The 54,840-nt window shown below is 61.1% G+C and carries 60 protein-coding genes (1 of these 60 only partly in view); 44 read left to right on the top strand and 16 right to left on the bottom strand.

From position 1 onward, the window contains the following. Positions 1 to 50, bottom strand: the beginning of a protein-coding gene (locus tag J9893_RS05455; protein ID WP_104455224.1) for a tRNA1(Val) (adenine(37)-N6)-methyltransferase. The gene continues 661 nt to the left of window position 1, outside the view; 50 of the gene's 711 nt are visible here — the first part of the coding sequence; its start codon is at positions 48 to 50; the stop codon falls past the left edge of the window. A 127-nt stretch (positions 51 to 177) separates the two neighbouring features. On the opposite strand from J9893_RS05455, the gene srmB reads away from it, so the two are divergent. Continuing rightward, on the top strand, positions 178 to 1,398 hold the full coding sequence (gene srmB, locus J9893_RS05450) for an ATP-dependent RNA helicase SrmB (protein ID WP_041210934.1): 1,221 nt from the start codon (positions 178 to 180) through the stop codon (positions 1,396 to 1,398). A 187-nt stretch (positions 1,399 to 1,585) separates the two neighbouring features. Here the strand turns inward: srmB and yaaA are convergent, their stop codons facing one another. Genes yaaA through tapT form a run of 3 tightly spaced genes read right to left on the bottom strand, consistent with a single transcriptional unit; the run spans position 1,586 to position 4,559 of the window. Next, positions 1,586 to 2,359 (bottom strand): peroxide stress protein YaaA, encoded by a 774-nt coding sequence (gene yaaA / locus J9893_RS05445; protein WP_210600290.1) that lies wholly within the window; start codon positions 2,357 to 2,359, stop codon positions 1,586 to 1,588. Between the two features lie 32 nt (positions 2,360 to 2,391). Next, positions 2,392 to 3,501 carry a PilT/PilU family type 4a pilus ATPase gene (locus tag J9893_RS05440; protein WP_042882153.1) on the bottom strand — a complete coding sequence of 370 codons (1,110 nt, stop codon included), beginning with the start codon at positions 3,499 to 3,501 and terminating at the stop codon, positions 2,392 to 2,394. Positions 3,502 to 3,524: 23 nt separating this feature from the next. Further along, positions 3,525 to 4,559 carry a type IVa pilus ATPase TapT gene (tapT, locus tag J9893_RS05435; RefSeq protein WP_010673050.1) on the bottom strand — a complete coding sequence of 345 codons (1,035 nt, stop codon included), beginning with the start codon at positions 4,557 to 4,559 and terminating at the stop codon, positions 3,525 to 3,527. A gap of 39 nt (positions 4,560 to 4,598) precedes the next feature. Here tapT and J9893_RS05430 point away from each other — a divergent pair, with 39 nt between their 5' ends. The 5 genes from J9893_RS05430 to J9893_RS05410 all read left to right on the top strand — a co-directional run bounded on the left by J9893_RS05430 (position 4,599) and on the right by J9893_RS05410 (position 7,562). Next, positions 4,599 to 5,300, top strand: a complete 702-nt coding sequence (locus tag J9893_RS05430) for a YggS family pyridoxal phosphate-dependent enzyme (RefSeq protein WP_201890508.1) — start codon at positions 4,599 to 4,601, stop codon at positions 5,298 to 5,300. A gap of 125 nt (positions 5,301 to 5,425) precedes the next feature. After that, complete coding sequence (gene proC / locus J9893_RS05425) at positions 5,426 to 6,250, top strand: pyrroline-5-carboxylate reductase (protein WP_210600292.1); 825 nt, start codon at positions 5,426 to 5,428, stop codon at positions 6,248 to 6,250. 23 nt (positions 6,251 to 6,273) lie between these two features. Further along, complete coding sequence (locus J9893_RS05420; protein WP_042014922.1) at positions 6,274 to 6,825, top strand: YggT family protein; 552 nt, start codon at positions 6,274 to 6,276, stop codon at positions 6,823 to 6,825. Then, positions 6,825 to 7,124 (top strand): DUF167 family protein YggU, encoded by a 300-nt coding sequence (gene yggU, locus J9893_RS05415; RefSeq protein ID WP_010673054.1) that lies wholly within the window; start codon positions 6,825 to 6,827, stop codon positions 7,122 to 7,124. Before J9893_RS05420 ends, yggU begins: the two co-directional genes overlap by 1 nt. Positions 7,125 to 7,142: 18 nt before the next feature. Beyond that, positions 7,143 to 7,562 carry a DUF4426 domain-containing protein gene (locus tag J9893_RS05410; protein WP_201890510.1) on the top strand — a complete coding sequence of 140 codons (420 nt, stop codon included), beginning with the start codon at positions 7,143 to 7,145 and terminating at the stop codon, positions 7,560 to 7,562. A 75-nt stretch (positions 7,563 to 7,637) separates the two neighbouring features. On the opposite strand, the gene J9893_RS05405 is transcribed toward J9893_RS05410, so the two are convergent. The 3 genes from J9893_RS05405 to J9893_RS05395 all read right to left on the bottom strand — a co-directional run bounded on the left by J9893_RS05405 (position 7,638) and on the right by J9893_RS05395 (position 9,344). Next, positions 7,638 to 8,468 (bottom strand): CPBP family intramembrane glutamic endopeptidase, encoded by an 831-nt coding sequence (locus J9893_RS05405; protein WP_201890511.1) that lies wholly within the window; start codon positions 8,466 to 8,468, stop codon positions 7,638 to 7,640. Positions 8,469 to 8,629: 161 nt separating this feature from the next. After that, positions 8,630 to 8,920 (bottom strand): hypothetical protein, encoded by a 291-nt coding sequence (locus tag J9893_RS05400; RefSeq protein WP_039039963.1) that lies wholly within the window; start codon positions 8,918 to 8,920, stop codon positions 8,630 to 8,632. Positions 8,921 to 8,969: 49 nt separating this feature from the next. Continuing rightward, positions 8,970 to 9,344 carry a YacL family protein gene (locus J9893_RS05395; RefSeq protein ID WP_039039964.1) on the bottom strand — a complete coding sequence of 125 codons (375 nt, stop codon included), beginning with the start codon at positions 9,342 to 9,344 and terminating at the stop codon, positions 8,970 to 8,972. A gap of 206 nt (positions 9,345 to 9,550) precedes the next feature. Here J9893_RS05395 and J9893_RS05390 point away from each other — a divergent pair, with 206 nt between their 5' ends. The 7 genes from J9893_RS05390 (at position 9,551) to J9893_RS05360 (ending at position 17,009) form a co-directional block, all read left to right on the top strand. Further along, positions 9,551 to 10,666: a sugar diacid recognition domain-containing protein gene (locus tag J9893_RS05390; protein WP_039039965.1), complete on the top strand. Its 1,116-nt coding sequence runs from the start codon at positions 9,551 to 9,553 to the stop codon at positions 10,664 to 10,666. 119 nt (positions 10,667 to 10,785) lie between these two features. After that, entirely contained in the window at positions 10,786 to 12,048 is a 1,263-nt protein-coding gene (locus J9893_RS05385) for a GntP family permease (RefSeq protein ID WP_210600294.1), read from the top strand. A 9-nt stretch (positions 12,049 to 12,057) separates the two neighbouring features. After that, complete coding sequence (locus J9893_RS05380; RefSeq protein WP_182955349.1) at positions 12,058 to 13,191, top strand: glycerate kinase; 1,134 nt, start codon at positions 12,058 to 12,060, stop codon at positions 13,189 to 13,191. A gap of 261 nt (positions 13,192 to 13,452) precedes the next feature. After that, positions 13,453 to 14,016 (top strand): NnrU family protein, encoded by a 564-nt coding sequence (locus J9893_RS05375; RefSeq protein ID WP_210600295.1) that lies wholly within the window; start codon positions 13,453 to 13,455, stop codon positions 14,014 to 14,016. Between the two features lie 59 nt (positions 14,017 to 14,075). Beyond that, positions 14,076 to 14,612, top strand: a complete 537-nt coding sequence (locus tag J9893_RS05370) for a glutathione peroxidase (protein ID WP_010673063.1) — start codon at positions 14,076 to 14,078, stop codon at positions 14,610 to 14,612. Positions 14,613 to 14,694: 82 nt separating this feature from the next. Further along, on the top strand, positions 14,695 to 15,630 hold the full coding sequence (locus tag J9893_RS05365) for a LysR family transcriptional regulator (RefSeq protein WP_210600336.1): 936 nt from the start codon (positions 14,695 to 14,697) through the stop codon (positions 15,628 to 15,630). A 182-nt stretch (positions 15,631 to 15,812) separates the two neighbouring features. Beyond that, positions 15,813 to 17,009 (top strand): NupC/NupG family nucleoside CNT transporter, encoded by a 1,197-nt coding sequence (locus tag J9893_RS05360; RefSeq protein ID WP_041214468.1) that lies wholly within the window; start codon positions 15,813 to 15,815, stop codon positions 17,007 to 17,009. 599 nt (positions 17,010 to 17,608) lie between these two features. Here the strand turns inward: J9893_RS05360 and J9893_RS05355 are convergent. Further along, a complete protein-coding gene (locus tag J9893_RS05355) occupies positions 17,609 to 18,103 on the bottom strand; it encodes a methylated-DNA--[protein]-cysteine S-methyltransferase (RefSeq protein WP_124813111.1) in 495 nt (164 codons plus the stop codon). A 26-nt stretch (positions 18,104 to 18,129) separates the two neighbouring features. After that, entirely contained in the window at positions 18,130 to 18,546 is a 417-nt protein-coding gene (gene arfB, locus J9893_RS05350; RefSeq protein WP_010673067.1) for an alternative ribosome rescue aminoacyl-tRNA hydrolase ArfB, read from the bottom strand. Between the two features lie 201 nt (positions 18,547 to 18,747). Between arfB and glnK the strand changes: the two genes are divergently transcribed. From glnK to J9893_RS05325, 5 genes are all read left to right on the top strand, one after another. After that, positions 18,748 to 19,086: a P-II family nitrogen regulator gene (glnK, locus tag J9893_RS05345; RefSeq protein ID WP_005332325.1), complete on the top strand. Its 339-nt coding sequence runs from the start codon at positions 18,748 to 18,750 to the stop codon at positions 19,084 to 19,086. 228 nt (positions 19,087 to 19,314) lie between these two features. Further along, positions 19,315 to 20,322: a Fe(3+) ABC transporter substrate-binding protein gene (locus J9893_RS05340; protein ID WP_039039971.1), complete on the top strand. Its 1,008-nt coding sequence runs from the start codon at positions 19,315 to 19,317 to the stop codon at positions 20,320 to 20,322. A 39-nt stretch (positions 20,323 to 20,361) separates the two neighbouring features. Then, positions 20,362 to 21,987, top strand: coding sequence for an iron ABC transporter permease (locus J9893_RS05335; protein WP_210600297.1), 1,626 nt, complete (start codon positions 20,362 to 20,364; stop codon positions 21,985 to 21,987). Positions 21,988 to 22,027: 40 nt separating this feature from the next. After that, positions 22,028 to 23,062: an ABC transporter ATP-binding protein gene (locus J9893_RS05330; protein ID WP_128343420.1), complete on the top strand. Its 1,035-nt coding sequence runs from the start codon at positions 22,028 to 22,030 to the stop codon at positions 23,060 to 23,062. Between the two features lie 89 nt (positions 23,063 to 23,151). Further along, a complete protein-coding gene (locus tag J9893_RS05325) occupies positions 23,152 to 24,057 on the top strand; it encodes a Dyp-type peroxidase (protein WP_128343422.1) in 906 nt (301 codons plus the stop codon). Positions 24,058 to 24,137: 80 nt separating this feature from the next. Here J9893_RS05325 and argR read toward each other — a convergent pair whose 3' ends face one another. Beyond that, complete coding sequence (gene argR, locus J9893_RS05320) at positions 24,138 to 24,608, bottom strand: transcriptional regulator ArgR (RefSeq protein WP_005308670.1); 471 nt, start codon at positions 24,606 to 24,608, stop codon at positions 24,138 to 24,140. 200 nt (positions 24,609 to 24,808) lie between these two features. On the opposite strand from argR, the gene J9893_RS05315 reads away from it, so the two are divergent. The 6 genes from J9893_RS05315 to J9893_RS05290 all read left to right on the top strand — a co-directional run bounded on the left by J9893_RS05315 (position 24,809) and on the right by J9893_RS05290 (position 29,795). Then, the gene (locus tag J9893_RS05315; protein ID WP_041214472.1) at positions 24,809 to 25,549 is read left to right on the top strand and encodes an ATP-binding cassette domain-containing protein; all 741 of its coding nucleotides are present in this window, start codon (positions 24,809 to 24,811) and stop codon (positions 25,547 to 25,549) included. 24 nt (positions 25,550 to 25,573) lie between these two features. Next, on the top strand, positions 25,574 to 26,311 hold the full coding sequence (locus J9893_RS05310) for an arginine ABC transporter substrate-binding protein (protein WP_010673073.1): 738 nt from the start codon (positions 25,574 to 25,576) through the stop codon (positions 26,309 to 26,311). Between the two features lie 3 nt (positions 26,312 to 26,314). Beyond that, positions 26,315 to 26,965, top strand: coding sequence for an arginine ABC transporter permease ArtQ (artQ, locus tag J9893_RS05305; protein ID WP_125117090.1), 651 nt, complete (start codon positions 26,315 to 26,317; stop codon positions 26,963 to 26,965). A 2-nt stretch (positions 26,966 to 26,967) separates the two neighbouring features. After that, positions 26,968 to 27,630, top strand: coding sequence for an arginine ABC transporter permease ArtM (artM, locus tag J9893_RS05300; RefSeq protein ID WP_010673075.1), 663 nt, complete (start codon positions 26,968 to 26,970; stop codon positions 27,628 to 27,630). 242 nt (positions 27,631 to 27,872) lie between these two features. Beyond that, positions 27,873 to 28,808 (top strand): malate dehydrogenase, encoded by a 936-nt coding sequence (gene mdh / locus J9893_RS05295; protein ID WP_010673076.1) that lies wholly within the window; start codon positions 27,873 to 27,875, stop codon positions 28,806 to 28,808. Between the two features lie 396 nt (positions 28,809 to 29,204). Continuing rightward, positions 29,205 to 29,795 (top strand): sel1 repeat family protein, encoded by a 591-nt coding sequence (locus J9893_RS05290; RefSeq protein ID WP_210600337.1) that lies wholly within the window; start codon positions 29,205 to 29,207, stop codon positions 29,793 to 29,795. 82 nt (positions 29,796 to 29,877) lie between these two features. Here the strand turns inward: J9893_RS05290 and hmpA are convergent, their stop codons facing one another. Then, positions 29,878 to 31,071, bottom strand: a complete 1,194-nt coding sequence (gene hmpA / locus J9893_RS05285) for an NO-inducible flavohemoprotein (protein ID WP_210600299.1) — start codon at positions 31,069 to 31,071, stop codon at positions 29,878 to 29,880. A gap of 111 nt (positions 31,072 to 31,182) precedes the next feature. Between hmpA and J9893_RS05280 the strand changes: the two genes are divergently transcribed. Next, positions 31,183 to 31,650 (top strand): Rrf2 family transcriptional regulator, encoded by a 468-nt coding sequence (locus J9893_RS05280; protein WP_039039978.1) that lies wholly within the window; start codon positions 31,183 to 31,185, stop codon positions 31,648 to 31,650. Positions 31,651 to 31,680: 30 nt separating this feature from the next. On the opposite strand, the gene J9893_RS05275 is transcribed toward J9893_RS05280, so the two are convergent. Beyond that, on the bottom strand, positions 31,681 to 32,961 hold the full coding sequence (locus J9893_RS05275; protein ID WP_010673081.1) for a CNNM domain-containing protein: 1,281 nt from the start codon (positions 32,959 to 32,961) through the stop codon (positions 31,681 to 31,683). A 39-nt stretch (positions 32,962 to 33,000) separates the two neighbouring features. Further along, complete coding sequence (gene ccsA / locus J9893_RS05270; RefSeq protein WP_039040017.1) at positions 33,001 to 33,792, bottom strand: cytochrome c biogenesis protein CcsA; 792 nt, start codon at positions 33,790 to 33,792, stop codon at positions 33,001 to 33,003. Positions 33,793 to 34,077: 285 nt separating this feature from the next. Between ccsA and ffh the strand changes: the two genes are divergently transcribed. The 5 genes from ffh to rplS all read left to right on the top strand — a co-directional run bounded on the left by ffh (position 34,078) and on the right by rplS (position 37,595). Further along, positions 34,078 to 35,457, top strand: a complete 1,380-nt coding sequence (ffh, locus tag J9893_RS05265; RefSeq protein ID WP_010673083.1) for a signal recognition particle protein — start codon at positions 34,078 to 34,080, stop codon at positions 35,455 to 35,457. A 179-nt stretch (positions 35,458 to 35,636) separates the two neighbouring features. Then, on the top strand, positions 35,637 to 35,885 hold the full coding sequence (gene rpsP, locus J9893_RS05260) for a 30S ribosomal protein S16 (RefSeq protein WP_010673084.1): 249 nt from the start codon (positions 35,637 to 35,639) through the stop codon (positions 35,883 to 35,885). A gap of 24 nt (positions 35,886 to 35,909) precedes the next feature. Next, positions 35,910 to 36,431 carry a ribosome maturation factor RimM gene (gene rimM, locus J9893_RS05255; RefSeq protein WP_039039979.1) on the top strand — a complete coding sequence of 174 codons (522 nt, stop codon included), beginning with the start codon at positions 35,910 to 35,912 and terminating at the stop codon, positions 36,429 to 36,431. A gap of 34 nt (positions 36,432 to 36,465) precedes the next feature. Continuing rightward, the gene (gene trmD, locus J9893_RS05250; RefSeq protein WP_010673086.1) at positions 36,466 to 37,215 is read left to right on the top strand and encodes a tRNA (guanosine(37)-N1)-methyltransferase TrmD; all 750 of its coding nucleotides are present in this window, start codon (positions 36,466 to 36,468) and stop codon (positions 37,213 to 37,215) included. Positions 37,216 to 37,247: 32 nt separating this feature from the next. After that, entirely contained in the window at positions 37,248 to 37,595 is a 348-nt protein-coding gene (gene rplS, locus J9893_RS05245) for a 50S ribosomal protein L19 (RefSeq protein WP_005313505.1), read from the top strand. 103 nt (positions 37,596 to 37,698) lie between these two features. Here rplS and J9893_RS05240 read toward each other — a convergent pair whose 3' ends face one another. Beyond that, positions 37,699 to 38,028, bottom strand: a complete 330-nt coding sequence (locus tag J9893_RS05240) for an isoamylase early set domain-containing protein (protein ID WP_210549495.1) — start codon at positions 38,026 to 38,028, stop codon at positions 37,699 to 37,701. 83 nt (positions 38,029 to 38,111) lie between these two features. Then, on the bottom strand, positions 38,112 to 38,786 hold the full coding sequence (mutH, locus tag J9893_RS05235; protein WP_210600300.1) for a DNA mismatch repair endonuclease MutH: 675 nt from the start codon (positions 38,784 to 38,786) through the stop codon (positions 38,112 to 38,114). 732 nt (positions 38,787 to 39,518) lie between these two features. Here mutH and rppH point away from each other — a divergent pair. The 8 genes from rppH (at position 39,519) to J9893_RS05195 (ending at position 47,159) form a co-directional block, all read left to right on the top strand. Next, positions 39,519 to 40,046, top strand: a complete 528-nt coding sequence (rppH, locus tag J9893_RS05230) for an RNA pyrophosphohydrolase (protein ID WP_082035008.1) — start codon at positions 39,519 to 39,521, stop codon at positions 40,044 to 40,046. Positions 40,047 to 40,059: 13 nt separating this feature from the next. Continuing rightward, positions 40,060 to 42,339: a phosphoenolpyruvate--protein phosphotransferase gene (ptsP, locus tag J9893_RS05225; protein WP_210600302.1), complete on the top strand. Its 2,280-nt coding sequence runs from the start codon at positions 40,060 to 40,062 to the stop codon at positions 42,337 to 42,339. A gap of 66 nt (positions 42,340 to 42,405) precedes the next feature. Beyond that, positions 42,406 to 43,230, top strand: a complete 825-nt coding sequence (gene lgt, locus J9893_RS05220; RefSeq protein ID WP_042079291.1) for a prolipoprotein diacylglyceryl transferase — start codon at positions 42,406 to 42,408, stop codon at positions 43,228 to 43,230. Further along, complete coding sequence (gene thyA / locus J9893_RS05215) at positions 43,230 to 44,024, top strand: thymidylate synthase (RefSeq protein WP_103857966.1); 795 nt, start codon at positions 43,230 to 43,232, stop codon at positions 44,022 to 44,024. Before lgt ends, thyA begins: the two co-directional genes overlap by 1 nt. Before the next feature lie 272 nt (positions 44,025 to 44,296). Beyond that, positions 44,297 to 45,487, top strand: coding sequence for a Na+/H+ antiporter NhaA (gene nhaA, locus J9893_RS05210; protein WP_103859174.1), 1,191 nt, complete (start codon positions 44,297 to 44,299; stop codon positions 45,485 to 45,487). A 20-nt stretch (positions 45,488 to 45,507) separates the two neighbouring features. Then, the gene (locus J9893_RS05205; protein ID WP_103859173.1) at positions 45,508 to 45,888 is read left to right on the top strand and encodes a hypothetical protein; all 381 of its coding nucleotides are present in this window, start codon (positions 45,508 to 45,510) and stop codon (positions 45,886 to 45,888) included. Continuing rightward, positions 45,875 to 46,807, top strand: a complete 933-nt coding sequence (gene nhaR / locus J9893_RS05200) for a transcriptional activator NhaR (RefSeq protein ID WP_103859172.1) — start codon at positions 45,875 to 45,877, stop codon at positions 46,805 to 46,807. Before J9893_RS05205 ends, nhaR begins: the two co-directional genes overlap by 14 nt. Before the next feature lie 49 nt (positions 46,808 to 46,856). Next, positions 46,857 to 47,159: a metalloregulator ArsR/SmtB family transcription factor gene (locus J9893_RS05195; RefSeq protein ID WP_042079286.1), complete on the top strand. Its 303-nt coding sequence runs from the start codon at positions 46,857 to 46,859 to the stop codon at positions 47,157 to 47,159. 49 nt (positions 47,160 to 47,208) lie between these two features. On the opposite strand, the gene rpsT is transcribed toward J9893_RS05195, so the two are convergent. After that, positions 47,209 to 47,472, bottom strand: coding sequence for a 30S ribosomal protein S20 (gene rpsT, locus J9893_RS05190; RefSeq protein ID WP_005308808.1), 264 nt, complete (start codon positions 47,470 to 47,472; stop codon positions 47,209 to 47,211). A 191-nt stretch (positions 47,473 to 47,663) separates the two neighbouring features. Here rpsT and murJ point away from each other — a divergent pair, with 191 nt between their 5' ends. From murJ to ispH, 6 genes are all read left to right on the top strand, one after another. Continuing rightward, positions 47,664 to 49,226 (top strand): murein biosynthesis integral membrane protein MurJ, encoded by a 1,563-nt coding sequence (murJ, locus tag J9893_RS05185; protein WP_103859170.1) that lies wholly within the window; start codon positions 47,664 to 47,666, stop codon positions 49,224 to 49,226. Between the two features lie 119 nt (positions 49,227 to 49,345). Continuing rightward, complete coding sequence (gene ribF, locus J9893_RS05180; RefSeq protein ID WP_103859169.1) at positions 49,346 to 50,320, top strand: bifunctional riboflavin kinase/FAD synthetase; 975 nt, start codon at positions 49,346 to 49,348, stop codon at positions 50,318 to 50,320. Further along, complete coding sequence (gene ileS / locus J9893_RS05175) at positions 50,320 to 53,181, top strand: isoleucine--tRNA ligase (RefSeq protein WP_210600304.1); 2,862 nt, start codon at positions 50,320 to 50,322, stop codon at positions 53,179 to 53,181. Before ribF ends, ileS begins: the two co-directional genes overlap by 1 nt. Next, on the top strand, positions 53,181 to 53,696 hold the full coding sequence (gene lspA, locus J9893_RS05170; RefSeq protein ID WP_042079282.1) for a signal peptidase II: 516 nt from the start codon (positions 53,181 to 53,183) through the stop codon (positions 53,694 to 53,696). The genes ileS and lspA overlap by 1 nt, the downstream gene beginning before the upstream one ends. Next, positions 53,693 to 54,145, top strand: a complete 453-nt coding sequence (gene fkpB, locus J9893_RS05165; RefSeq protein WP_042079281.1) for an FKBP-type peptidyl-prolyl cis-trans isomerase — start codon at positions 53,693 to 53,695, stop codon at positions 54,143 to 54,145. Before lspA ends, fkpB begins: the two co-directional genes overlap by 4 nt. Further along, positions 54,145 to 54,840 (top strand): 4-hydroxy-3-methylbut-2-enyl diphosphate reductase (ispH, locus tag J9893_RS05160; protein ID WP_210621911.1); only part of this gene is annotated, 696 nt, incomplete at its 3' end. The genes fkpB and ispH, both read left to right, overlap by 1 nt.

Below are 54,840 nucleotides of genomic sequence, written 5' to 3'. Positions count from 1 at the left end.
TCGTGATCGATGTGAAATTGCTTGAACGTGAAACCGTTGTTGCGCCCCATTCGGCCCTCCTCCTGTGCCTGCCCGCGGAAAATGGCCGGCGATTATAGCGGCTAAGCCACAGTCACCATAGGAGCCGGCGGCATAATCGCCTATAATCTGCCGCTTCCTTAATGACCGAGTATTGCCATGAGCCAGTCCTTTGATGATTTCGACCTGAATCCAGCCCTCAGTCGGGCCTTGGCCGAGATGGGATTCACCCGCCCCACCACCATCCAGCAGATGGTGCTGGAGCCAGCCCTGGACGGCCGCGATATTCTGGCTTCTGCGCCGACCGGAACCGGCAAGACCGCCGCCTTCCTGCTGCCCGCGATGCAGCACCTGCTGGACTTCCCGCGTCGCAAGCCGGGTCCGTGCCGCATGCTGATCCTGACTCCGACCCGCGAGCTCGCGCTGCAGGTGAGTGCTCACGCCAAGGCCCTGGCGGTGCACACCCATCTCAGCATCGAGACCATCATCGGTGGCGTCAGCCATGAAGAGCAGCTGCCTGCCCTGACCAAGACCACCGACATCGTGGTGGCCACCCCGGGCCGTCTGCTCGAGTACATCGAGAAAGAGGAGTTCGAGAGCCACGACATCGAGGTGCTGGTGCTGGATGAAGCGGACCGGATGCTGGACATGGGCTTCATCAAGGACGTGAACCGCATCGTGGAAGAGGCGCGCTACCGTAAACACACCATGCTCTTCTCCGCCACCCTGGAAGGGGCCGGCCTCGAGAAGTTTGCGAGCGAGATCCTCAAAGATCCGGTTGAGCTGCACGCCGAGCCGCCCCGCAGCGAGCGCCGCCCCATCACCCAGTGGATCCACCTGGCCGATGATGCCGCCCACAAGCTGGCTCTGCTGGTGCACATCCTGAAAAACCCGGAGACCCAGAAGGCCATTATCTTCGTCAAGACCCGTGAGCGACTGGCGGAGCTTTCCGGCCAGTTGCAGGCGGCAGGCGTGCCCTGCGCCTGGATCCGTGGCGAGATGGAGCAGGCCAAGCGCATCGAGTCTATCCGCAAGTTCCACGAAGGGGAGGTTCCCTTCCTCATCGCCACCGACGTGGCCGCCCGCGGCATCGACCTGCCGAACGTCAGCCATGTCATCAACTACGACATGCCCTACGGCGCGGATGTTTATGTGCACCGCATCGGTCGTACCGGCCGTGCCGGCAACCGTGGCTGCGCCATCAGCCTGGTGGAAGCCCACGACATGGCCATGGTCGCCAAGATCGAACGCTACACCGAGGAGCGCCTCAAGCGCCGGGTGATCGATGAGCTGCGCCCCAGACACAAGGAAGCGCGGGTGCCGGTGAAGAAGAAAAAGCCGAAGGATGCCAAGAAGTCGGCAAAGAAGAAAAAGAAGTAATACCCCTGAGCACAGTTGAAACGGCCATCCCAGGATGGCCGTTTTGCTGTCTGCTGCCTGGGGAGTGGCCTGAGAGAGGCGCAGAAAAAAGCCGACGCAAGGACGTCGGCCAACAAAAAGTGCTTACAACAGAGGATTCACAGAGTCAGACCCGAGGATCTCCGACTTGGTTCCCTTGAATGTGTAATTAATTTTCAGCGCGCTTGAACATCAGGGTATTGGCGTCGGACTCTTCCGGTACAAAGTAGTAACCGTCGGCATCGAAACCGGTCAGCTGTTCCACCCGGGTGAGCCGATGCTTGATGATGTGGCGTGCCATCATGCCGCGGGCCTTCTTGGCGTAGAAGCTGATGATCTTGAACTGGCCGTTCTTCTCGTCCTTGAACACCGGTGTGATGATGCGCCCCTGCAGGGCTTTCGGGCGCACCGACTTGAAATACTCGTCGGAGGCGAGGTTGATCAGCACGTCGTCCCCCTGGGCCGCCAGCGCCTTGTTCAGGTGCTCAGTGATGATGTCGTCCCAGAACTGGTAGAGGTCCTTGCCGCGCGGGTTCTCCAGCCTAATCCCCATCTCCAGGCGGTAGGGCATCATGAGATCAAGCGGCCGCAGTACGCCATAAAGGCCGGAGAGCATGCGCAGGTGGGCCTGGGCGAAGTCGAGGTCGGCCTCGCTGAAATCTTCTACGGCCAGACCGGTGTAGACGTCCCCCTTGAAGGCCAGCAGCGCCTGGCGGGCGCTGGCCAGCGTGAAGTCAGGCTGCCACTCGGCAAAGCGGGCGGCGTTGAGGCCGGCGAGCTTGTCGCTGATCTTCATCAGGCTGGCGATCTGGTCCGGGCTCAGTTGACGAGCCCGGGTGATCAGTGCTGCGGAGTGGTCCAGCAGTTCGGGTTGGGTGAAACGGGAGGTCACCAGGGGTGACTCGTAATCCAGCGTCTTGGCCGGGGAAACCACAATCAGCATAACGGTCCTTTACTAGCGGTGACGCACGCCCCTCATTCATCCAGGGTCACGTTGTCGAGAGTGCCTGCGCCCAGCTGCTCGCGACCCGACAGCTTGATGAGCAGTCGCAGGTCGTTGGCGGAGTCGGCATGGGCAAGGGCCTCACTGTAGCCAATTTGGCCGGCGCAGAACAGGGTGAACAGCGCCTGATCGAAGGTCTGCATGCCGAGCTCGCCGGATTTGGTCATCACCTCCTTGAGTCTGTGCATCTCTCCCTTGCGGATGATGTCGGTGACGAGCGGGGTGTTGAGCAGGATCTCGAAGGCGGCGACCCGGCGCTGCCCATGAGCGGAGGGGAGCAGCTGCTGGGCGACGATGGCGCGCAGGTTGAAGGAGAGATCGAACAGGAACTGGCGGTGCTTCTCCTGGGGGACCAGATGCAGGATGCGATCCAGCGCCTGGTTGGCATTGTTGGCGTGCAAGGTGGCGAGGCAGAGGTGTCCCGTCTCGGCGAACTGGATGGCGAACTCCATGGTCTCCTGGGAGCGGATTTCACCAATGAGGATGACATCCGGGGCCTGGCGCAGGGAGTTTTTGAGGGCGACATCGAAGGATGCGGTGTCGATCCCCACCTCCCGCTGGGTCACCAGACAGCGATCGTGCTGATGGACGAACTCCACCGGATCTTCCACCGTCAGGATGTGGCCGTCACCGTGCTGGTTGCGAAAGCCGATCATGGCCGCCTGGGTGGTGGACTTGCCGGCGCCAGTGGCGCCGACGAAGAGCACCAGCCCGCGTTTGGCCATGGCGACCTCCTGCAGGATGGGGGGCAGCACCAGCTCGTCAAAGGTGGGGATGCGGGTCTCGATGCGGCGCAGCACCATGCCCGGCATATCCTGTTGCCAGAAGGCGCTGACCCGAAAGCGCCCCAGCGAGCCTCGCTGGATGGCGTAGTTGGCCTCGCGGGTGTGCAGGAAGCGCTCGAAGTGGGTCTCGTCCAGGCTTTCTCTGATCAACGCCAGCGCCGTCGTCTTGTCGAGGGGAGCCGGCCCGAGCGACACCAGACGCCCGTTGACCTTGAGGGTCGGGGGGGCATCGACCGTGATGAAGAGATCCGAGCCCTTTTGTTCAACCAGTGCGGCGAGCAGAACATCCATGTTCATGGCGACTCCTTGGGTGTGCGAGCTTAAATGGTATTGGGATCGACCGCCTTGGCCTTGGCATCGAGGGAGGCGACGACCCCCCGGTTGACCAGCTGCTTGAGGCTCTGGTCCATGGTCTGCATGCCGTGGGTCATCCCGGTCTGGATGACGGAATAGAGCTGGGCCACCTTGTCTTCCCGGATGAGGTTTCGCACCGCCGGGATCCCCAGCATGATCTCGTGGGCCGCCACCCGGCCGCCACCGATACGCTTGAGCAGGGTCTGGGAGATGACCGCCCGCAGGGATTCGGAGAGCATGGATCGCACCATGTCCTTCTCCGAGCCGGGGAAGACGTCGATGATGCGGTCGATGGTCTTGGCAGCCGAGGAGGTGTGCAGGGTGCCAAACACCAGGTGACCGGTTTCGGCGGCGGTCATGGCGAGGCGGATGGTTTCGAGGTCCCGCATTTCACCTACCAGGATGATATCCGGGTCTTCCCGCAGGGCCGAGCGCAGGGCGTTGCTGAAGCTCTTGGTGTCGCGGTGTACTTCCCGCTGGTTCACCAGGCAGCGCTTGTTCTCGTGCACGAATTCGATGGGATCCTCGATGGTGAGGATGTGGTGGTGGAAGTTGTCATTGATGTAATCGACCATGGCGGCCAGGGTGGTGGATTTGCCCGAACCGGTGGGTCCAGTCACCAGCACCAGGCCGCGAGGGTACTCCGCTATCTTGCGAAATATCTCCGGCGCCCCCAGATCGTCCAGGGTCAGAACGGTGCTCGGGATGGTACGAAACACGGCGCCCGAGCCGCGCGCCTGCTGGAAGGCATTGACCCGAAAGCGTGCCATGCCGGGCACTTCGAAGGAGAAGTCCACCTCGAAGTTCTCCTCCAGCTCCTTGCGCTGGTGGTCATTCATGATGTCGTAAATGAGGGCATGGACTTCCCGGTGATCCAGGGCGGGCAAATTGATCTTGCGAACCTCCCCATCAACCCTGATCATCGGGGGGACCCCGGCCGAGAGGTGTAGATCCGAGGCCTTATGCTTTACACTGAATGCCAATAACTCTGTGATATCCATAGATTTGTTATTCTCCCATCACAAGATTACGAACGAAATATGAGCCAGATTGCCCAGCACCTGCTTCAGGTAAAGGAACGTATTGTAGAGGCTGCCCGGCGTGTTGGCCGCAGCCCAGATCACATCCAGTTGCTTGCTGTCAGCAAAACCAAGCCGCTGGGGGACATTCAGGCTGCCTATGCCGCCGGTCAGCGGCGCTTTGGCGAATCCTACGCCCAGGAGGCCGCGCTCAAGATTGATGCCTTGCGCGAGCAGAACGCCTGTACAGACATAGAGTGGCACTTTATCGGCCCGCTGCAATCGAACAAGTCCAAGCTGGTGGCGGAGCGGTTCGACTGGGTTCAAAGTGTCGATCGCGACAAGCTCATCGAACGCCTCAACAATCAGAGACCGGGTGGGCTCGCGCCGCTAAATATCTGTCTGCAAATCAATATTAGCGGAGAGACCAGCAAATCCGGTACGTCGGAGCAAGAGATTTTCCGCCTGGCCTCTCTGGTGGCCCAAAGCGAGCGGCTGCGGTTACGCGGCCTGATGGCCATCCCCGAGCATACCCGCGACGAGGGGGTGCTCGCGGCCCAGATGGCGCGCATGCAGGCTCTGTTCACCGAGCTTGCGCAACAATACCCGAGCGTCGACACCCTTTCGATGGGGATGACCGAGGATCTCGAGCCGGCCATTGCCCATGGCAGTACCATGGTGCGGGTCGGGACCGCCATCTTCGGGGCCCGCGACTATTCATGAGCAAGAGCCGGGGCGAGAAACACTCCCGGTCGTGCTTTTTTTTCAGGTAAACAGGCGCGTGTGATGCTGTCAGCCCGCACAGGCTGGGTCGGCATCCGCTGCGATGTCAGTAACAGGAGTGTTTGATGCAGCAGAGAACCCTCGCCTTCATCGGGGCAGGCAACATGAGCCGCAGTATCATTGCCGGCCTCATCCAGGCGGGCTACCCGGCAGAGCGTATCATCGCCGCCAATCCCAGCCGCCCCAAGCTGGACGAACTGGCCAGCCAGTTCGGCATCCGTATCACCCAGGATAACGCCGATGCGGCCCGGGAGGCCGAGGTGATCGTGCTGGCGGTCAAGCCCCAGCTGATGGCGGGCATGCTGACGGCGCTGGTGGCCGAGCTTGGCTCGCTGGATGGCAAGTTGCTCATCTCCATCGCTGCCGGCATTCGCGTCGCGCGCTTGCAGGAGATGGCAGGCGGTCACGATCGCATCATTCGCACCATGCCCAACACCCCCTCCTTGCTGGGGCTGGGGATGACCGGGCTCTATGCACCGCCCGCCATCGGGCAGGCCGATAGGGCGATGGCCGAACAGATGATGCAATCCGTGGGCAAGACCCTCTGGGTGGATGAGGAGGCCAGTATCAACGGCGTCATCGCGGCGGCGGGCAGTGCCCCGGCCTACTTCTTCCTGTTCATGCAAGCGATTGCCGAGGAGGCCGAGGCCATGGGCTTTACGCCAGAGCAGGCCCGCCTGCTGGTGCAGCAAACCGCCCTGGGGGCGGCCGCCATGGTGGAGCAGAATCCCGAGCTGTCGCTGCAGACCCTGCGCGAGCAGGTGACCAGCAAGGGCGGGACCACGGCCGAGGCCGTCAAGACATTCCAGGAGCAGGGGCTGATGCCGCTGACCGCAAGAGCCATGCAGGCGGCCGTTACCCGGGCCGGCGAAATGGAAACCCTTTTCTGAATCCCTTTTAGCAAGGAGCCCGGATGAACACGGCTTACTTTTTGATTAACACTGTCTTTGATCTCTACCTCATGGTGGTGCTGCTGCGGGTCTGGCTGCAGTGGGCGCGGGCCGACTTCTACAATCCCATGAGCCAGATGGTGGTCAAGCTGACCAACCCGCTGGTGGTGCCCCTGCGCCGCGTCATCCCGGGTTTTGGCGGGCTGGACATGGCCTCTGTGCTGCTGGCGCTGCTGATCGCCGTTGGCAAGTTGGTCCTGCTCAAGAGCATGAATGTGCTGCAGGCGGACTGGCTCACTCTCTGTCTGTTTGCGACGCTCACCGTGTTGAAGAAAGCGGGTTCCATGATCTTCTGGATCCTGCTGATCCGCGCCATCCTGAGCTGGGTCAGCCAGGGTCGCAACCCCATTGAATACGTGATGCACCAGCTCACTGAACCCTTCTTGGCCCCCATTCGCCGCATCCTGCCTGCACTGGGCGGGCTGGATCTCTCCGTGCTGGTCGCCTTCATCGCGCTGCAGGCCATCAACTACCTGATGGGGGATCTGTTCGGCCAGTTGTGGTGGATGATCTGATGCCCGCCGTCCTGCTGGAAGGGGACGAGCTGGTGTTGCATCTGATGATCCAGCCCAAGGCGAGCCGGGATCAGATCATCGGATTGCACGGTGATGAGTTGAAAGTGGCCATCACGGCGCCGCCGGTGGATGGTCAGGCCAACAGTCACCTGATCAAGTACCTGGCCAAGCAGTGCAAGGTGGCCAAGGGGCAGGTTCGCATCCTGCGGGGGGAGCTGGGTCGGCACAAGACGGTCGCCATCGACGCGCCAAAGCAGATCCCCGCCGAGATTGCCGCTCTGCTCGATAATCAGGGTTGATACGAGAGGGATGACATCATGAAAACAGCCTGGATGAGTTGCCTGCTGGCACTCCTGATGACGCTGCCGCTGCGGGCTGAGCAGATGCAGGAGCTGGGCCCCTGGAAAGTGCACTACAGCGCGTTCAACTCCAGCTTCCTCACCCCCGAGGTAGCCAGGACCTATGGCCTGGAGCGCAGCCGCTATAACGGCATCGTCAATATCGCGGTGCAGAACAAGCAGGGGGCGGCACAGGCGGTGGGGATCCGCGGCGAAGCCCGCAATCTGACCGGCACCCTTCGCCCCCTGAATTTTCAGGAGGTGAAAGAGGGGAATGCCATCTATTACCTGGCAGTGCTGCCCTATCGCAATGAGGACACCTACCAGTTCACCCTGAAGATCATGGGGGAGGGGCAGCAGCAGACGCTGACCTTCCAGCAGACCTTCTACGTCGACTAGATTGCAGGGTGAATGCAGATGCCCTGCCCCCACGGGGGCGGGGCATTTTTTTGCCCGGTGAACCTGTGCTCGACGTCAGTGGCTGGCCAGGGGATAGGTAAACAGGGCCAGGTGGGCGAAGTTGAACAGGAAGTGGAGCAGGATGGCGACACTGAGGCGCCCGCTCAGCTGGAACGCCAGGCCATAGCAGGCCCCCGCCAGCGCGGCGAACAACACCAGCAACGGGCCACCGGCAAGATGGGCTGCGCCGAACAGCAGGCTGGCGACCAGGAGACCTGCCCAGGGCGTGCTTCGGCTTGCCACCCCTTGCTGGATGCATCCCCGGAACAGCGCTTCTTCCGCCACACAGGTGAACAGCAGGTTGTTGAACGCGAACAGCCACCACCAGTGGGGCAGTCCCGCTTCGGGTTTGAGGGCGCCCAGTTGCCAGGCGGTGATGAGCAGGGCAGCGAGCGGCAGGATGAGCAGGGCCAGCGGCCGCCAGCGCATCGTTCCACCCGGGCCGAGCAGGCCGGGGACGGCCAGCAGCAGGGCGAAGAAAATGAGCGGCTTGTCCAGATTGAAGTAGAGGGTGAAGGGCACGCTGGCCGGGCCCGCCTGTACCTTGTCGAGTACCCTGAGATTGTCAAAGCCGGGCACCAGATGCAGCGTCAGGGCGAGGGACCACAGCAGGACCAGCGTCAGTGCGACGCCGCGCCAGGGTGGAGGCAGGGTGGGGGTACGCCAGGCCAGCAGCAGACCGGCGAGGCTGACAAGAGCGGCGAGGGGCGCGAGTCGCTCAAGCCAGAGGGCGGTAAGCAGGGCAAGTCCCAACAGGAGCATGCCCGGCCTGGTCCGGCGGGCGAGGCAGCAGAGTACGGCCAGCCCCAGGACGAGCCAGATGAGAATATCGGGGAGTGGTAACATCGAGTCTCCTTGTATGAATGAAGGGCGCACCTTAACGATCCCCATGGTCTGGTTCAAGGAAAAGGGACTGGCCGGCAGAAGACGCACAATGAAAAGCCGGAGCTGGGCTCCGGCTTGGGCGGCGGCAAGATGTCACCGAGAGAGGCGATGGCCTTCCCGTATCAGCGACCGGACTCGGCGATGACCCGGGCGATGATGTCGGCGCGTTTGCTGGCTTCCAGCTCGCCCAGGGCGATGAGACCGGCCTTGAAGATGACGTTCTTCGGCAGACTGACGTCATCCAGGGTGGTGATGGCCTCGACGTGCATGCCGTTCAGGCGGCTGGCATCGCGCGGGCTCAGGTTGACCTGGGTGTTCAGCACCTGCTTGCCCTTCTTCTTGGGCTGGGCGGGTTTCTTCGGTTGATCCAGCTCGTCTTCCGGCAGTTCGTCATCAAAATCGTAAATGGACATAGTCAATCCTGTTGGGTTGCAAGGGGCATGCTCGCCCGAATGGGGGTAATCAGCCCATATCCTCGTTGCGGATAAAGGCGCGCCAGGAGCCGAGTACCTGGGCAAAATCTTCCAGCCCGCACATGGCCAGCTGTTCATCATCGTAGTAGGCGAGATCGTCGAGATCCTCGTCCTGCTCGATATTGAGGACATTGGCCTTCACCTCGGCTTCCTCGTGGGTCAGCAGCAGGGAGTAGTCGCCCCCCAGCAGCCGGTATTCGGTGCGGGCCCGGCTGGAGAGCTGGTCGATGATGGCGAACAGCTCGTCGAGCTTCTCCTCGTCCTTGCCCACCTCGTCGATCAACCACTGGCCGATGGCTTCATGGCCCATGGAGAACCGGGCGCGATAGCCACCGAACGGGTCGCGGCGAAATTCATAATCCATAGCGGAGTCCATATCGGAGGGTGAAACCACCACGGCGCAAAGCGGCATGATGCCGGATCCTTGATCCATGGTGGGGCACTGATAGCGTAAAGTGGCCTATTCTAGCGATCCCCCCCGCGCTTGTCTTGATGATGTGGGATCTTTAACGGGTGATCCCGGTGATGGCGCACGCCGGGGACCCTGTCAACGAATGGTATGGAGAGGCAATGCAGCTCAACGACGCGCTCGCGCATCAGATAGTCAGCCGGGCGATGAAGATCCTCTCGTTCTCGGTCAACGTCATGGATGAGCGGGGACTCATCATTGCGTCCGGCAATCCGGAGCGGCTGCACCAGCGCCACGAGGGGGCCGTGCTGGCCCTGACCGAGAACCGGGTGGTGGAGATAAGCGAGGCCACCGCCCGGGAGCTCAAGGGGGTGAGGCCCGGCATCAACCTGCCCATCGCCTATCAGGGGGAGCTGCTCGGTGTCATCGGCATCTCTGGGGATCCGGACATCGTGCGTGCTTACGCCGAGCTGGTGCGCATGACCGCCGAGCTCATCCTGGAACAGGCGGCGCTCACCGAGCAGTTGCAGTGGGACAAGCGCCACAAGGAGGAGCTGGTGTTGCAGCTCATTCGCGGCGAAGGGCGGGCCGATCAATTGCAACAGGTGGCCCGCTTCCTCGAGCTGGATCTCGCCCAGCCCCGGGTGGTGGCCGTGCTGGCGCTGGAGGAGGCCGAGCCCGCCCAGGTGAGGGAGCTGGTTCACCTGCTGGAAAACCCGGAGCGGGACAACCTGGTGGCCATCAACGGCCTGGACGAGATAGTGGTACTCAAACCCGCCCAGCTCAGCGACGGCGTCTGGCAGTCGGCGCAGGAGCGCAGCCGGATCCGGCAGCTGCTCTCCCGTATTCCCCATTTCAAGGTTCGCATCGGGGTGGGTGATTACTTCGCCGGCATCCCCGGGCTGGCGCTCTCCTACCAGACGGCGCGAGACACCTTGCGCCGTGGCATGCGCCAGTCGCCCCGCAAGCAGGTCTATTTCTTCGAGGATTACCGGCTCTCAGTGCTGCTCGGCACCCTGGCGGACTCTTGGCAGGCGGATCAGCTGCGGGCTCCGCTGCAAAAGCTGGCGCAGGAGGACACAAAGGGAACGCTGCAAAAGACGCTGCGCCAATATTTCTTGCAGGATTGTGATCTGCATCCCTGTGCCGAAGCCCTGTTCATTCACCCCAACACCCTGCGTTATCGACTGACCCGGATAGAGCAGATAACCGGTTTGAATTTCAATAAGTTAGATGACAAATTTCTGCTCTATCTCGGGCTCAGTCTCGATAGCTGATTTGTCTTTTCCAACAAAAATACAAGGCCGGTAAATGCTTTTTTTGGTTTTATGGCCAAAGCATTCCAGGCGGGGATCCCCATAATGGCGCCATTCATTACAACAACAAGGTGCCCGTCATGATCCCAGTCTCCGCGCTCGGCGCGCTCGCCGCGCTTTCCATCGCCATCTTCCTCATCCTGAAGAAGGTGCCGCCCGCTTACGGCATGATTGTCGGTGCACTGGCCGGTGGCCTGATCGGTGGCGCCGACCTGACCCAGACCGTCGCCCTGATGATCGGCGGCGCCCAGGGGATCACCACGGCAGTGATGCGGATCCTGGCGGCGGGTGTGCTGGCCGGGGTGCTTATCGAATCGGGCGCCGCCACCACCATCGCCGAGACCATCGTCAAGAAACTCGGCGAAACCCGCGCCCTGCTGGCCCTGGCGCTGGCCACCCTGATCCTGACCGCGGTCGGCGTCTTCGTGGACGTGGCCGTCATCACGGTCGCCCCCATTGCGCTGGCCATCGCCCGCCGTGCCGATCTCTCCAAGGCGGCCATCCTGCTGGCGATGATAGGCGGTGGCAAGGCGGGCAACGTCATGTCTCCCAACCCCAACGCCATCGCGGCAGCCGATGCCTTCCACCTGCCTCTCACATCGGTGATGGCGGCGGGCATCATTCCCGGCCTGTTCGGTCTGGTGATGGCCTACTGGCTCGCCAAGCGCCTCAACAACCGGGGCAGCAAGGTGGCCGCCGACGAGGTGGTGAGCTTTGACGGTGCCAAGTTGCCCGGCTTTGCCGCCGCCATCAGTGCGCCCCTGGTCGCCATCCTGCTGCTGGCCCTGCGTCCCATCGCCGGTATCGTGGTGGACCCGCTCATTGCGCTGCCCCTCGGCGGCCTGGTCGGTGTCCTGATGATGGGCAAGTTCACCAAGGTGAACCAGTTTGCTGTCTCGGGCCTGGCCCGCATGGCGCCGGTGGCCATCATGCTGCTGGGGACGGGGACCCTGGCGGGCATCATCGCCAACTCCGGCCTGAAAGATGTGCTCATCAGCGGCCTGACCGCTTCCGGTCTGCCCTCCTATCTGCTGGCCCCCATCTCCGGTGCCCTGATGTCGCTGGCGACCGCCTCGACCACGGCCGGGACCGTGGTGGCCTCCAACGTGTTCAGCGCCACTCTGATTGAACTGGGGATCAGCAGCCTGGCAGGGGCCGCCATGATCCACGCCGGCGCCACTGTGTTTGACCACATGCCCCACGGCTCCTTCTTCCATGCCACCGGCGGCAGCGTCCACATGGGCGTCGGCGAGCGACTCAAGCTCATCCCCTACGAAACCGCGGTCGGTCTGACCATCGCCGTTGTCTCCACCCTGATGTTTGGCGTGTTTGGCCTCGCCTAAGGAACTGATATGAAAATTGTGATCGCCCCCGATTCATTCAAGGAGAGCCTGAGCGCCATGGCGGTGGCCGATGCCATCGAGGCCGGTTTCAAGCAGGTGCTGCCGGATGCCACCTACGTCAAGCTGCCCATGGCCGATGGCGGCGAGGGGACGGTGCAGTCTCTGGTGGATGCCACCGGTGGTCGCATCCTGCCGGTCGAGGTGACCGCCCCCCTCGGCAACAGGGTACAGGGCTTCGTGGGCCTGCTGGGGGATGGCAAGCGCGCCGTCATCGAGATGGCGGCGGCCTCCGGCCTCCATCTGGTGGCGCCCGAGCTGCGCAATCCGCGGCTCACCTCCAGTGTCGGCACCGGGGAGCTGATCCTGGCCGCGCTGGAGATGGGGGTGAACCACCTCATCCTCGGCATCGGCGGCAGCGCCACCAATGATGGCGGTGCCGGCATGATCCAGGCACTCGGCGGCAAGCTCCTGAAAGCAGATGGTACCCCCATTGCGCCGGGCGGTGCCGGTCTGGCCGAGCTGGCCACCATCGACCTGAGCGGGCTGGATCCACGTCTGACCGGACTCACCATCGAGGTGGCCTGCGACGTGGACAATCCGCTGTGCGGCCCGAAAGGGGCGTCCGCCGTGTTCGGTCCGCAGAAGGGGGCAACTCCCGAGATGGTGGCCGAGCTGGATGCCAATCTGGCCCGTTACGCGGACTGTATCGAGCAGGCGCTCGGCAAGCAGGTGAAGGAGATCCCGGGAACGGGGGCCGCAGGCGGCATGGGGGCAGCCCTGGTGGGGCTGCTCGGCGCCGAGCTCAAACCCGGCATCCGGATCGTCATCGAGGCGCTGAATCTGGCTAAGGCGGTGGCCGATGCGGATCTGGTCATCACCGGCGAGGGCCGCATCGACAGCCAGACCATCCACGGCAAGACGCCCATCGGGGTGGCTCGCTGTGCCAAGCAGTTCGGTAAGCCGGTGATCGGCATCGCCGGATGCCTCACCGATGACTGCGGCGTGGTGCACGAGCACGGGCTGGATGCGGTGTTCGCCGTGGTCAATCGGGCCATGTCCCTGCCGGAGGCGCTGGCCACCGCCACCACCAACCTGCAGCTCACGGCCCGCAACGTGGCGGCTCTCTACCTGCTGCGCAAATGACCCTCTCTCCTGGCCGATGCGGTGCATCGGCCTGACCCTGCCCCGTGCAGCAGAGTGAGCGGCCCGGCGTGGCACCTCTGACGCACTTGCCGATCCTTGGGTCGGCTTTTTTTATTATCCTGCTGTCTTTCATATGGTTTTTGTATTCTGACAAGGGGCTTTGCGGCATAGTGATCTCCCGACAGTGAGGGAGCCACGAGAAACAAGGCCCGCCTGAGGGAGGGCTTCCCATTCCGGGGGGCAATATGCGAGGTGCGAGCCATGATCCTGCTGACCCTGGGGGTGGTGTTGTTCACCCTGACTCATCTTTACCCCTGTTTTGCGGCACAGCACCGCGCCCGTCTGCGGGCTCGGCTGGGGGAGAACCGCTACAAGGGGCTCTTCTCGCTGCTGGTGTTCGTCGCCATCGGCTGCATCCTCGCAGGCTGGCGCAGTGCCAGCCCCATGCCTCTCTATTTTCTGCCTGTCTGGGGGCCCACCCTGGTGATGGGGATCATGCCGATCGCCCTTGTCCTGCTGTGCGCGGGGCAGGTGGCCAACCATTTCCGCCGTTGGCTGGTGCATCCCCAGCTGCTCGGGGTGCTGCTCTGGTCGGGGGCCCATCTGGCGGTAAACAGCGAGGCGCGCTCCCTGGTGCTGTTTGGCGGGCTCGGTCTCTGGACACTCATCAGCATCGTCTGGATTTCGATGCGGGAGTGGGGTCGTCACCCCCGTGCCGCCGCCACCTGGCAGGGGACGGGGATCAGTCTGGGGGCGGGGCTGGCCCTCACGGCTCTGCTTATCTTCTGGGGACACGGCTGGCTGACCGGGATCCCCCTGCACTGATCCCTGAACCAGATTCCAGGGTCTTGCGTATGATGGACAAAACAATGGGAGTCACGTCGATGAAATGGTTCACCCTGCTGCTGATGCTCGGCTCGGGCGCGGTCTCTGCCGCCTGCCCCGATTACTTCAACGTGGAGATGCGGGAGCTCAACAGCACCCAGCGCCACAACCTCTGCCAGTTGACCGAAGGCAAGGTGGTGCTGGTGGTCAACACCGCCTCCTACTGTGGTTACAGCGGTCAGTTCCGGGATCTGGAAGCCCTCTATCAGGGCTACAAGGAGAAGGGACTGATGGTGTTGGGCTTCCCCTCCAACGATTTCTGGCAGGAGGCGGGCAACGAGAACAAAACCGCCGAGGTGTGCCGCCGGGACTACGGGGTGACCTTCCCCATGTTCAACCGGGTGGCGGTGCGGGGTTCGGATGCAGTGCCGCTGTTCAAGGGGCTGGCCGCGGCTGCCGACGGTGATGCGCCCAACTGGAACTTCCACAAGTACCTGGTCGGGCGGGACGGCAAGCTGATTGCGAGCTATGGCGCCAACCAGAATCCGTCGGATGATCCTCTCAAACAGCAGATCATCGATGCCCTGGGGCACTGACCCTACCCCATGGCGGGCCACTCTGGAATAATGCAGCCCCGCCATCCACTCCGGTGACACCGTGCTGCAACGTCTTCCCCAAATGGTGATCTTCGATGCCCTGGTTCGTGAACAGGGCATCTCGGCGGCTGCGCGCCGCCTCGGGGTCTCCAAATCCCACATCAGCAAGCAGCTCGCCCTGCTGGAAACCGCGCTCGGCGCCCAGCTGGTACAGCGCACTACCCGCCGTTTCGGGCTCACCGAACTGGGTCAGGAGTATGCCCGCCACTGCCGCGCTCTGGTAGCGGTGGCACTGGAGGCGGAATCCATGGTGGCGGAGCGCCGTGGCAAGGTGAGCGGCGTGCTCCATCTGGGGGTTGGTCAATCCTTCGGGCGGTTGCACGTGATCCCGCGCCTCAAGGCGTTTCAGGCACGTTATCCGGATCTGGAGCTGGAGGTGTCCCTGTTCGATCACCGCACCAATCTGGTGGATGAGGGGCTGGATCTCTGGATCACCACCTACGAGGACAAACCCGAGTCCCTGGTAGGGCAGCGACTGGCAGACATCGGTTTCGTGCTGGTGGCCTCGCCGGATTATCTGCTGAGTCACGGCACACCACTGCACCCCAGGGATCTGGGCCATCACAATTGCATCACCTACCAGAGCCGGGAGCGGCGCTACCACGAGTGGTCATTTCGCCAGGGCAAGGAGCGCCAGACGGTGCAGGTGGCGGGCAACTATCGGGTGGATCTGGCGGAAGCGGTGCGTGACGCCGCCCTGGCCGGGCTCGGCATCGCCTATGTGGCCAACTACCTGCTGGACAAGGAGCTGCAATCTGGTCAGCTCATCCCTCTGCTGCCCCAGTGGCAACCGAACCAGAAGATGGCGGTGCACGCCGTCTATGCCAGGCGAGAGCATCTGGATCCCAAGATCCGGTTGTTCATCGACTTCCTCAAGGAGAGCTTCGGACCCGGGCCCTACTGGGCGCAGCGACTCGCACCCTGGCTCGGGGGGAAATTGTCCGGCACCGAGGAATAATCGTTTCCATACAAGAACACTGGCGTGAGTGCGGTTTCAAAGTTGTGTCAAATCAGTCAGTTGGCGCAACCGATATCGTGCAAACGTTTTTGCTAACAGGGTTGTAACCCGGCAGGGTTGCGGCGGTGAGGGGAGGGGAGCAGAATCCGCGCCCATCTTCAGCCTCACTGGATGGAATCCCCATGATTGCCCTGCTTGGTATCCTGAGCATCCTGGCCCTGGCCGCACTCTGCTCTGATAATCGTCGTCGTATCCCGTTGCGAACAGTGGGCTTTGCCCTCTGCCTGCAAGTGCTCTTCGCCGCCCTGGTGCTCTGGCTGCCCGCCGGTCAGCAGGTCTTGAACGGTGTCAGCGAGAGCGTCAGCAGCGTAATCGGCTACGGCCAGGAGGGGATTGCCTTCCTGTTCGGGGATCTGGCCAAGTTCAAGCTGGGCTTCATTTTCGCCTTCAACGTGCTGCCGGTGATCATCTTCTTCTCCGCGCTGATCGCCATCCTCTATCACATCGGCCTGATGCCCAAAGTGATCGCCCTGCTCGGCGGCGGCCTGCAGAAATTGCTGGGCACCGGCCGCGCCGAGAGCCTCTCTGCCACCGCCAACATCTTCGTCGGCATGGTGGAAGCGCCGCTGGTGGTCAAACCCTATCTCTCCAGGATGTCCGATTCCCAGTTCTTTGCGGTGATGAGCTGCGGGCTGGCCTCGGTAGCCGGCGGCACCCTGGTGGGCTACGCCAGCATCGGGGTCGAGCTGAAATACCTGATTGCGGCGGCCTTCATGTCCGCCCCTGCCGGGCTTGCCATGGCCAAGATCCTGGTGCCGCCCGCCGCGCAAGAGGAAGATCACCACGAAGACGTGGAGATCCCCCGCGCCACCAACGTCATTGAAGCGGCCGCCGATGGTGCCATGGCGGGTCTCAACATCGCCGTCGCCGTGGGGGCGACCCTGCTGGCCTTCGTCGGCGTGATCGCCCTGCTCAACGGCCTGCTGGGCTGGGCCGGCGACCTGGTGGGGCTGGAGCTGAGCTTCCAGATCATCCTGGGCTGGCTGTTTGCCCCCGTCTCCTGGCTCATCGGCGTCCCCTGGGATCAGGCCCAGGCGGCCGGTGCCCTGATCGGCACCAAGATCGTCATCAACGAGTTCGTCGCCTTCATTGCCTTGGTGCAGGATCAGACCCTGAACGAGTCGAGCAAGGCCATCGTCACCTTCGCCCTGTGCGGTTTCGCCAACATCTCTTCCATGGCGATCCTCATCGGCGGCCTGGGGGCCATGGTGCCGGAGCGCAAGTCCTTCATCGCCCGCTACGGCATGCGCGCCATCCTGGCGGGGGTGCTGGCAAACCTGATGAGCGCCTCCCTGGCAGGCTTGTTCCTCGCCCTCTGATAGACCCTGGAAGTCAGCACCTTCCGGTCATTGCCCGCTTCGGCGGGCTTTTTTGCACCCGCTTGCAGGCAAAAAAAGCGCCTCTGGGGAGGCGCGGGGAAAAGACAGATTGGAAGCGTCACATGGGTGCCACCTGAATGAGGGATGAGCCGTCCCATCCAAGTGTGAAGCCATGATGCCTGATACTCTCTGAAGCGCTTCTGAGGCGATTCTTCATACTGTGTTCATTTTCAAAATGCTGCTGTAATGTGATTTTTAAATGATTGATGCTGAAATAAAATAAATAATCAGTGATTTATTTTGTTGTGCAGCTCAAAGGAAAGATGAATCGGGGCGGTGGGCATGCTCCTGCCATGGGGCGGTTCCGTCGGAATATTATCCCGATGCCTGCTCAACGCATCACGTAACCATGCTGCAAGATGGCAAGCAACCAGCATGTGATTGGGGTGTTGCCCGTCATGAGCAGTGCAACGCGGTCTGCTATTGGGACCAGCAACTCGTATGTGATGGAGATGCCGCTCGTCAGAGGATCCGCGCGGGTGGCCTGTGGTCTGTGGTGCCTGCACCCGCAACCCGCATTTGACAGGAGGCGCGCCCTTTCATGGGGTCAGCGCGAAGTGGTCTGCGGTTTCCTGCTCCAGTGCCAGCAACCAGCGCTTGATGGGGATGCCTCCCCCGTAGCCGGTCAGTTCACCGCTGCGCCCTATGACCCTGTGGCAGGGCACTATGATGCTGAGGGGATTGCGGCCGTTGGCGGCGCCCACCGCCCGCACGGCCCTGGGGTTGCCGATGGCCTCTGCAATCTGGAGGTAGCTGACGGTCTCGCCGTAGGGAATGTCGCACAACGCCCGCCATACGGCCTGCTGGAATGGTGTGCCCGTGGCGGCCAGGGGGAGATCGAAGCGCCGCAGTCGGCCGGCAAAGTAGGCGGCAAACTGCTCGACGAAGGGGGCCAGGGCGGCATCATCCCGCTGCCACTCCGGTTGCGGCAGGACGGGACGCTCCCCTTGCATGAATTCCACGTGGCGCAGCCCGGCCCCATCGATGGCGATGAGCAGGGGCCCCTTGGCACATTCACAAAAGCTGTACTGCATTCTCTTGTCCTCGGGGTTGTGGCAGGTCACTCCAGCACGGGCTTGCCGCGGGTGGATTTGATCTCTCCCTTGCGTTTCTTGGCATCGACCCGCTTGCGTTGGGAGCTGCGGGTCGGCTTGGTGGCGTGGCGGGCCTTGGGGCGCCACGCGGCTTTTTTCAGCAGCTCGGTCAGGCGGCTCATGGCCTCCTTGCGATTCATGTCCTGGCTGCGATGGGTCTCGACCCTGATCTGGATGAAGCCGTCGTGAACCCGGCTGTCGCTGAGCCGCTCCAGTCCCTCCTTGTAGAGCGGCGGCAGGCTGGGGGAGTCGCGATAATCGAAGCGCAGCCAGACGGCGGAGTCGGTCTTGTTGACGTGCTGCCCGCCATTGCCCTGGGCCCGCATGGTCTGGAATTGCAATTCATGCCAGGGGATGATCACGCTGTTGGAGATGACTAACATGGGGTGATGCTCTCATTTGGTGCATCAAGGGAGTCTGGTGCAGCTTGGTGCCTCATTATGGGGCGAGATGCGCTTCCTTGGTGATCCTGAGCCTTTCTGGCTCAGAGTGTCATATCTATCTATATGAAAATAAACGATAAAAATACTTGGCACAAGAATTGATGACCCATTCGTGACATACCATGGATTGGGAGCAACCAGATGAAGCTGATTACTGCGATTATCAAACCTTTCAAGTTGGACGACGTGCGCGAGGCCATCGCCAACCTGGGGGTGGAAGGCCTGACCGTCTCCGAAGTGAAGGGTTTTGGTCGCCAGAAGGGGCACACCGAATTATACCGGGGGGCCGAGTACCAGGTCGACTTTCTGCCGAAGGTGAAGCTGGAGATCGCCACCGCAGACGAGAACGTCGAAGGGGTGATCGAGGCCATCTGCAAGGCGGCCTATACCGGCAAGATCGGTGACGGCAAGATTTTCGTCTATGACCTGCTGCAAGCGGTGCGTATTCGTACTGGTGAGAGCGACGACGAGGCGCTCTGAGTACGCTCCTTTGCCCGGCCGGGTCGGGCAAAGGTCCGGGCAGGTTCTGCCGACAGTGTGAATGGGTGGTCGTCGAAAGACCGGATGGGATTCCATCCGGTCTTTTTGTTTGGCCGCTGATTAAATAGATCGTTCCAACCCAGCAAACCGCCTTGATCCTCTCCTCCCGATTCATGCAGAATGCAAACGAAAATGGTTATCACTCTTTACGCAGACAAGGAACGGATGATGAAAATGAAGATGTTGGCACTGGCTTTCTCCACGCTTGTCGCCCAGTCGGCGTTCGCCGCCCAGGAGGTAAACGTCTATTCGAACCGTCAGGATGAGCTGATCAAGCCCATCATCCAGCAGTTCGAGAAGGAGACCGGGATCAAGGTCAATGTGGTGTTTGCCAAAGAGGGGCTGAACGAGCGTCTGGAACGGGAAGGCAAGCTCTCTCCGGCCGATCTGATGCTGACCGTGGACATCAGCCGTCTGACCGAGCTGGTGGACAAGGACCTGGTGCAGCCGGTGGACAGCAAGACGCTGCAGGAGAACATCCCCTCCATCTATCGCGATCCGGACAACCGCTGGTTCGCCCTGACCACCCGGGTGCGTGCCATCTACTCCAGCAAGGAGCGTCTCGGCAAGCTCGACACCATCCGCTACGAAGATCTGGTCAAGCCTGAATTCAAAGGAAAAATTTGTACCCGTAGCGGCAAGCACGAGTACAATGTGGCGCTGGTTTCGTCCATGATTGCCCATCACGGCATGGCGGATACCAAGACCTGGCTGGAAGGGGTCAAGGCCAACCTGGCGCGCAAGCCCCAGGGCAACGACCGTGATCAGGTCAAGGCGATCAAGGACGGCATCTGTGATGTCTCCCTGGGCAACAGCTATTACCTGGGTGCCATGTTGAAGGACCCGGCGCAGAAGTCCTGGGCCGACGCGGTGGAAATCAACTTCCCGAACCAGGGTGATCGCGGTGCCCACGTCAACGTGAGCGGCGTGGCCATGACCAAGTATGCCAAGAACAAGGACGCAGCACAGAAGCTGATGGAGTTCCTCTCCGGGGATACCGCCCAGCACATGTATGCGGATGTGAATGCCGAGTACCCGGTCAAGGCGGGGGTCGAGCCTTCTGCCATGGTCAAATCCTGGGGCACGTTCAAGTCTGACCCTATGCCGGTCAGCGATTATGCCAAGCACCGCAAGGACGCCTTGCAACTGCTGGATGAAGTGAAATTCGACTTGTAATCAGATGGGGCCAACGGCCCCATCAACTTCTGTGGACTCATGAAACATTTTGGATGGATTGCCGGCAGCTGGGTCACCGCCCTGCTGCTGGGTTTGCCGGTACTCGCCCTGGTCTTCTCCGCCTTCTCGGCTGATGGGGAACTGTTTGCCCACCTCGCCGATACCGTACTGCCCGACTATCTGCGAAGCACGTCCGGTCTGGTGCTGGGGGTGGTCTGCCTCAGCCTGCTGTTCGGGGTGCCCACCGCCTGGCTGGTGGCCATGTGCGAGGTGCCGGGGCGCCGCGCCCTGCAATGGGCGCTGATGCTGCCCATGGCGATGCCCTCCTATATCGTTGCCTACGTCTATACCGACCTGCTCGACTACTCGGGCCCGCTGCAGGCGGGGCTGCGTGCCCTGTTTGGCTGGCAGGGACCTGCCGACTACTGGTTCCCGGCCATTCGCTCCCTCGGGGGCGCCGCCTGGGTGCTGGCGCTGGTGCTCTTCCCCTATGTCTATCTGCTGGCACGGGCCTCCTTCCTGGAGCAGTCGGTCAGCCTCATTCACTCCAGCCGTCTGCTCGGCTGCACCCCCTGGCAGAGCTTTCGCCGCCTGAGCCTCCCCCTGGCCCGCCCGGCCATCATGGTGGGGGCATCTCTGGTCGCGATGGAAACTCTGGCGGACTTTGCCACCGTCCACTTCTTTGCCATCAACACCCTGACCACCGCCATCTACGACACCTGGCTCGGCTACGGCAGCCTGGCGACCGCCGCCAAGCTCTCCTGTCTGATGCTGCTGGCGGTGGTGCTGCTCATCGCGCTGGAGCGCCGCTCCCGCCAGCGCCAGCAGGTGTTCCAGAAGTCCATGGGCTTCGAGCAGCCCCTGCGTTACCCCCTCGGGGGCCTGAGGGGCGTGCTGGCCGGGCTCTGGTGCTGGGGCCTGGTGCTGGCGGGGTTCGCCCTGCCGTTCGTCATCCTGCTCGATTACGGGGTGCGTTACTTCGCGCTGTCGTGGACGCCCGAATTCGTGCGCTTTGCGGGCAACAGCCTCGCCATCTCGGCCCTGACCGCCCTGCTGGCCATGGCCATTGCCCTGCTACTCGGCTTCTTCCGTCGCCTCGATGGGGGGACTCGCAGCCTGCTGCCCCTGCGCCTCGCCGCCATGGGCTATGCCATGCCGGGGACCGTGCTGGCCATCGGCGTGCTGGTGCCGCTCACGGCCCTTGATTTTGGCATCAACGATCTGGCCGAGTGGCTCGGGATGCCGGGCCCCGGTCTGCTCCTGACCGGCACCCTCACCGCCATCGTGTTCGGCTATCTGGTGCGCTTCGTGGCCATCGCCATCGGGTCGGTGGAGAGCAGCATGAGCAAGATCTCCCCCAGCCTCGACATGGCGGCCCGCTCTCTGGGGCAGGGGGCGGGCGGCATGCTGCGTCGCATTCACCTGCCGCTGGTACGGCGCGGCCTCTTTGCCGGCGCCATGCTGGTGTTCATCGAATCCATGAAGGAGCTGCCCGCCGCCCTGCTGCTGCGGCCGTTCAACTTCGAAACCCTGGCGACCCACGTCTATCAGTTCGTCTCGGACGAGATGCTGGAGCGGGGGGCGCTCGGTGCCATCGTCATCGTGCTGGTGGGGCTGATTCCCCTGCTGTGGATCAACCGCACCCTGGATGGTCCAGGCCATTGAGCGGCCCCGTCCGGCATCACTACGCGAGAGGAAAAGAACCTTGTCCTGCCTGAATATCGAGAAGGTCAGCTGTCACTACAATGGCCGCCCCGTGCTGGAGCAGCTCTCCCTGCAGGTGGCCGACAACGAGATTGTCTGTCTGCTGGGGGCCAGCGGCTGTGGCAAGACCACGCTGCTCAAGGCGGTGGCCGGTCTGCTGCCCTTGGCCCAGGGGGAGATCCGGCTGGGAGAGACCCTGCTCGATGCCCCCGGCGTGAGTGTGCCGCCGGAGGCCCGCCATATCGGCATGATCTTCCAGGATTACGCTCTCTTTCCTCACCTGACGGTGGCCGAGAACGTCGGCTTCGGCCTGACCGGGCAGGATCGCGGCAGCCGCCAGCAACAGGTGGAAGAGGCGCTGGCGCTGGTCAACCTGCAGGGATTGGGGGAGCGCTATCCCCATCAGCTCTCCGGCGGCCAGCAGCAGCGGGTGGCCATCGCCCGCGCCCTGGTGTGCAAGCCGCGCCTGATGCTGCTGGACGAGCCCTTCTCCAACATCGACACCCAGGTGCGGATGAAGCTGATCCTCGAGATCCGCGCCCTGCTCAAACAGCAGGGCATTGGCGCCATCTTCGTCAGCCACAGCAAGGAAGAGGCCTTCGCCTTCGCCGATCGGCTGGCCCTGTTTCGCGCCGGTCGCATCGAGCAAGTGGGGGAGCCGGAGCAGCTCTATCGCCGCCCCGGGAACCGCTTCGTGGCGGAGTTTCTCGGCGGGGTCAATTATCTGGCGGCCGAGGTGGTGGACAGCCACTGCGTGCAGACCCTCCTTGGAACCATCTGCGGTCAGGAGCCCCATGGCCGCGCGGTGGGGGAGCGGTTGCAGCTCATGCTCAGACCTCAGCAACTGGCGCTGACGGCGGCGGATGACGGTGAGCTCCGGGTGCGTGAGCAACAGTTCCTGGGCCATCACTGCCGGGTACTGGTGGAGTGTGGCGGCCAGCAACTGGAAGCCAGCATCGGTGAGCCCCTGGAAGGGGGGAGCGCGCGGGTGACCGTGGCGCCTCATGCCCTGGTGTTGTTTGACCCCTTGCCATGAGTGCGTGGTATTGTCGTGAAATCAATGAACTGGAAGCGCGCTGGTTTATAATCGCGCCACGCCCATAGCCAACGCACTTGGAGAGAGACATGAAAGCCCAAGCCGGGATCTGCGCAGAGCCGAATCTGCACGCCCTCTATCTGATGTTCAATCGCACCGGTGACGCCGCTGCCCTGACCTCCCGCCTGGCCAGCCTGCCAGCACTCTGGGAGGCGGTGAGCGCCGACTTCCCCGATGCGGCCTTCAGCGGTCTGGTCGCCGTCGGGGCCGACGCCTGGGATGATCTCTATCCTGCCGCCCGGCCGCCCCAGTTCCGCAGTTTCATGGCGCAATCCGCCAACGGTCAGGAGGCCCCCAATACCCCGTTCGATCTCTTCGTACAATTGCGTGCTGATCGGGTGGACGTGCTGCATCATGCCGGTCATCGCGTCATGGCCCTGCTGGCCGGGCTTGTTGAATTGGTCGAGGAAGTCCGCGGTTTTCGCAACCAGGATTGCCGGGATCTGACCGGTTTCGTCGACGGCACCGAGAACCCGCAGGATGAGCACCGCGCCGAGGTGGCGTTGCTGGACGGCGGCGAGTTCGCCGGTGGCTCCTACATCCACGTGCAGCGCTGGGTCCACGCCATGAGCGACTGGGAGAAGCTGGCCCTGAAGGAGCAGGAAGACATCATAGGCCGCACCAAGGTCGACAACATCGAATACGAGTCCGCCGACAAGCCGCTCACTTCCCACATCAAGCGGGTCAACCTCAAGACCCCGAAGGGGGAGTCCATGGAGATCCTGCGCCAGAGCATGCCCTGGGGCACCATGAGCGAGCAGGGGCTCTACTTCATCTCCTGCTGCCGCACGCCGCTGCACTTCAACGCCATGCTGGCCAGCATGTACAAAGGGGAGGGCAGTCACTTCGACCACCTGCTGCGCTTCACCCGGGCGGTGACCGGCGCGGCCTTCTTCGCCCCTTCCATCGATTTTCTGGTGGCCGAGGGCAAATAAGCCCGGCCTGCCGACCGCTCAAAACAAAAAATCCCGGCCAAGGCCGGGATTTTTTGTGCGGATCGCCCAAGGCGACCGGATCAGGGCGTCTGCTCGAACAGCTCGAGGGCGGAGAGGTAGAGCTCCTCGATGTCGGTATCGCTGGTCGGGGTGATGAAGATGGTGTCATCACCGGCGATGGTGCCGAGGATCCCTTCGGCTTTGCCGAGGGAGTCAAGCAGGCGGGCGATCAGCTGGGCTGCGCCGGGGCTGGTGTGGATCACCACCAGAGCGCCGTTGTGGTCGACATCCAGCACCAGGTTCTTGAGGGGGCTGGAGGTGGTGGGCACGCCCAGCTCCACCGGCAGACAGTAGACCATCTCCATCTTGGCATTGCGAGTGCGAACGGCGCCGAAGCGGCTCAGCATGCGCGAGACCTTGGATTGGTTGATGTTCTCGAAGCCCATCTCTTGCAGGGCAGTCACTATCTCTGCCTGGGAGCCGAAACGCTCCTCTTTCAGCAAGGCTTTAAAGGCCTTGGCCAGTTTTTCTTGCTTGTCGTTATGTTTCATCTTGGACTCACGAATGAGGGGAGTGACCGCCTGTCACGCTCAGGCGGCAGATACGAACAGCGCTGCTATTTTGCATTCATATGCCTGTTTTGGCAAGGAAGCGGCGCTTGTTCTGCATATTGATTCAAATATAGCTTGCATCAACTTATGCTGGCGCTAGAATCAGGACGAAATTTTGAAAACTTATTCAATTGGGCTGTATGGGTATCGAATTAATCGGCATCGAAAAATCCTGGCACAAGGTGCCGGTACTGCAGCAGGTGAGCTTTCGGACTGCTCCCGGCGAGACCTTGGTATTGCTGGGCCCGAGCGGGGCAGGCAAGAGCTCTCTGCTGCGCATGATGAACTTGCTGGACACGCCGGATGCCGGTGTGTTGCGCATCGCAGACAGTGAATTTTCTTTCCCGTCCAGCCTCTCTACTGCCGAATTCAACCGTCAGGCACAGGCGCTGCGCCGCAAGGTGGGCATGGTGTTCCAGCAGTACAATCTGTGGCCGCACCTCACCGTGATGGAGAATCTGATTGAAGCGCCCGTCAAGGTGCTCGGCATGAGCCGCGAGGCGGCCATCGAGAAAGGGGCCTATCTGCTGGCCCAGCTGCAACTGGCCGACAAGCGGGACGCCTGGCCCGCACGGCTTTCCGGTGGCCAGCAGCAGCGGGTCGCCATTGCCCGGACCCTGATGATGGATCCCCAGGTGCTGCTGTTTGACGAACCGACGGCTGCCCTGGATCCCGAAATTACCAAAGAGGTGGCGGAGATCATCCGCACCCTGAGCCAGACCGGCATCACCCAGGTGGTGGTGACCCACGAAGTGGAGTTCGCCCGCAAGGTGGCCAGTCAGGTGATCTATCTGGAGAAGGGGCGGATCATCGAATCCGGCACCGCCGCCATCTTCCAGTCCCCGCAAACCAGCCGGTTTGCCGAATTCTTGATGCATTGATATTGAGTCGATAAGGAAGCTGTCATGAAAAAGAGTCTGTTGCTGATCGCCGCCATGGGTCTGCTGAGCACTTCTGTGCTGGCCAAAGAGATCAAGTTCGCCACCGAGGCAACCTATGCGCCGTTCGAATACCTGGATGACAAGAACGAGTTCCAGGGGTTTGACATCGATCTGGCCCGCGCGGTCTGCGAGCAGGCCAAGCTGGAGTGCAGCTTCCACAACCAGGCCTTCGACAGCCTGATCCCCAGCCTCAAGTTCCGTCGCTATGACGCCGTCATCGCCGCCATGGACGTGACCCCGGAGCGGGCTGCCCAGGTCGACTTCTCCGACATCTATTACGAGAACTCCGCGGTGTTCGTCGCCAAGAAAGAGACCTTCAAGGGGCCGGACGATCTGGTGGACAAGACAGTCGGCGTGCAGAACGGCACTTCTCACCAGTCCTATCTGGTGGACAACTGGGTGAGCAAGGGTCTGCTGACCGTGCCCTACGCCAGCTACCAGAGCGCCTTCCTCGACATGATGAATGGCCGCACTGACGGCGTGTTTGCCGATACGGCGGTGGCCGCCGACTGGCTCAAGCAGCACAAGGAATACGCCGTGGTGGGTACCCCGGTGACCGACGCCAAGTACTTCGGTACCGGTTTTGGCATCGCGGTGGCCAAGGGCAACCAGGAACTGCTGACCCAGCTGAACAAGGGGCTGGCCGAGATCAAGGCCAACGGCACCTATCAGAAGATCTATGACAAGTACTTCGCGCAGTAAGCCATGTTGAGCTTGTTGTTGGATGCAGCCTGGATGACCCTCGGGCTGGCCCTGGCATCCCTGGTCGGTGGCATGGTGCTGGCACTGGCATTCAGTGCGGCTGAGTTGAGCAAGCAGCGTGCGTTGGTGTGGCCCGTGGCCACCCTGACCACCTTGATCCGTGGTCTGCCCGAGTTGCTGGTGGTGCTCTTCATCTACTTCGGCTCGACCCAGGTGCTGTTCCTCATCACCGGGGAGTATGTGGAGTTCAGCCCGTTCGCCTGCGGTGTGCTGGCGCTCTCCCTGCTGTTTGCGAGCTACGCCACCCAGACCCTGCGTGCCGCCCTCAATGCGGTGCCCACGGGGCAGCGGCTGGCGGCGCAGGCGCTGGGCCTCGGCAAGGGGCACACCTTCTTTCGCATCGTGCTGCCCCAGGCCTGGCGTCACGCCCTGCCCGGGCTCGGCAACCAGTGGCTGGTGCTGTTGAAAGACACCGCTCTGGTCTCTCTCATCGGGGTGAACGAGATGATGCGTCAGGCACAGATGGCTTCGGCCAGCACCTATCAACCCTTCACCTGGTACGCCGCTGCCGCCCTCATCTATCTGGCCATCAGTCTGGTGAGTGAATTCGGCTTGAAGCAGGCGTCCCGCTATACCCGCCGTTACGGAGGCTGACCATGCAGGATTACCTGATGACCCTGCTGGGAGGGCTGGCGATCACCCTGCAGCTCACCGCGTTCAGCTTGTTGCTGGGCGTGCTGATGGCGGCCGGCATGACCTGGGTGCTGGAGCGTCGCATTCCGGTGGCGACCCAGCTGGTGCAGCTCTGGGTACTGGTCTTTACCGGTACGCCGCTGCTCATCCAGATCTTTCTCATTTACTACGGGCCTGGCCAGTTTGAATGGCTCAAGGCGGGGCCGCTCTGGCCGCTGCTCAAGCAACCCTGGTTCTGCGCCGTGCTGGCGCTCGGTTTCAATACCGCAGCCTACTCCACCCGGTTGTTCAAGGGGGCGCTCGACGCCATCCCCGCCGGTGAGGTGGAGGCCTGCCGTGCGCTCGGCTTCTCCGCCGGACAGACCCTGTGGATGAAGACCCGCCATGCCGCCCGTCGGCTGGTCCCCGCCTATTCCAACGAGGTGATCCTGGTGCTCAAGGGGAGTTCGCTCGCGAGCACCATTACCATCATGGACATCATGGGGCTGGCCCAGCGTCTCAATGCCCAGACCTATGACACTCTGGCGGTGTTCACCGTGGCCGGAGCGCTCTATCTGACCATGAATGGATTGTTAACAATTGGTTTCCGCTGGTGTGAGCGTCGGGCACTGGCTTTCCAGTCCTGAAGCAGTCACATTTACCTCTTAATGGTGAGGAGGGCACAGGAAATCTGTGTCTTTCCTCCCATTTATCGCATATTCCTCTCCGCTTTCATCGCCGCTTGTTCCCTGGCTCACAGAACCTGTGATTACAACTGTTATCAGATTGTTTTTTAGGAGGGGATCCTTTAAGGTGAGGCGCACAATAAGAATCAGCGTTAACCCAACTAGAAACAACCTTAAACCTACGCTTAGACATGGAGTTGATCATGAAAGTTGCCGTTCTGGGTGCCGCCGGTGGCATCGGCCAAGCCCTCGCTCTGCTGTTGAAAAACCGCCTGCCTGCCGGTTCCGAACTGAGCCTGTATGACATTGCCCCGGTCACTCCGGGCGTGGCGGCGGACCTGAGCCACATCCCGACTGACGTGAAAGTAAAAGGTTTCTGCGGTGAAGATCCGAGCCCGGCTCTGGTCGGCGCCGATGTCGTGCTGATCTCTGCCGGCGTGGCGCGCAAGCCCGGCATGGACCGTTCCGACCTGTTCAACATCAACGCCGGTATCGTCAAGAATCTGGTGGAGAAGTGTGCCGCTTCTTGCCCGAAAGCACTGATCGGCATCATCACCAACCCGGTCAACACCACGGTCGCCATCGCCGCCGAAGTGCTGAAGAAAGCCGGTGTCTATGACAAGCGTCGCCTGTTCGGCGTGACCACCCTGGATGTGATCCGTGGCGAGACCTTCGTGGCCGAAGCCAAGGGCCTGAACGTTGACAAGGTACGTGTCAACGTCATCGGCGGTCACAGTGGCGTGACCATTCTGCCGCTGCTCTCCCAGGTTGAAGGCGCCAGCTTCACCGCTGAGGAAGTGGCTGCCATGACCAAGCGCATTCAGAATGCCGGTACCGAAGTGGTGGAAGCCAAGGCCGGTGGCGGTTCCGCCACTCTCTCCATGGGTCAGGCAGCCTGCCGTTTCGGTCTGTCGCTCATCAAGGGTCTGCAAGGGGAAGCCAACGTCATCGAGTGTGCCTATGTGGAAGGCAACGGTGAGCACGCCACCTTCTTCGCGCAGCCGGTGCTGCTCGGCAAGAACGGTGTCGAAACCGTGCTGGACTACGGCAAGCTGAGCGCCTTCGAGCAGGAAGCGATGGACAGCATGCTGGCCACCCTGAAGGCCGACATCCAGCTGGGCGTCGACTTCGTCAAGTAAGTCTCTACGTCGACCGCAAGGGGAGCCCAGGCTCCCCTTTGTCATTTTCGGGGCTGGGTGTGGCGGGCTAAGGAGATGGCCCTGGCTGCCGATAACAGAAGGCAGCAGGAGATCCCTATGATAAAACCAAGAACCCTCATCGCCATTATCGGTGTGTGCAGCTTACCCTTGCAGGGGGCGGAGTCCACCTCGGCCGCCGCGCCCACCCAGGCGGTGGCGGCTGCAGCCGCGCCGCCATCCGCGGCGTCTGCATCCTTGTCACCGGCCTCATCATCGGCCCAGCCAGCCCTGACGCCAGCCTCTTCTGTCGCCACGCCATCCCTCCCTGTGTCAGCAGTTCCAGCCCAGGCGCCATCCGCATCCGCACCTGTACCGTCCGCACCGGCAGCTGCGCCGCTGCCCAGGGCGACGACGCAGGCACCCGCTGCTGCGGGAGAGTTGCAGGCCGTGCCGCTCTATCGCCAGGACGAACTGCTCAACTGGATAGAGCAGGGGCGCCATCTGGCCCGGGTGAAGCAGGACAGGTGCCAGCTCACCCAGGATATCGAGGCGCGGGCCTCGGTGATGAAGATCCCTGCCTATCAGTTCCTCTGGGGAGACATGCTGGCCTGGGGAGTTTGCACCAAGCCGGACGCCCAGATCGGGGTGCAGTACATGTGGGAGGCCGCCAACCAGGGGCTGGCGCCGGCGCTGGAACAGCTTGGCCGCTATTACTGGAAGGGGATCCTGGTCCAGAAGGATCTGGTGCGGGCCGAGACCCTGATGCGGGAAGCCGCGAGCCTCGGCTTCTTGCGGGCACAGATGGAGTGGGTGGAGATGTTGCTGCAGGGCATGGGGAGTCCCCTGGATTATGAGGAGGCGTATCACTGGCTGCACGGCGCCGTCATCGGCGACAAGGCCATGCACCAGAAGGCGGCGAGCCTGCTCAGCCGGCTCGGCAACCGGATGCCCGCCAATGCCATCGCCCGTGCCAAGGCGATGCACTGAGTGCTGGTAGCCCGCTTTGATATTACAAGGCCCACGAAGCTGTGCTTGTGGGCCTTGTGCATTTTCCCGGTCAGGGGAGAGATCAGAGGTCCTGATGGGGGCCGAAGACCTCGTAGTGCATCCGCTCGGCAGGCACGCCCACATTCTCCAACTGAGCTTTGACTGCCTTCATGAACGGGACAGGGCCGCAGAAATAGTAGTGGGCGTCGGCCGGAATGAGGTCGGTGACCTGCTCCAGTGCCAGAGTGCCGCTGAAGTCGTAATCCTCTCCTTTGACATCCTGCTCCCCCGGCTCCCGATACCAGACCCGGCTCTCCAGTTTCCCGTGGTGCCTGCTCTTTGCCCGGATCTCGTCCCTGAACGCGTGGTGGGCGCCGTGTTCGCAGGCATGAAGCCAGCGAATATCCATATCCGGGCCCTCGGCCAGCAAGTGGTTGAGCATGCTCAGCATGGGGGTGAGGCCGACCCCGGCGGAGATCAGCACCACGGGCGTGTCTGTCACCTCTTGCAGGAAGAAGTCGCCGGCCGGCGGCATGATGTCGACCGTGTCACCGATGTGAAGATGATCATGCAACAGGTTGGAGGCCTGACCCCTGAGTTCGCGCTTGACGCTGATGCGGTAGTCGCGGCCATTGGGGGCGTCCGAGAGGGAGTACTGGCGGATCTCCTGATGCTCGAGGGCGGGATGAACCAGCTTGATACTGAGATATTGCCCCGGTTTGAAACGCAACACGGGGTTGCCATCGAGGGGGGCCAGGACGAAAGAGGTGATGAGTTCACTCTCCTGACGCTTCTCCTTGATGATGAAAGGGCGGGTTCCCTGCCAACCACCGTCCTGGCTTGCCTTTTCCCGATAGAGCTCGCTCTCCCGGCCGATAAAGATGTCGGCCAGCACACCGTACGCCTTGCCCCAGGCGGTAAGGACCTCCTCCGTGACAGCGTTGCCACCCATTTCTTTGAGCGTGGCCAAGAGATGACTACCCACAATGTGATATTGTTCCGGCTGGATCAGGAAACCCGTGTGTTTGTGGGCGATGCGTTCAACGGCTCCGGCCAGGGCCCCCAGATTGTCGATGTTCCTGGCATAGGCCGCCACCGCACTGAACAGTGCCAAGGGTTGTCCCCCGCTACGCTGGTGAGCCAGGTTGAAGACATCCTTCAACTCGGGATTGTGGCTGAACATGCGCTGATAAAAGTGCCGTGTGAGGTCAGGGCCCGCCGATTCGAGCAAAGGAATGGTGCTCTTGATGACGGCGATGGTGGCTTGGTCTAACATAGGAGGTCCTTTCTAATTGAACATCTGGAATGTCACTTATTAAGTTGCATCCTAAATGTTTAATTGATCTGGATCAATCATCAATTCTTCGCGCTAGGCGCTACAGGCACTATGAGACTAACGAGCTATACCGATTTTGGATTGAGAGCCCTGCTCTATCTGGCCACCCTGCCGGAGGGGGAACTGTCGAGCGTGGCCAAGGTATCCGCCTTGTACGACGTATCCCGCAACCACATGGTGAAGGTGGTGAACCAGTTGGTGAAACTGGGCTATCTGCAGTCACAACGCGGCAAGAATGGTGGCATCCGCATGGCGCGCTCCCCCGACGAGATCAATATCGGGCAAGTGATCCGGGCATTGGAAGGCAATCTGGACGGGATCGACTGCAGCTCCCCGGTCTGCCATATCGTCTCCGTCTGTCTGCTCAAGAGTGCCTTGAAGGAGGCGATGAACGCCTTCCTCGCGGTGATGGATGGCTATACGCTGCAGGATTTGCTGGCAAACCGTGACGAGTTGCAGCAGGTGTTCGGTGAGCTCATCCCCACTCTGGTGCTGGAGCCGGATGACGAGAGCGAGTGAAACAAAAAGGCTGCCATCGGCAGCCTTTTTTCAATCCTCGTACCCTGAATCGTCCCGGTACAGGTGCGGCATGATCCTCGCCATCTTCACCATGTTGTTCTCCACTTCGAGAATCTCGATAGGGTAGCCCGCCAGCCTGACACTGATGTTGGGTTGGGGGATCTCCTCAAGGTACTCCAGGATGGCGCCATTGAGGGTCCGTGGGCCGTCCATGGGCAGGTGCCAGTCCATCTCCTTGTTCAGCTCGCGGATGCTGGCGGAGCCTTCAACCAGGAAGGAGCCGTCCGGCTGGGGATGGATCTCGTCACTCGGGGTCGGTGTCATGGAGGTGGTGAAGTCACCGACAATCTCTTCCAGGATGTCGTCCAGGGTGATCAGCCCCTGAATATCGCCATATTCGTCGACGATAAGGCCAATTCGCTCCTTGTTGCGCTGGAACTTGGCCAACTGCACGTTGAGGGGGGTCCCCTGGGGGATGAAATAGATGGGGTCGACTTCCCGCAGCAGGCTGGACTTGCTGAACTGATCCCGGGCGACCAGTCTCAGGGCGTCCCGTGAGTGCAGGAAGCCGACGACGTCATCGATGTTGTCGCGATAGAGCAGGATCTTGGTGTGGGCGCAGTGGGCCAGCTGGCGCAGTATGATCTTCCAGTCGTCATTGATGTCGATGGCGGAGATCTCGCTGCGCGGGACCATGATGTTCTCCACCGTCATCTTGTCGAGATCCAGAATGCTTATCAGCATCTCCTGGTGGTGCTTGGGAATGAGATTGCCCGCCTCGTTGACGATGGTGCGCAGCTCTTCGGAATTGAGGGAATCATCCTTGTTGTGCTCGAGACGCAAGAGTTTCAGCAGCAGGTTCGTGATGCTGTTGATGAGCCAGACAAGGGGGGCGAACGGCACCATCAGCCCCTTGAGGATCCAGGAGGCAGGGTAGGCTATCCGCTCGGGGAACATGGCCGCCAGTGTCTTGGGGGTGACTTCCCCGAATACCAGTACCACCAGGGTCAGCCCGAAGGTGGCAATGGCGACGCCGAGATCCCCGAAAAGCCGGATGCAGACGATGGTCGCGATGGCGGAGGCCAGGATGTTGACCAGATTGTTGCCGATGAGAATGAGGCCAAGCAGGCGGTCCGGCCTGGCCAGCAGCTTCTCGACCCGGCGGGCAGCCTTGTGCTTGGTCTGGGCCAGATGCCGCAGCTTGTAGCGGTTGAGCGACATCAGACCGGTTTCGGAACTGGAGAAGAAGGCTGACAAAAGGATCAAGATAACGAGAACAATCAGCAATGTACTCGTTGAGATACTGTCCAAGAAGGGCTCCTGTAAGGATGGTTGGGGAATGTTCGTGTGTCAGCTAAGCAGCACTTCCTTGACGAAACGGCTGCCAAAATAGGCCAGTGTCAGGATGAAGCTGCCGATGAGGCTCAGCATGATGACCTTGCGGCCGCGCCAGCCACGGGTATGGTGACCCCAGAGCAGCAGAGCGTAGACGCACCAGGCCAGGATAGAGAGGATGGCCTTGTGGGACTTGCCCTGGGCAAACATGTCTTCCAGGAAGAACAGGCCGGATGCGATGGAGAGGGTCAGCAGCAGCAGACCTGCGGAAATGAGCTGAAACAGGCGCTTCTCCACCGTCATCAGGGGTGGCATGGCTGGCAGGTGGCTGATCTTTCTGGATTTCAGTTGTCTGTCCAGGCAGGCAAGCTGGAGGGCAAACAAGCAGGCGATCATCAGTACCGAATAGGCCATCAGCGCGAGGCCTATGTGCAGCAGCAACTGGGGGTGCGCTTCCAGATGGGTGATGTAGCGGCCGGGAATGAGCGCGCTGGCCGCCAGCAGCAGGGCTGAAAAACTGTAGACGACGGGCAGCAGGATCCAGCCGTTGAAGCGTCGGGTGACGCAGGTCATGAAGCAACTGATGATAAGGCTGACCAGGGACGCCACGTTCAACATGCTGAGATTCTGGCCGGAATGGGTGGCCAGCACTTCGCTGCCCACCGCCATGCCATGGGCGGTCAGGGCCAGGCCGACACAGGCGAACAGCGACACTTGCCCGACGGGCTTGGCGCTGAGCAGCAGGTGCAGTGAGGCGATGATGGCCAGCAGGTAAAACGCCAGGGCCAGAACAGAGATCACGATCATAACCAGGTCGTTGTCAAACAAGCTTTATGGATAAGAGGGGCAGTATACCTTGCACAAGATATGCTCGCCAGTTGTGCCAGAGGCTAACTGCCCACATATAAGTAGGCGTTGATGGTCACCGTGCGGCGAATAATCGTCCTCCGGCGTTGACTGGGGTATACTGCCCTCCATTTGTTGACCTGCCCGTTCGATGGCAGGCCGCCGCGGCAAGCGGCGAGTAATCGTCCCTAGAGTGCTGACCGGGGTATAATGCCCCCAGTGTCACGCCAAGAACCGGAAAGCGTCATGTTTGAGAATTTGACTGAACGACTCTCGCGCACCCTGCGCAATGTCAGCGGCCGCGGCCGCCTGACCGAAGAGAACATCAAGGATACCCTGCGCGAAGTCCGCATGGCGTTGCTCGAGGCGGACGTCGCCCTGCCGGTGGTGCGCGATTTCGTGGCGCGCGTCAAGGAACGTGCCGTGGGCCAGGAAGTGGCCAAATCCCTGAGTCCGGGCCAGGCCTTCATCAAGATCGTCCATGGCGAACTGGTCACCGTGATGGGGGAGGCCAACGAACAGCTCAACCTGGCTGCCCAGCCGCCGGCCATCATCCTGATGGCAGGTCTTCAGGGGGCCGGTAAGACCACTACGGTCGGCAAATTGGCCAAACTGCTCAAGGAGCGCAGCAAGAAGAAGGTGCTGGTGGTCAGTGCGGACGTCTACCGTCCGGCGGCGATCAAGCAGCTTGAGACCCTTGCGGGCGACATCGGTGTCGACTTCTTCCCGAGTGATGCCAGCCAGAAACCGATCGCCATTGCCACTGCCGCCATCGATCAGGCGCGCAAGAAGTTCTATGACGTGGTGATCGTCGATACTGCCGGTCGTCTGCACGTCGATGGCGAAATGATGGCGGAGATCCAGGATCTGCACGCCACCATCAAGCCGGTCGAAACCCTGTTCGTGGTGGATGCCATGACAGGCCAGGATGCCGCCAATACCGCCAAGGCCTTCAACGAGGCGCTGCCGCTCACCGGTGTGATCCTTACCAAGGCAGACGGTGATGCCCGCGGTGGTGCCGCACTGTCGGTGCGTCACATCACCGGCAAACCGGTCAAGTTCATCGGTATGGGCGAGAAGACCGACGCGCTGGAGCCGTTCCATCCGGATCGTCTCGCCTCCCGCATCCTCGGCATGGGGGATGTGCTCTCTCTCATCGAAGAGGTGGAGCGCAACGTCGATAAAGAGAAGGCGGCCAAGCTGGCCAGCAAGGTCAAGAGTGGCAAGGGCTTCGATCTGGAAGACTTCCGTGAGCAGCTGGCCCAGATGCGCAACATGGGTGGCATGATGGGGATGCTCGACAAGCTGCCCGGCATGTCCGGCCTGCCGGACAACATCAAGGATCAGATGGATGACAAGCTCACCGTGCGGATGGAGGCCATCATCAGCTCCATGACGCCGAAAGAGCGTGCCCATCCCGATCTCATCAAGGGCTCCCGCAAGCGCCGCATCGCTGCGGGCTCCGGCATGCAGGTCCAGGACGTGAACAAGCTGCTCAAGCAGTTCACCGAGATGCAGCGCATGATGAAGAAGATGTCCGGCAAGGGCGGCATGCGCAAGATGATGGGCCAGATGAAGAACATGCTGCCCCCCGGATTCGGTGGTGGCGGTCGCGGTCCGTTCTGATTTTCCTGTTGGTCAGGCAGAAAGGCTCACCTTGGTGAGCCTTTTTCATGCCAATCCCTGCGCAAAAAATAGCTGGCTTGGTTGCAATTATTACGAATCCAAGTAGAATTACGCGGCTTATTTTAAGCTAGGGTCTGCGTATTTGCAGGCCTTGTTCATTAGATGTTTATGAGGACGATATGGTAACCATTCGTTTACAACGTGGTGGCGCGAAAAAGCGTCCGTTCTACCAGGTAGTAGTTGCTGACAGCCGTAACGCCCGTGACGGTCGTTTCATCGAGCGCGTCGGTTTCTTCAACCCGGTTGCTGCTGGTAACGCTGAAAAGCTGAACCTGGACCTGGCTCGTATCGAGCATTGGGTTGCTACTGGTGCCGCTGTTTCTGACCGCGTTGCCAAGCTGATCAAAGACGCTGCCAAAGCTGCTTAATCAGCCAAACGGTAGGGAGTTAAGGTGGAAAAACCTGTAGTTCTGGGCACCCTGGGGACCGTTTACGGGATCAAGGGCTGGCTTAAAGTGAACTCCTTCACCGATGTTGCCGAAGCGATTTTCGATTACAACCCCTGGCTGATCAATCAGAACGGGGCGTGGCGTGAAATCCGGGTGTCATCCTGGAAGCGTCACAACAAGGGTCTGATCTGCAAACTCGATGGTATCGATGTGCGTGAGGATGCCCTGGCATTGACCAACGTCGAGATTGGCGTCCCCGCCGATCTGTTGCCTGCGTTGCCCGAAGGGGAGTTCTACTGGCGTGACCTCATTGGTTGCACCGTGGTAACCACCAAGGGATACGACCTGGGCAAGGTGACCGAATTGATGGAAACCGGCTCCAACGATGTGTTGGTGGTTGAGGCCAATGTAAAAGATGCCTTTGGTGCAAAGGAGCGGTTGATACCGTTCCTGGAAGAGCAGGTGATCAAGAATATTGATCTGACTGCTCGAACAATCGAAGTTGATTGGGATCCTGGTTTCTAGTTTCCCGCGCTAACACGGGTGCCGGAGGTTTCTTATGTGGATTGGGGTCATTAGCCTCTTCCCGGAAATGTTCCGAGCCATTACCGAGCACGGGGTAACGGGTCGGGCCGTCAAGAGTGGCCTGCTGCAGATTGAGTGCTGGAACCCTCGGGACTTCACCCACGACAAACACCGTACGGTCGATGATCGTCCTTATGGTGGTGGGCCCGGCATGTTGATGATGGTTCAGCCGCTGCGTGATGCCATTCATGCAGCCAAGCAAGCGGCGGGAGACGGGGCGAAAGTCATCTATCTCTCTCCTCAGGGACGCAAGCTGACTCAAGCGGGCGTGACCGAGTTGGCGACGAATCAGAAACTGATTCTGGTCGCCGGTCGATACGAAGGTATCGATGAGCGCGTGATACAAACCGAAGTCGACGAAGAGTGGTCTATCGGGGATTACGTGTTAAGTGGTGGCGAGTTGCCTGCCATGACCCTGATCGATGCGGTTTCGCGTCTGGTCCCGGGGGTCTTGGGTGATCAGGCCAGTGCCGAGCAGGACTCCTTCACGGATGGGCTGCTGGATCATCCCCACTATACTCGGCCGGAGGTGTTGGATGGGCTGACGGTGCCCGAGGCGCTGACAAGCGGCAATCACGAAGTGATTCGGCGCTGGCGACTCAAGCAATCGCTCGGACGAACCTGGCAGAGAAGGCCGGAACTTATTAACAACCTAGCTCTGACTGACGAGCAAGAATCACTTCTTGCCGAGTATGTCCGCGAAGTGCGTGACAGCGTTAAGTAGAGTTTTCAGTTTATCCTAGGTAAGGAAAGACAATGAGCAAGATTATTCAGCAGCTTGAACAAGAGCAACTGCGTACCGACATCCCGGCTTTTGCCCAGGGCGACACCGTACGTGTTCAAGTTCGTGTTAAAGAAGGTGGTAAAGAGCGTCTGCAGGCTTTCGAAGGCATCGTGATTGCCAAGCGTAACCGCGGTCTGCACTCTGCTTTCACCGTTCGCAAGATCTCCAACGGCGAAGGTGTTGAGCGCGTATTCCAGACTCACTCTCCGCTGATCCACAGTGTAGAACTGAAGCGTCGTGGTGATGTTCGCCGCGCCAAACTGTACTACCTGCGCAACCTGTCCGGCAAAGCTGCTCGTATCAAAGAGAAGCTCAACTAATTCGATTCGAATTGGTGTCGGTATGTCGGCGAAAAGCTCGACAGGTAGTGAAAAGGCTCGCCAATGGCGAGCCTTTTTTGTATCCGCTTTCGGGTGTTCCAGCTCAACCTGGCTGGCTGACCCGCACCACAGAGTTGTCCCTTCCGAAGGGGCCGGGCACATAGTCATCCGCTTCCCAATCGTTGTCGTAGAGGGTCTCCCCGTTCGGTTGCACCAGCTGATAGCAGTATTCGAAATGGCTGGGACCATCGGTGGGCAGGTTGAGTGTCGCCTTGAACTCCCCGCTCTTCATTCTTTTCAGTTCTATGGGCTGCCACTGGCTGAATTCACCCAGCAGCAGTACCTGTTCGGCCTCGCCTGCGGCCTCCTTTTCCACGGCGAAGGTCACCTTGACCTCGGGACGCGATTTCAGAAATTGCTTGTTGATCGGCATGTTGACTCCTTGTCACTGGCTGCGAAGAAAGTAGTGCTGGTTATTTTTATATCACTTTATGACAAGGATGTTGATAAACAGGATCAAAGGGGGAGGGCAAAATGGCGCTGTAGGAGTTGATGGGTGAACTCGATCTTGAGGTAGAAGCCCCGTGGTAGCGTCATGATGGGTTGGCCATTGCGGCCGATGGCGCGGGTCAGCGCCTTGCTGTTGGCCGCCTTGGGGCGCAGCTGCAATACCTGGCCGTGGCGGGCGCTGATCTGCTCGACTTCCCCCAGCACTATCATGTCCATCAGCTCTTCCCAGTCCTGGCGCAGCAGCTGTTCTTCCTCCTCGCTCGGACTCCACAGCAGGGGCATGCCGACGCGGCGCTCGCCGACCGGGATCTCGCGGCTCCCTTCCACCGGGATCCAGAGGACCCGTGACAGCTTGTTGCGCACGTTCGACTCTTCCCAGCGCTGGCCGCTGACCCCGATGAGGGGGGCCACGCAGACAAAGGTGGTTTCCAGCGGGCGCCCTTGAGGATCGACGGGGATCGTCTTGAGCTCGATACCGAGATCCGGAAAATCCTGCTCGGGACGGCTACCTGCACTGGCCCCCAGCTGCCACTCGATCAACTGCCCTGTCCAGCCCTTGTCACGCCTGAGATCCCGCGGTACGGGGATGCCCGCCGTTGCGGCAAGCTGGGCCAGAGTGAAGCCCGCCATGGTGTAGGCTCGACTGAGCAGCTCTTGTTCTGACTGGGGATTGGCGGGCATGAGGGCTCCTGTGAGTGAGAACGGCCTTGGCAAGGTGGATCCTTGCCAAGGATCGTCGATTTTGTAACCGATCCCTGTCCAGCTATGCACAGAGGGGGGGAGATCGTTGATTTATGTATATCGCAATGATTTTAAAGGAATTTGGCTTTTTTCTCCAGCCTGGTAAAGGGGGAGATCTCCGCCCGACTGAGTTGTCCAAGGGTTTGGGTTGGCTGTTTCACATACTTATCCACAGAAATCTTGGATAACTGGGAGAAAGTGGTGATACGGAGCTCGTCATAAGAAATAAATGTGAGAGCACGCCAATTTTTCTCGCCATTTCGGTGCAGATAGTGCGCCATATCTGTGGATAAATCAGCCTTGGTGGATCTTTGAGCAGTCGAACTTGTTCACAATTGACATGGAGGATCCTTGGGGGCGAAACGCATGGATCCAGATCCAGTAATCAAAGTCTAAGTTTATGTATTTAAATGCATATTCTGTTATTTGATGAATCGGTTATGATATGACTCCGTGAGAGGGTGCAGTATCAAACTACTGTATATACCTGCTTGATCACAGGTTTATGCACAGTCTGGGTGGGCAACTTGCCCGGCTTGTGCTCCTGGTTTGTTTATAACTTTGCTTGAAATAGCAAGTTATTCATGAATGGAAGATGACAGTCCCTGTTTGCCGCCACGGAGTGAATGTGGAACAATCCCTTTATAGATTCAGCCTTTATAAGGTGATCACGTGATAGATGGTGACGGATTTCGTCCCAATGTCGGCATCGTGATCTGTAACCGTGACGGACAAGTATTGTGGGCTAAGCGCTATGGGCAGCACTCCTGGCAGTTTCCGCAGGGGGGGGTTGATGATGGTGAATCGCCGGAACAGGCCATGTATCGTGAGCTGTATGAGGAGATAGGCCTCAAGCCGGACGATGTGACCATACTGGCGACCAGTCGCAACTGGCTGAAGTATCGTTTACCCAAGCGTCTTGTCCGTTGGGACAGTTCACCGGTCTGTATTGGCCAGAAGCAGAAATGGTTTTTGTTGCAGCTCGATCCCGGCAAAGAGTCCAGGATCCAGTTTGGCTGTCATGGTCACCCGGAATTTGATGATTGGCGTTGGGTCAGCTTCTGGTACCCGGTTCGCCAGGTCGTCTCCTTCAAGCGGGAAGTTTACCGCCGGGTGATGAAGGAGTTTGCCCCGCTGGCGATGCCAGTCCCCGTGGTGCAGGCTAATCGAAAGGATGGGCGGCGCAACCGCTCGCGCTAAGGAGCATGACTAGTTGCTGACGGAACTCAGACGCATCGTGGAGAGCATGGCCGAGGCCAATACCCTCGAACAGGCCCTGCAAGCATTGGTAAGCCAGACCAGGCTCGCCATGACGGTGGACTGCTGCTCCGTCTATGTCGCCGAGCCCGAGATGCGGCGCTACCGGCTGGCGGCCACCGATGGTCTTGCCGAGTCGGCCGTGGGCAAGGCCACCCTGCCATTCGAGCAGGGCATCGTCGGTCTGGTGGGTCAGCGTGAAGAGCTGATCAACCTGGCCGATGCGCCCGCACACCCCAGTTTCAAGTTCCTGCCCGATGTGGCCGAGGAGGCGTTCCGCTCCTTCCTCGGTGCACCCATCATGCACCAGCGCCAGGTGGTGGGCATTCTGGTGGTACAGCAGAAGGAGAGCCGCTTCTTCGATGAGGGGGAAGAGTCCTTCATGGTCACGCTGGCGGCGCAGCTCGCTGCCCGTATCGCCCATGCCCAGGCCAAGGGGTGGTTGCAGAAGACGGACTGGAGCAAGCCGCTGCGCGGCATCGCCGGGGCCAGCGGCATCGCCATCGCCAAGGCCTGGGTGTGGCGTCCGCGCAAGGCGCTCAACACCATCACCCCGCGCAAGGACGAGGATCATGCCAAGCAGCTGGCCCGTCTCGAGCTGGCGGTGGAGGAGGTGCGCCACGATCTTGAGAGCCTGGCCCTGCGCTTTCGCGAGAGTTACAGCCAGGACTCGGTCGCCATCTTCGACATCTATCTGCACCTGCTTAACGATCCCGGCTACATCAAGCCCATCCGCAACAAGGTCAGCAAGGAACACTGGACGGCGATCTCGGCGGTCAAACTCATCAGCGATCGGCTGATAGAGCAGTTCAAGGGGATGAAGGATCCCTATCTGCGGGAGCGCTCCACCGATGTGAAAGACATCGCCCAGCGGCTCATCAGCCGGCTGGTGCAGGACGAACCCGAGCAGCTCACCATCGGCGAACCCGTGGTGCTGGTCGCCGATGAAGTAACGGCCACCATCCTTGCGGAGATCCCGCGGGAATTCCTGAGCGGCGTGGTGTCGCTCAAGGGGGGGACCAACTCCCACGCCGCCATCCTGGCCCGTGCCATGGGGGTGGCTGCCATCATGGGGGTGGATCTGCCCCTCGGCGACATCGGCGGGCGCACCCTGGTCATCGATGGCTACAGCGGCGATCTCTTCATCGAACCCAACCAGGTGATCCTGACCGAGTACCGACAACTGCTGAGCGAGGAGCGGGCGCTGGATACCCTAGTGCGAAGCGTCGACAACCAGCCCTCCGAGACCGCCGACGGCACGCCTGTCTCTCTGCTGCTCAATGCCGGCCTCAGCGCCGATACCGAGATCTCCCTCAACCATCTGGCGGACGGCGTCGGACTCTATCGCACCGAGATCCCCTTCATGCTGCAGGACAGCTTCCCCTCGGAGTGGGAGCAGACGGCGCGCTATCGCGGGATCCTGGAGACCTACCGGGACAGGCCGGTCTGCATGCGCACCCTGGACGTGGGAGGGGACAAGCAACTGCCCTACTTCCCCATCGTGGAGGAAAATCCCTTCCTTGGCTGGCGGGGGATCCGGCTCACCCTGGATCACCCCGAGCTCTTCCTGGTTCAGCTCAAGGCCATGCTGCGGGCCAGCGAAGGGCTGGACAATCTGGCCATCATGCTGCCGATGATCAGCAGCGTCAGTGAGATCAAGGCCTCCCGCCGGTTGCTGGATCAGGCCTGGCGCGAGGTGTCGGAGGAGGCGGCGAGCCGCGATGCGGTGATCCGCTACCCCAGTCTCGGAGTGATGATAGAAGTCCCCTCCGCGCTGTACATCCTGCCGGAGATGGCGCCGCTCATCGACTTCTGGTCGGTGGGCAGCAACGACCTGACCCAGTACCTGCTGGCGGTGGATCGCAACAATGCCCGTGTCGCCAGCATCTACGACGCCTTCCACCCCGCGGTGATCCGCGCCCTGCAGCTGCTGGTCGATGCCTCTCAGCGCTACCACAAGCCGGTCTCGGTCTGTGGCGAGCTGGCCGGCGATCCGGTCGGCGTGCTGCTGCTGCTGGCCATGGGCTATCGCCGCTTCAGCATGAATACCCACAATATTTCGCGCATCAAGTACGTGCTGCGTCAATCCGACCTCGGGGAGCTGAAGACGCTGCTGGCCGATGGCCTCAAGCACGACAATCCCCACGTGCTGCGCGGCCTGTTTGCCCGCTACCTGGAAGAACACGGGCTGGGCGGCTTGCTGCGGGCGGGCCACAAGGTCAGGCTGCCAGATTGATATTCAGTCTTGTTCCTGCTGGCGAATGATCGGAGAATGCGGCTTTTCCTATGACTGGGGCCGCTTATGCAGCACGACGGATATTGGATTTTCTCGCAGATTGATCCCGTAGCATTCAGTTTGGGACCACTATCGGTTCGCTGGTATGGTCTCATGTACCTGTTCGGCTTCGCCTTCGCCATGTGGCTGGCGGGCCGTCGCGCCGATGCGCCGAACAGCGGCTGGACCCGCAACGAGGTCTCCGACCTGCTGTTCTACGGCTTCCTCGGGGTCATTCTCGGTGGCCGCATCGGCTACGTGCTGTTCTACAATTTCGATCTCTTCCTCGCCGACCCGACCTACCTGTTCAAGATCTGGACCGGGGGCATGTCGTTCCACGGTGGTCTCATCGGGGTCATCACCGCCATGATCTGGTTTGCCCACAAGACCCAGCGCCACTTCTTCACCGTGGCCGACTTCGTGGCGCCGCTCATCCCCTTTGGCCTCGGCGTCGGTCGCATCGGCAACTTCATGAATGGCGAGCTGTGGGGGCGGGTCACCGATGTGCCCTGGGCCATCATCTTCCCGGAGGCGGGCCCCGAGCCGCGCCATCCGTCCCAGCTCTACCAGTTCGCCCTGGAAGGGGTGGTGCTCTTCATCATCCTGAACCTGTTCTGGCGCAAGCATCCACCCCGCGGCGCCATCTCAGGCCTGTTCCTGCTGTTCTACGGCCTGTTCCGCTTCCTGGTGGAGTTCGTCCGTCAGCCGGACAGCCAGCTGGGCCTCTACTTCAACGAGATCAGCATGGGCCAGATCCTCTCCACCCCGATGATAGTGGCGGGGGCGCTCATGGTCTGGGCCGCCTATAAACAGCCCCGTCTGTTCGGCAATGCGCCCAAGGAGGCCAAGTAATGCGTGCCTATCTCGACCTGATGCAGAAGATCCTGGACGAGGGGACAGTCAAATCCGATCGTACCGGGACCGGGACCGTTTCCCTGTTTGGTCATCAGATGCGCTTCAATCTGGCGGAAGGCTTCCCGCTGGTGACCACCAAGAAGTGTCACCTGCGCTCCATCATTCACGAGCTGCTCTGGTTCCTCGACGGCGATACCAATATCGCCTACCTCAAAGAGAACGGCGTCAGCATCTGGGACGAGTGGGCCGACGAGAACGGCGATCTGGGCCCGGTCTACGGCGCCCAGTGGCGCTCCTGGCCGACCGCCGACGGGGCTGTCATCGACCAGATCCAGAAGGCGGTGGACGACATCAGGCAAAACCCGGATTCTCGCCGCATCATCGTCTCCGCCTGGAACGTGGGCGAGCTGGACAAGATGGCGCTCGCTCCCTGCCACGCCTTCTTCCAGTTCTATGTGGCGGACGGCAAGCTCTCCTGCCAGCTCTACCAGCGCAGTTGCGATGTCTTCCTCGGCCTGCCGTTCAACATCGCGAGCTACGCCCTGCTGACCCACATGATGGCCCAGCAGTGTGACCTCGAGGTGGGGGACTTCGTCTGGACCGGGGGCGACGTGCATCTCTATGCCAACCACATGGAGCAGACGGCGCTGCAGCTCAGCCGTGAGCCGCGGCCCTTGCCGCAGCTGGTGATCAAGCGCAAGCCGGACTCCATCTTCGACTACAGGTTCGAGGACTTCGAGATCCAGGGCTATGATCCCCATCCCGGCATCAAGGCCCCCGTTGCCATCTGAGGGGCCCCTTGCCCCCCGGAGACGGACAGTGAAGACGGTTCGACACTCCTGTTCCATTGGCGCCTGCGGGCGCCTTTTTCATGCCTCATGTGAATTGTTATGCATTTTTTGGCGTGAGGAACTGGGGGGAAGGGGAGGGGAAGACGGTGCTTATAGCAGACACAATCCATTTTGCCTTCGGTTTTTTCGTTGTTACTGGCTGTTAGAAACGATTTTTCATTGAACTACTCGACCCCTAGACTGAAAAGATGCAATTTTACGGGTAGTTAGACATGAGCGATGTATTCAAGCGTTTTCTCAAACTGGAGTCCGCTTCCGGAATAATTCTGATCCTGGCCGCCTTGTTGGCCATGGGCCTGGCGAACTCGGCCCTGGCGCAGCACTATCAGAGCTTCCTCAATACCGAGGTGCAGGTTCGCATCGCGGCTCTCGACATCAACAAGCCGCTGCTGCTCTGGATCAACGACGGCTTCATGGCGATCTTCTTCCTGCTGGTCGGCCTCGAAGTGAAGCGCGAGATGCTGGAGGGGGCGCTCTCCTCCCGGGTGCAGGCCACCTTCCCGGCCATTGCCGCCGTGGGCGGCATGCTGGCCCCCGCGCTCATCTACAGCCTCTTCAACTACGGGGACGAGGCCACCCGGGCTGGCTGGGCCATCCCGGCCGCGACCGACATCGCCTTCGCCCTCGGGGTGATGGCATTGCTGGGCAAGCGGGTACCGACCAGCCTCAAGGTCTTCCTGCTGGCCTTGGCCATCATGGATGACCTGGGGGTCATCATCATCATCGCCTTGTTCTATACCCAGCAGTTGTCGCTGACCGCGCTGGCGATAGGTGTGGTGGCCACCTTGACCCTGCTGTGGATGAACCGCCGTGGTGAGGACAGAATTGGCCTCTACATGCTGGTGGGGCTGGTGCTCTGGGTCGCGGTGCTCAAGTCCGGCGTCCACGCGACGTTGGCCGGTGTGGTGGTGGGCTTTATGATCCCGCTGAACGGCAAGCGCTATGCGTCACCGCTCAAGCATCTGGAGCATGTGCTGCACCCCTGGAGCGCCTTCCTGATCCTGCCACTGTTCGCCTTTGCGAATGCGGGGGTCTCTCTGGAGGGGATCTATCTCTCGGCCCTGCTCAACCCGCTTCCCATGGGCATCATACTGGGCCTCTTCGTCGGCAAGCCGCTCGGGATCTTCACCATCAGCTGGCTGGCGGTGAAAACCGGTGTCGCCCAGCTGCCGCAAGGAGTGAACTTCAGACAAATCTTTGCCGTCAGCATCCTGTGTGGCATCGGCTTCACCATGTCGATGTTCATCGCGTCGCTGGCGTTCGAGCATGGCGGACTGGACTACGGCAGCTACTCGCGCCTCGGGATCCTGGCGGGGTCCACCCTGGCGGCCGTGACCGGTTATATCGCCCTGCGGATGGCGCTGCCCAATCGGGAGGCGAATCAAAGCACGGAGGGGTTATGAAACGACTCGGATGGTTAGTCATGCTGGCGAGTCCTGTGGTCTGGGGAAACGGGCTGGCCGATTGCCAGCAGGATGCGGCCTCGGCCGGTTGTTCGGCCTATCTCAACGGGGTGGTCGACAGCGCCCTGATGCTGGGGGACAAGCAGGCCAAGGCCCGGTTTGGCGAGACCTTCGCCGAGCGGGCCCTGAGCAGCCGGGCCGGCGAGCGGGTCAAGCAGTCCAACAAGCGCTACTGCTCCGAGCGGATGCCGGATCCCGTTCGCCTCAAGGCCCATCTGCAGGCGCAGTTCGACGCGAACAAGGTTGACTCGATCAGCGACATGTATGACATTCTGGCGGTTGAACTCAGCTGCTATCGGAGCCCGCCTGGCGCGGGAACCCCATCGGATGTCACACCTTAATTACAATCACCTCTACTATTTTTGGATGACGCAGAAGAAGGGCTCCGTCACGCAGGCGGCGGAAGCCCTCTTCCTGACCCCCCAGACCGTCACCGGCCAGATAAAGCTGCTCGAGCAGCGCCTCGGTGGTAAGTTGTTGATCAGAAAAGGGAGATCTCTCGAAGCCACCGAGCTTGGCCAGCTGGTGTTCCGCTATGCCGACAAGATGTTCAGCCTCTCCTACGAGATGCTGGATATCGTCAACTACCGCAAGGAGAGCCAGGTCCTGTTCGACGTCGGCATCGCCGATGCGCTCTCCAAGCGCCTCGCCAGCCGGGTACTGCTCTCCGTCATCCCGAACGACGGCTCCATCCACCTGCGTTGCTTCGAGTCGACCCACGAGTTGTTGCTGGAGCAGTTGAGCGAGCACAAGCTCGACATGATCCTCTCCGACTGCCCGGTGGACTCCAGCCAGCATGCCGGGCTGCTCTCCAAGCGGCTCGGAGGCTGTGGCGTCAGCTTCTTCTGCAAGGCGCCGCTGCCCGAAAAACCCTTTCCCGCCTGTCTGGAGGAGCGCAAGCTGCTCATTCCCGGTCGCCGTACCGCCATGGGTCGCCAGTTGACCCAATGGTTCGAGCAACAGGGCATCTCTCCCAGCATCCTGGGGGAGTTCGACGATGCGGCCCTGATGAAGGCGTTCGGCTTCTTCAATCAGGGCATCTTCATGGCACCGACCATCTACCGGGAGGAGATTCTGGAGGGGGAGGAGGTGATGCTGCTAGGTGAAACCCAGGATCTGATGGAGGAGTACTACGTCATCTTCGCCGAGCGGATGATCCAGCATCCGGCGGTGAAACGGGTGTGCGAGAGTGAATTCTCCTTCCTCTTTGCCGGGCAGGAGGATTTCACCGCCATTCAACCGGCGAGCCTGTCTTTTTAAATCGTCGAGGTCGGGGTTATGATGGCTGTCTTGCAGGAGAGGGGATGAGATGCAGTTGGAAGAGATGGAGGCGAATGCCGGGCGTGCCGTCACCCTGCTCAAGGCGCTGGCCAACGAGCGGCGACTGTTCATTCTGTGTCAGTTGCTGGAGCGGGAGTTGTCGGTGGGGGAACTCAATGAGCGGCTGGGACTGAGTCAGTCGGCCCTGTCACAACATCTGGCCGTGTTGAGGCGCGATGAGCTGGTGGCGACGAGGAAGGAGGCCCAGACGGTCTACTATTCCCTGCGCAGCCTTGAGGTACGCGAGATGATCGGATTGTTGCACAGGCTGTATTGCAGCGAGCCCAAATAAAAAACCGGCACTAAGGCCGGTTTTTTCAGCTTTCATCAGCGGATGCTGATTAAGCCATGGCTTTGATCTGGGCAGACAGGCGGCTCTTGTGACGAGCAGCTTTGTTCTTGTGGATCAGGCCTTTGGTCGCCATACGATCCATGATCGGCTGAGCAACAGCGAAAGCGGCAGTGGCAGCAGCCTTGTCGCCAGAGGCGATGGCAGCGATCACTTTCTTCAGGTAGGTACGGGTCATGGAACGACGGCTGGCGTTGTGCTGACGACGTTTCTCTGACTGAAGAGCACGCTTCTTAGCAGATTTGATGTTAGCCAAGGTAAAACTCCTAAAACTGTCTTAGCGAGTGTATTGAAAAGGCCCGGAAATATGCCTTCCCAACCACATATTGTCAAATGATTTGTGCAAATAAACACCGCCCCCCGGTGGTGTGTCAGATGGGAGACGGTTAAACTGTCGGCCGATTCTAACAGCATTCTTTTCTTTCCGACAGTTCCAGAGGCCTCGTCTTGAGTAAGAAATTGATCAAATCCGGCATGATAGTGTCCGGAATGACGCTGGCATCCCGTGTGATGGGCTTGGTGCGCGATGTGGTCATCGCGAATCTGCTCGGTGCCGGGGTGGCCGCAGACGTCTTCTTCTTCGCCAATCGCATTCCCAACTTCTTGCGCCGCCTGTTTGCCGAAGGGGCGTTCAACCAGGCCTTCGTCCCCGTGATGACGGAATACAAGAAAAACGGTGACGAGCAGGCGCTGCGCGATCTGCTGGCCGCGGTGGCAGGTACCCTCGGCGGTATCGTCACCGTAGTGACCCTGCTCGGGGTGCTGGGTTCAGGCGTCCTGACGGCCCTGTTCGGATGGGGCTGGTTCTGGGACTGGCTGCACGATGGCCCGGCGGCGGAGAAGTTCGAGCTGGCCAGCCTGATGCTCAAGATCACCTTCCCCTATCTCTGGTTCATCACCTTCACCGCCATGGCGGGAGCCATCCTCAATACCTTCGGGCGCTTCGCGGTTTCGTCGTTCACGCCGGTGTTTCTCAACGTCACTATGATAGGGGCGGCATGGTGGATAGCGCCGTTGCTGGATCGCCCCGAGATCTCGCTGGCCATCGGTGTCTTCCTCGGCGGCCTGGTGCAGTTCCTGTTCCAGTACCCCTTCCTGCGCCAGCTCAACATGCTGGTCTGGCCCAAGTGGGGTTGGCACCATCCCGGGGTGGTGAAGATCCGCACCCTGATGATCCCCGCCCTGTTCGGTGTCTCGGTCAGCCAGATCAACCTGCTGATCAACACCATGCTGGCCTCCTTCCTGGCCACAGGTGCCATCAGCTACCTCTATTACTCGGACAGGCTGCTGGAGTTTCCCCTCGGCCTCTTTGCCGTGGCCATCAGCACCGTGATCCTGCCGGCCCTGGCCCGCAAGCATGTGGACGCGGATCCGGCGGATTTCTCCCGCACCATGGACTGGGGGGTGCGCATGGTGATGCTGCTGGGCCTGCCCGCCATGGTGGGGATCGCCGTGCTGCGCGAGCCCATACTGCGAGTGCTCTTCATGCGCGGCGAGTTCGGCCTGCACGAGGTGAGCATGTCGAGCGCCAGCTTGCTGGCGTCCACCACAGGCCTGCTCTCCCTGATGCTGATCAAGGTGCTGGCACCGGGCTACTACGCCCGTCAGGACACCAAGACCCCGGTGCGCATCGGCATCATGGCCATGGTGGCCAACATGGTGTGCAACCTCCTCTTCATCTATCCGCTCGGCTACGTGGGGTTGGCGCTGGCGACCGCCTGCTCCGGCACCCTGAACGCGGCCCTGCTGTTCAAGGGGCTCTATCAGCAGAACGTCTACCGCCCCTCCCGCAACACCGGGGTGTTCTGCCTCAAGCTGCTGGCCGCCACTGTGCTGATGGGGGGGCTTCTGGCCTATCTGTCGCCGGACCTCGCCCAGTGGGGCGCCTGGAGCATGGGCAAGGCCAGCCTGGAGCTGACCCTGCTGCTCTGCCTTGGCGGGGCGCTGTACGGGATAGTCCTGCTGGCGCTGGGCATCCGGCCAAGACACCTGAAATCAGATCGCCAATAGGGAGCAACCCCGTCTCCATGGCGTCGGATAGCTGAAATCGGGTCAACGGCAGGGCTGACCCTGCCTGCTGCCTGATATATAATCCGCCGATTTCCATGGCAGCAACGCACAAGGCACTGATGGAGCTTATTCGCGGCATTCACAATATCAAGCCCCGTCACCGGGGCTGTGTATTGACCATAGGCAACTTCGATGGGGTTCATCAGGGGCACCACGCGGTGTTGGCCCGCTTGCAGGAGAAGGCAGCCCAACTTGGCCTGCCCGCCTGCGTCATGTTGTTCGAACCCCAGCCGCTGGAGCTGTTTGCGGGCAGTGCCGCGCCCGCCCGCCTCAGCCGCTGGCGGGAGAAGTACGAAGCCCTCAAGGGAATGCAGATCGATCGCATGCTCTGCGTGCGTTTCACCCATCGTTTTGCCGAGCAGGCGGCCTGCACCTTCATCGAGCAACTGCTGGTGGAGAAACTCGGCGTGCACTATCTGGTGGTCGGCGACGATTTTCGCTTCGGCAAGGGGCGGGAAGGGGACTTCCACCTGCTGGAGGAGGCCGGTCGGCGCTTCGGGTTCGAGGTGATCAGCACCCAGAGTTTCCAGCTTTCCCGCCAGCGGGTCAGCAGCACCCTGGTGCGCGAGGCCCTCAGGGCCGGGCGCATGGCGGAGGTGGAGCTGATGCTCGGTCGCCCCTATGCCATCAGCGGTCGGGTGGCCCACGGCGACAAGCTGGGGCGCACCATAGGTTTTCCCACCGCGAATCTGGCCCTCAAACGCCAGGTTGTCCCGGTCGGTGGCGTGTTTGCGGTGGAAGTGATATGTTCCGGCAAGACTTTCCCCGGTGTCGCCAATGTGGGTGTGCGTCCGACCTTGAGCGGTACACAAGCCAGATTGGAAGTACATCTATTTGATTTTTCTGGTGATCTATATGGTCAGCAGGTCAAGGTGCTGCTTCGCCACAAGCTGCGCGAAGAGCAGAAATTTGACTCTTTCACCGCCTTGAAAGAGCAGATCGAACGAGATGCCCTGGCGGCCCGAGCCTGGTTCGGGCTGCCACAATTTCATTTACCCAGCACTCTTTTAGAAAAGAAGGGAACCCAGGACTGATGAGCGACTATAAACACACCCTGAATCTGCCGGAAACCGAGTTTCCGATGCGTGGCGATCTGGCCAAACGCGAACCCAACATGTTGAAACGTTGGTACGATCAGGATCTTTACGGCGCCATTCGCCGCGCCAAAGCGGGTAAGCCTTCTTTCATTCTGCACGATGGCCCCCCCTATGCGAACGGCAGCATTCACATCGGTCACTCGGTCAACAAGATCCTCAAAGACATCATCATCAAGTCCAAAGGCCTTTCTGGCTTCGATTCCCCCTATGTGCCGGGCTGGGATTGCCACGGTCTGCCCATCGAGCTGAAAGTGGAAGGCATGGTCGGCAAGCCGGGCGAGAAGGTTTCCGCCGCCGAGTTCCGAGCCGAGTGCCGCAAATACGCCAAGACCCAGATCGAAGCGCAGAAGACCGACTTCATCCGTCTGGGCGTGCTGGGTGACTGGGAACACCCCTACCTGACCATGGATTTTGGCACCGAAGCCAACATCATCCGCTCCATGGCCAAGATCGTTGAAAACGGCCACCTGCACAAAGGCTCCAAGCCGGTGCACTGGTGTACCGATTGCGGCTCCGCGCTTGCTGAGGCCGAAGTGGAGTACTACGACAAAAATTCCCCCTCCATCGACGTGCGCTTCAAGGCCGTCGACGAGGCTGCCGTCGCCGCCAAGTTTGACTGCGCCGAAGGCCACACCGGCAAGGGCGTGATCTCTGCCGTGATCTGGACCACCACCCCCTGGACCCTGCCGGCCAACCGCGCCATCGCCATGCACGCCGATCTGGACTACGCCCTGGTGCAGGTGGAGGGCGAGCATCCCGAGCGCCTGATCCTGGCCGCCGAGCTGGTCAAGGACGTGATGGACAGGGCCGGCATCGAGAAGTTCCACAACCTGGGCTACGCCAAGGGCGCGGCGCTCGAGCTGCTGCGCTTCAATCACCCCTTCTACCACTTCGATGTGCCCGTGGTGCTGGGTGACCATGTCACCCTGGACGCCGGTACCGGCGCCGTGCACACCGCCCCTGGCCACGGTCAGGAAGACTTCGTGGTCGGTCAGAAGTACGGCCTGGAAGTGGCCAACCCGGTGGGCAGCAACGGCGTCTATCTGCCGGATACCGAGCTGTTTGCCGGCCAGCACGTGTTTAAGGCCAACGCCTCCGTGGTCGAGGTGCTGACCGAGCGCGGCGCCCTGCTTCACCACAAGGTGTTCAACCACTCCTACCCGCACTGCTGGCGCCACAAGACCCCGATCATCTTCCGTGCCACCCCGCAGTGGTTCATCAGCATGGAGCAGAAGGGTCTGCGCAAGCGTGCCCTCGAAGAGATCGAGCGCATCGAGAAAGAGGGCATTGCCCAGCACGGCCAGAGCGGCTGGGTGCCGGCCTGGGGCAAGAACCGCATTCAGGCCATGGTCGAGAATCGTCCCGACTGGTGCATCTCCCGTCAGCGTACCTGGGGCGTGCCCATCTCCCTGTTCGTTCACAAGGATACCCAGGAGCTGCACCCGGATTCCGTCCGCCTGATGGAAGAGGTGGCCAAGCGGGTCGAGCAGTCCGGCATCCAGGCCTGGTGGGATCTGGACAAGGCCGAACTGCTGGGAGCCGACGCCGACCTGTACGACAAGGTGCCCGACACCCTGGACGTCTGGTTCGACTCCGGCTCCACCCATGCCTCCGTGGTCGATGCCCGTCCCGAATTCAACGGCAAGCCAGCCGACATGTATCTGGAAGGTTCCGACCAGCACCGTGGCTGGTTCATGTCGTCGCTCATGATCGGCGTGGCCATGAAAGACAAGGCCCCCTACAACCAGGTGCTGACTCACGGTTTCACCGTGGATGGCCAGGGTCGCAAGATGTCCAAGTCCATCGGCAACGTGGTCAGCCCGCAGGACGTGATGAACAAGCTGGGTGCCGACATCCTGCGTCTGTGGGTCGCCAGCACCGACTACACCGGCGAGATGACCGTCTCCGACGAGATCCTCAAGCGCTCGGCCGACGCCTATCGTCGCATCCGCAACACCGCCCGCTTCCTGCTGGCCAACCTGAACGGCTTCAATCCGGCGACCGACATGGTGGCGCCTGCCGACATGGTGGTGGTGGATCGCTGGGCCGTGGGCCGTGCCAAGGCGGTACAGGCCGAGATCGTGACTGCGTTCGACGAGTACAACTTCCACGGCGTGACCCAGAAGCTGATGCAGTTCTGCTCCATCGAGATGGGTTCCTTCTATCTGGACGTCATCAAGGACCGTCAGTACACCGCCAAGGCTGACAGCCTGGCCCGTCGCTCCTGCCAGACCGCCCTCTATCATATCGCCGAGGCCATGGTGCGCTGGATGGCGCCCATCATGAGCTTCACCGCCGACGAGATCTGGGCGCTGCTGCCAGGTGAGCGTGGCGAATTCGTCTTCACCGAGGAGTGGTACGACGGCCTGTTCGGGCTGGAAGCGGGCGAAGTGCTGAACGACGAGTTCTGGGCCGAGATCCTCGCCGTGCGCGGTGAAGTGAACAAGGCGCTGGAAGTGGCTCGTGGCGAGAAGCGCATCGGTGGCTCCCTGCAGGCCGATCTGACCCTGTTCGCCAAGCCGGAACTGGCTGCCCGCCTGAACGCCCTGGCCGATGAGCTGCGCTTCGTGCTGCTCACCTCCAAGGCCAGGGTGGTCAGCGCCGATGCCGCCCCGGCAGACGCCGTGGCGACCGAGCGCGACGACCTGTGGCTGAGCGTGGCCCAGTCAGCCGCCGCCAAGTGCGACCGCTGCTGGCACCATGTGGAAGACGTGGGCACCATAGCCGGTCACGAAGAGATCTGTGGCCGCTGTGTCACCAACGTCGAGGGTGACGGCGAAACGCGTCAATTTGCCTGATGAACATGACTCAGAACGAGATGAACAACAAAACCGGCCTGCGTTGGCTGTGGCTGGCGGTGCTGGCCTTCGTACTGGACCAGGCGAGCAAGCTCGCCGTGGTCAAGCTGCTGCCGTTTGGCTATCCGGGGGTGGAGATCACCCCCTTCTTCAACCTGGTCCACGTCTACAACAAGGGGGCGGCCTTCAGCTTCCTGGCCGATCAGGGGGGCTGGCAGCGCTGGTTCTTCGCCCTGCTGGCGTTTGCCATCTGCGGCCTGCTGATCCACTGGTTGCGCAAGCAGTCGGTGACCCAGCGCTGGAGCGGTATCGCCTACAGCCTGATCATCGGCGGGGCGCTCGGCAACGTGTTTGACCGGCTGGTGCTGGGCCATGTGGTCGACTTCCTCGACTTCTACTGGCAGCGTGCCCACTGGCCGGCGTTCAACCTGGCGGACAGCTTCATCTTCATCGGTGCCGCCATGATCGTGCTGGATGGCTTCCGTGGCGAGAAAAAACAGGACGCGACCTCATGAGCCAGTCGATTGCTGCGGACAGCAGCGTGCTGTTCCATTTCTCTATCAAACTGGAAGACGGCTCGGTGGCCGACAGCACGGCGCTGCACGGCAAGCCGGCCCGTCTGCGGATGGGAGACGGCAGTCTGACGCCGAGCTTCGAGCAATGCCTGCTGGGGCTGCGCGCAGGGGAGAGCAAGAGCTTCACCCTGGTGCCGGAAGAGGCCTTCGGCCTCTCCAACCCCGATAACATCTACCATCTCGACCGCGCCAAGTTCGGTGCAGATGTAGAGCCCAAGGTAGGTACCATCATACTGTTCGACCAGCCCAACGGCAGCGAGCTGCCCGGGATCATCCGGGCGGTGGAAGGGATGTCGGTTACGGTCGATTTCAACCACCCCCTGGCCGGTCACACCGTCACCTTCGAGGTGGAGATCCTGGGGGTTGATGACGAGGAGAAGGTGCACTGATGGATATTCTGCTGGCTAACCCCCGTGGCTTCTGTGCCGGTGTCGACCGGGCCATCAGCATCGTCGAGAGCGCGCTGGAGAAGTTCGGTGCCCCCATCTATGTCCGCCATGAGGTGGTGCACAACCGCTACGTGGTGAACAAGCTCAAGGAGGCGGGCGCCGTCTTTGTGGAGGAGCTGGATGAGGTGCCGGATGACAGCATCGTCATCTTCTCTGCTCACGGTGTCGCCAAGGTCGTGCGCGAGATGGCCAAATCCCGCGCCCTCAAGGTGTTCGATGCCACCTGTCCGCTGGTGACCAAGGTGCACATGGAGGTCCATCGCGCCAGTCGCAAGGGCTCCGAAGCCGTGCTCATCGGCCATGCCGGCCACCCCGAGGTGATCGGCACCATGGGACAGTACGAGAACAGTGAGGGGGGCATGTATCTGGTGGAGACACCGGAAGACGTGGCCAAACTCAAAGTGAAGAACCCGGACGATCTCTGTTTCGTCACCCAGACCACCCTGAGCGTGGACGAGACCTCGGATGTCATCGATGCGTTGCGTGCGCACTTCCCCAAGATCCAGGGGCCGCGCAAGGATGACATCTGCTATGCCACCCAGAACCGCCAGGATGCCGTGCGGGAGATGGCCGGGCTGGTGGACGCCATGCTGGTGGTGGGGTCGCGCAACTCTTCCAACTCCAACCGTCTGCGG

Source organism: Aeromonas sp. MaB10011B, from assembly GCF_017939325.1.
Lineage (GTDB): Bacteria > Pseudomonadota > Gammaproteobacteria > Enterobacterales > Aeromonadaceae > Aeromonas > Aeromonas caviae.
The sequence above is the reverse complement of the archived record's forward strand: the minus strand, read 5'-3'. Positions and strand labels throughout refer to the sequence as shown.

What these genes read in the sequence shown, in the direction of transcription:
- srmB (WP_041210934.1), top strand. Translation starts at nt 178, where the DNA reads ATGAGCCAGTCCTTTGATGATTTCGACCTGAATCCAGCCCTCAGTCGG.
- yaaA (WP_210600290.1), bottom strand. Translation starts at nt 2,359, where the DNA reads ATGCTGATTGTGGTTTCCCCGGCCAAGACGCTGGATTACGAGTCACCC.
- J9893_RS05440 (WP_042882153.1), bottom strand. Translation starts at nt 3,501, where the DNA reads ATGAACATGGATGTTCTGCTCGCCGCACTGGTTGAACAAAAGGGCTCG.
- tapT (WP_010673050.1), bottom strand. Translation starts at nt 4,559, where the DNA reads ATGGATATCACAGAGTTATTGGCATTCAGTGTAAAGCATAAGGCCTCG.
- J9893_RS05430 (WP_201890508.1), top strand. Translation starts at nt 4,599, where the DNA reads ATGAGCCAGATTGCCCAGCACCTGCTTCAGGTAAAGGAACGTATTGTA.
- proC (WP_210600292.1), top strand. Translation starts at nt 5,426, where the DNA reads ATGCAGCAGAGAACCCTCGCCTTCATCGGGGCAGGCAACATGAGCCGC.
- J9893_RS05420 (WP_042014922.1), top strand. Translation starts at nt 6,274, where the DNA reads ATGAACACGGCTTACTTTTTGATTAACACTGTCTTTGATCTCTACCTC.
- yggU (WP_010673054.1), top strand. Translation starts at nt 6,825, where the DNA reads ATGCCCGCCGTCCTGCTGGAAGGGGACGAGCTGGTGTTGCATCTGATG.
- J9893_RS05410 (WP_201890510.1), top strand. Translation starts at nt 7,143, where the DNA reads ATGAAAACAGCCTGGATGAGTTGCCTGCTGGCACTCCTGATGACGCTG.
- J9893_RS05405 (WP_201890511.1), bottom strand. Translation starts at nt 8,468, where the DNA reads ATGTTACCACTCCCCGATATTCTCATCTGGCTCGTCCTGGGGCTGGCC.
- J9893_RS05400 (WP_039039963.1), bottom strand. Translation starts at nt 8,920, where the DNA reads ATGTCCATTTACGATTTTGATGACGAACTGCCGGAAGACGAGCTGGAT.
- J9893_RS05395 (WP_039039964.1), bottom strand. Translation starts at nt 9,344, where the DNA reads ATGGATTATGAATTTCGCCGCGACCCGTTCGGTGGCTATCGCGCCCGG.
- J9893_RS05390 (WP_039039965.1), top strand. Translation starts at nt 9,551, where the DNA reads ATGCAGCTCAACGACGCGCTCGCGCATCAGATAGTCAGCCGGGCGATG.
- J9893_RS05385 (WP_210600294.1), top strand. Translation starts at nt 10,786, where the DNA reads ATGATCCCAGTCTCCGCGCTCGGCGCGCTCGCCGCGCTTTCCATCGCC.
- J9893_RS05380 (WP_182955349.1), top strand. Translation starts at nt 12,058, where the DNA reads ATGAAAATTGTGATCGCCCCCGATTCATTCAAGGAGAGCCTGAGCGCC.
- J9893_RS05375 (WP_210600295.1), top strand. Translation starts at nt 13,453, where the DNA reads ATGATCCTGCTGACCCTGGGGGTGGTGTTGTTCACCCTGACTCATCTT.
- J9893_RS05370 (WP_010673063.1), top strand. Translation starts at nt 14,076, where the DNA reads ATGAAATGGTTCACCCTGCTGCTGATGCTCGGCTCGGGCGCGGTCTCT.
- J9893_RS05365 (WP_210600336.1), top strand. Translation starts at nt 14,695, where the DNA reads ATGGTGATCTTCGATGCCCTGGTTCGTGAACAGGGCATCTCGGCGGCT.
- J9893_RS05360 (WP_041214468.1), top strand. Translation starts at nt 15,813, where the DNA reads ATGATTGCCCTGCTTGGTATCCTGAGCATCCTGGCCCTGGCCGCACTC.
- J9893_RS05355 (WP_124813111.1), bottom strand. Translation starts at nt 18,103, where the DNA reads ATGCAGTACAGCTTTTGTGAATGTGCCAAGGGGCCCCTGCTCATCGCC.
- arfB (WP_010673067.1), bottom strand. Translation starts at nt 18,546, where the DNA reads ATGTTAGTCATCTCCAACAGCGTGATCATCCCCTGGCATGAATTGCAA.
- glnK (WP_005332325.1), top strand. Translation starts at nt 18,748, where the DNA reads ATGAAGCTGATTACTGCGATTATCAAACCTTTCAAGTTGGACGACGTG.
- J9893_RS05340 (WP_039039971.1), top strand. Translation starts at nt 19,315, where the DNA reads ATGAAAATGAAGATGTTGGCACTGGCTTTCTCCACGCTTGTCGCCCAG.
- J9893_RS05335 (WP_210600297.1), top strand. Translation starts at nt 20,362, where the DNA reads ATGAAACATTTTGGATGGATTGCCGGCAGCTGGGTCACCGCCCTGCTG.
- J9893_RS05325 (WP_128343422.1), top strand. Translation starts at nt 23,152, where the DNA reads ATGAAAGCCCAAGCCGGGATCTGCGCAGAGCCGAATCTGCACGCCCTC.
- argR (WP_005308670.1), bottom strand. Translation starts at nt 24,608, where the DNA reads ATGAAACATAACGACAAGCAAGAAAAACTGGCCAAGGCCTTTAAAGCC.
- J9893_RS05315 (WP_041214472.1), top strand. Translation starts at nt 24,809, where the DNA reads ATGGGTATCGAATTAATCGGCATCGAAAAATCCTGGCACAAGGTGCCG.
- J9893_RS05310 (WP_010673073.1), top strand. Translation starts at nt 25,574, where the DNA reads ATGAAAAAGAGTCTGTTGCTGATCGCCGCCATGGGTCTGCTGAGCACT.
- artQ (WP_125117090.1), top strand. Translation starts at nt 26,315, where the DNA reads ATGTTGAGCTTGTTGTTGGATGCAGCCTGGATGACCCTCGGGCTGGCC.
- artM (WP_010673075.1), top strand. Translation starts at nt 26,968, where the DNA reads ATGCAGGATTACCTGATGACCCTGCTGGGAGGGCTGGCGATCACCCTG.
- mdh (WP_010673076.1), top strand. Translation starts at nt 27,873, where the DNA reads ATGAAAGTTGCCGTTCTGGGTGCCGCCGGTGGCATCGGCCAAGCCCTC.
- hmpA (WP_210600299.1), bottom strand. Translation starts at nt 31,071, where the DNA reads ATGTTAGACCAAGCCACCATCGCCGTCATCAAGAGCACCATTCCTTTG.
- J9893_RS05280 (WP_039039978.1), top strand. Translation starts at nt 31,183, where the DNA reads ATGAGACTAACGAGCTATACCGATTTTGGATTGAGAGCCCTGCTCTAT.
- ccsA (WP_039040017.1), bottom strand. Translation starts at nt 33,792, where the DNA reads ATGATCGTGATCTCTGTTCTGGCCCTGGCGTTTTACCTGCTGGCCATC.
- ffh (WP_010673083.1), top strand. Translation starts at nt 34,078, where the DNA reads ATGTTTGAGAATTTGACTGAACGACTCTCGCGCACCCTGCGCAATGTC.
- rpsP (WP_010673084.1), top strand. Translation starts at nt 35,637, where the DNA reads ATGGTAACCATTCGTTTACAACGTGGTGGCGCGAAAAAGCGTCCGTTC.
- trmD (WP_010673086.1), top strand. Translation starts at nt 36,466, where the DNA reads ATGTGGATTGGGGTCATTAGCCTCTTCCCGGAAATGTTCCGAGCCATT.
- rplS (WP_005313505.1), top strand. Translation starts at nt 37,248, where the DNA reads ATGAGCAAGATTATTCAGCAGCTTGAACAAGAGCAACTGCGTACCGAC.
- J9893_RS05240 (WP_210549495.1), bottom strand. Translation starts at nt 38,028, where the DNA reads ATGCCGATCAACAAGCAATTTCTGAAATCGCGTCCCGAGGTCAAGGTG.
- mutH (WP_210600300.1), bottom strand. Translation starts at nt 38,786, where the DNA reads ATGCCCGCCAATCCCCAGTCAGAACAAGAGCTGCTCAGTCGAGCCTAC.
- lgt (WP_042079291.1), top strand. Translation starts at nt 42,406, where the DNA reads ATGCAGCACGACGGATATTGGATTTTCTCGCAGATTGATCCCGTAGCA.
- thyA (WP_103857966.1), top strand. Translation starts at nt 43,230, where the DNA reads ATGCGTGCCTATCTCGACCTGATGCAGAAGATCCTGGACGAGGGGACA.
- nhaA (WP_103859174.1), top strand. Translation starts at nt 44,297, where the DNA reads ATGAGCGATGTATTCAAGCGTTTTCTCAAACTGGAGTCCGCTTCCGGA.
- J9893_RS05205 (WP_103859173.1), top strand. Translation starts at nt 45,508, where the DNA reads ATGCTGGCGAGTCCTGTGGTCTGGGGAAACGGGCTGGCCGATTGCCAG.
- nhaR (WP_103859172.1), top strand. Translation starts at nt 45,875, where the DNA reads ATGTCACACCTTAATTACAATCACCTCTACTATTTTTGGATGACGCAG.
- J9893_RS05195 (WP_042079286.1), top strand. Translation starts at nt 46,857, where the DNA reads ATGCAGTTGGAAGAGATGGAGGCGAATGCCGGGCGTGCCGTCACCCTG.
- ribF (WP_103859169.1), top strand. Translation starts at nt 49,346, where the DNA reads ATGGAGCTTATTCGCGGCATTCACAATATCAAGCCCCGTCACCGGGGC.
- ileS (WP_210600304.1), top strand. Translation starts at nt 50,320, where the DNA reads ATGAGCGACTATAAACACACCCTGAATCTGCCGGAAACCGAGTTTCCG.
- lspA (WP_042079282.1), top strand. Translation starts at nt 53,181, where the DNA reads ATGAACATGACTCAGAACGAGATGAACAACAAAACCGGCCTGCGTTGG.
- fkpB (WP_042079281.1), top strand. Translation starts at nt 53,693, where the DNA reads ATGAGCCAGTCGATTGCTGCGGACAGCAGCGTGCTGTTCCATTTCTCT.